This is a genomic window from Streptomyces sp. NPDC006283 (assembly GCF_040613325.1).
GTDB lineage: Bacteria > Actinomycetota > Actinomycetes > Streptomycetales > Streptomycetaceae > Streptomyces.
This window is the reverse complement of the sequence record NZ_JBEXRZ010000017.1, coordinates 1-54833: the sequence shown is the minus strand read 5'-3', so window position 1 is coordinate 54833 and position 54833 is coordinate 1. Positions and strand designations below refer to the sequence as shown.

General features: G+C 68.1%; 55 protein-coding genes, 1 tRNA gene, 1 pseudogene and 1 riboswitch (2 of these 58 only partly in view). Of the genes and pseudogenes, 31 read left to right on the top strand and 26 right to left on the bottom strand.

The window, feature by feature from the left end; genetic code table 11:
• Positions 1–8: the 3' end of an RDD family protein gene (locus ABZ070_RS06435; RefSeq protein WP_356630570.1), read on the top strand. 802 nt of this gene lie to the left of the window's left edge; the window shows 8 of its 810 coding nt (coding positions 803–810); its start codon lies off the left edge, out of view; it ends in the stop codon at positions 6–8.
• On the opposite strand, the gene ABZ070_RS06430 is transcribed toward ABZ070_RS06435, so the two are convergent.
• Positions 1–305, bottom strand: the 5' portion of a protein-coding gene (locus ABZ070_RS06430) for a hypothetical protein (RefSeq protein ID WP_356630568.1). The gene continues 4 nt to the left of window position 1, outside the view; only the first 305 of its 309 coding nucleotides appear in the window; it begins with the start codon at positions 303–305; its stop codon lies beyond the left edge, outside the window. The two genes, ABZ070_RS06435 and ABZ070_RS06430, sit on opposite strands and share 12 nt — an antisense overlap.
• A gap of 380 nt (positions 306–685) precedes the next feature.
• On the opposite strand from ABZ070_RS06430, the gene ABZ070_RS06425 reads away from it, so the two are divergent.
• Together ABZ070_RS06425 and ABZ070_RS06420 are read left to right on the top strand one after the other, a co-directional pair.
• Positions 686–3103: an immune inhibitor A domain-containing protein gene (locus ABZ070_RS06425; protein ID WP_356630566.1), complete on the top strand. Its 2418-nt coding sequence runs from the start codon at positions 686–688 to the stop codon at positions 3101–3103.
• Between the two features lie 122 nt (positions 3104–3225).
• Entirely contained in the window at positions 3226–3534 is a 309-nt protein-coding gene (locus tag ABZ070_RS06420; RefSeq protein WP_356630564.1) for a hypothetical protein, read from the top strand.
• Here ABZ070_RS06420 and ABZ070_RS06415 read toward each other — a convergent pair whose 3' ends face one another.
• Together ABZ070_RS06415 and ABZ070_RS06410 are read right to left on the bottom strand one after the other, a co-directional pair.
• Positions 3535–4119 (bottom strand): isochorismatase family protein, encoded by a 585-nt coding sequence (locus ABZ070_RS06415; RefSeq protein ID WP_356630562.1) that lies wholly within the window; start codon positions 4117–4119, stop codon positions 3535–3537.
• Between the two features lie 197 nt (positions 4120–4316).
• A complete protein-coding gene (locus tag ABZ070_RS06410; RefSeq protein WP_356630560.1) occupies positions 4317–5645 on the bottom strand; it encodes a nicotinate phosphoribosyltransferase in 1329 nt (442 codons plus the stop codon).
• 106 nt (positions 5646–5751) lie between these two features.
• On the opposite strand from ABZ070_RS06410, the gene clpS reads away from it, so the two are divergent.
• The 8 genes from clpS (at position 5752) to ABZ070_RS06370 (ending at position 11596) form a co-directional block, all read left to right on the top strand.
• Complete coding sequence (clpS, locus tag ABZ070_RS06405) at positions 5752–6063, top strand: ATP-dependent Clp protease adapter ClpS (RefSeq protein WP_356630558.1); 312 nt, start codon at positions 5752–5754, stop codon at positions 6061–6063.
• Entirely contained in the window at positions 6063–6656 is a 594-nt protein-coding gene (locus ABZ070_RS06400) for a DUF2017 domain-containing protein (RefSeq protein ID WP_356630556.1), read from the top strand. Before clpS ends, ABZ070_RS06400 begins: the two co-directional genes overlap by 1 nt.
• Before the next feature lie 328 nt (positions 6657–6984).
• Entirely contained in the window at positions 6985–8433 is a 1449-nt protein-coding gene (locus tag ABZ070_RS06395; RefSeq protein WP_356630554.1) for an amino acid permease, read from the top strand.
• Between the two features lie 102 nt (positions 8434–8535).
• On the top strand, positions 8536–8958 hold the full coding sequence (locus tag ABZ070_RS06390; RefSeq protein ID WP_356630552.1) for a M67 family metallopeptidase: 423 nt from the start codon (positions 8536–8538) through the stop codon (positions 8956–8958).
• Between the two features lie 225 nt (positions 8959–9183).
• Complete coding sequence (locus ABZ070_RS06385; RefSeq protein ID WP_356630550.1) at positions 9184–9300, top strand: putative leader peptide; 117 nt, start codon at positions 9184–9186, stop codon at positions 9298–9300.
• A gap of 91 nt (positions 9301–9391) precedes the next feature.
• Positions 9392–9670, top strand: a complete 279-nt coding sequence (locus ABZ070_RS06380) for a MoaD/ThiS family protein (protein ID WP_356630548.1) — start codon at positions 9392–9394, stop codon at positions 9668–9670.
• 6 nt (positions 9671–9676) lie between these two features.
• Complete coding sequence (locus ABZ070_RS06375; RefSeq protein WP_356630546.1) at positions 9677–10627, top strand: cysteine synthase; 951 nt, start codon at positions 9677–9679, stop codon at positions 10625–10627.
• 216 nt (positions 10628–10843) lie between these two features.
• Positions 10844–11596, top strand: coding sequence for an MBL fold metallo-hydrolase (locus ABZ070_RS06370; protein WP_356630544.1), 753 nt, complete (start codon positions 10844–10846; stop codon positions 11594–11596).
• 107 nt (positions 11597–11703) lie between these two features.
• On the opposite strand, the gene ABZ070_RS06365 is transcribed toward ABZ070_RS06370, so the two are convergent.
• Positions 11704–12972, bottom strand: a complete 1269-nt coding sequence (locus ABZ070_RS06365; RefSeq protein WP_356630542.1) for a PTS transporter subunit EIIC — start codon at positions 12970–12972, stop codon at positions 11704–11706.
• A gap of 250 nt (positions 12973–13222) precedes the next feature.
• On the bottom strand, positions 13223–14479 hold the full coding sequence (locus ABZ070_RS06360; RefSeq protein WP_356630540.1) for a PTS transporter subunit EIIC: 1257 nt from the start codon (positions 14477–14479) through the stop codon (positions 13223–13225).
• A 195-nt stretch (positions 14480–14674) separates the two neighbouring features.
• Here ABZ070_RS06360 and ABZ070_RS06355 point away from each other — a divergent pair, with 195 nt between their 5' ends.
• From ABZ070_RS06355 to rdgB, 4 genes are all read left to right on the top strand, one after another.
• A complete protein-coding gene (locus ABZ070_RS06355) occupies positions 14675–14953 on the top strand; it encodes a PTS glucose/sucrose transporter subunit IIB (protein WP_356630538.1) in 279 nt (92 codons plus the stop codon).
• A 107-nt stretch (positions 14954–15060) separates the two neighbouring features.
• Positions 15061–15783, top strand: a complete 723-nt coding sequence (rph, locus tag ABZ070_RS06350; RefSeq protein WP_356630536.1) for a ribonuclease PH — start codon at positions 15061–15063, stop codon at positions 15781–15783.
• 170 nt (positions 15784–15953) lie between these two features.
• Positions 15954–16340: a hypothetical protein gene (locus tag ABZ070_RS06345; protein ID WP_356630534.1), complete on the top strand. Its 387-nt coding sequence runs from the start codon at positions 15954–15956 to the stop codon at positions 16338–16340.
• A gap of 8 nt (positions 16341–16348) precedes the next feature.
• The gene (gene rdgB / locus ABZ070_RS06340; RefSeq protein ID WP_356630532.1) at positions 16349–16951 is read left to right on the top strand and encodes an RdgB/HAM1 family non-canonical purine NTP pyrophosphatase; all 603 of its coding nucleotides are present in this window, start codon (positions 16349–16351) and stop codon (positions 16949–16951) included.
• A 58-nt stretch (positions 16952–17009) separates the two neighbouring features.
• Here the strand turns inward: rdgB and ABZ070_RS06335 are convergent.
• The 5 genes from ABZ070_RS06335 to bcp all read right to left on the bottom strand — a co-directional run bounded on the left by ABZ070_RS06335 (position 17010) and on the right by bcp (position 20480).
• Positions 17010–17081 (bottom strand) — tRNA-Leu (locus tag ABZ070_RS06335).
• Positions 17082–17134: 53 nt separating this feature from the next.
• A complete protein-coding gene (locus ABZ070_RS06330; RefSeq protein ID WP_356630530.1) occupies positions 17135–17800 on the bottom strand; it encodes an HNH endonuclease signature motif containing protein in 666 nt (221 codons plus the stop codon).
• Positions 17797–18237 carry an HNH endonuclease signature motif containing protein gene (locus ABZ070_RS06325; RefSeq protein ID WP_356630528.1) on the bottom strand — a complete coding sequence of 147 codons (441 nt, stop codon included), beginning with the start codon at positions 18235–18237 and terminating at the stop codon, positions 17797–17799. The genes ABZ070_RS06330 and ABZ070_RS06325 overlap by 4 nt, the downstream gene beginning before the upstream one ends.
• Before the next feature lie 129 nt (positions 18238–18366).
• Complete coding sequence (gene proP, locus ABZ070_RS06320) at positions 18367–19863, bottom strand: glycine betaine/L-proline transporter ProP (RefSeq protein ID WP_356630526.1); 1497 nt, start codon at positions 19861–19863, stop codon at positions 18367–18369.
• Between the two features lie 149 nt (positions 19864–20012).
• On the bottom strand, positions 20013–20480 hold the full coding sequence (bcp, locus tag ABZ070_RS06315; RefSeq protein WP_356630524.1) for a thioredoxin-dependent thiol peroxidase: 468 nt from the start codon (positions 20478–20480) through the stop codon (positions 20013–20015).
• A gap of 134 nt (positions 20481–20614) precedes the next feature.
• Here bcp and ABZ070_RS06310 point away from each other — a divergent pair, with 134 nt between their 5' ends.
• From ABZ070_RS06310 to ABZ070_RS06300, 3 genes are all read left to right on the top strand, one after another.
• A complete protein-coding gene (locus tag ABZ070_RS06310) occupies positions 20615–20935 on the top strand; it encodes a DUF3618 domain-containing protein (RefSeq protein ID WP_356630522.1) in 321 nt (106 codons plus the stop codon).
• Between the two features lie 68 nt (positions 20936–21003).
• Positions 21004–21360, top strand: a complete 357-nt coding sequence (locus ABZ070_RS06305; RefSeq protein WP_356630520.1) for a co-chaperone GroES — start codon at positions 21004–21006, stop codon at positions 21358–21360.
• Positions 21361–21445: 85 nt separating this feature from the next.
• Positions 21446–21518: riboswitch (guanidine-III (ykkC-III) riboswitch) on the top strand.
• A 42-nt stretch (positions 21519–21560) separates the two neighbouring features.
• Positions 21561–21881 carry a multidrug efflux SMR transporter gene (locus tag ABZ070_RS06300; protein WP_356630518.1) on the top strand — a complete coding sequence of 107 codons (321 nt, stop codon included), beginning with the start codon at positions 21561–21563 and terminating at the stop codon, positions 21879–21881.
• On the opposite strand, the gene ABZ070_RS06295 is transcribed toward ABZ070_RS06300, so the two are convergent.
• A complete protein-coding gene (locus ABZ070_RS06295; RefSeq protein ID WP_356630516.1) occupies positions 21875–24580 on the bottom strand; it encodes a transglycosylase domain-containing protein in 2706 nt (901 codons plus the stop codon). The two genes, ABZ070_RS06300 and ABZ070_RS06295, sit on opposite strands and share 7 nt — an antisense overlap.
• Before the next feature lie 140 nt (positions 24581–24720).
• Between ABZ070_RS06295 and ABZ070_RS06290 the strand changes: the two genes are divergently transcribed.
• From ABZ070_RS06290 to ABZ070_RS06275, 4 genes are read left to right on the top strand one after another with little or no spacing between them, the layout of a single operon-like run.
• On the top strand, positions 24721–25521 hold the full coding sequence (locus ABZ070_RS06290) for an ABC-2 family transporter protein (protein WP_356630514.1): 801 nt from the start codon (positions 24721–24723) through the stop codon (positions 25519–25521).
• Positions 25514–26317, top strand: coding sequence for an ABC transporter permease (locus ABZ070_RS06285; protein ID WP_356630512.1), 804 nt, complete (start codon positions 25514–25516; stop codon positions 26315–26317). Before ABZ070_RS06290 ends, ABZ070_RS06285 begins: the two co-directional genes overlap by 8 nt.
• A gap of 15 nt (positions 26318–26332) precedes the next feature.
• Positions 26333–27289, top strand: coding sequence for an ATP-binding cassette domain-containing protein (locus ABZ070_RS06280; RefSeq protein WP_356630510.1), 957 nt, complete (start codon positions 26333–26335; stop codon positions 27287–27289).
• Positions 27290–27315: 26 nt separating this feature from the next.
• Positions 27316–28020, top strand: a complete 705-nt coding sequence (locus ABZ070_RS06275; RefSeq protein ID WP_356630508.1) for a DUF1707 domain-containing protein — start codon at positions 27316–27318, stop codon at positions 28018–28020.
• 356 nt (positions 28021–28376) lie between these two features.
• Here ABZ070_RS06275 and ABZ070_RS06270 read toward each other — a convergent pair whose 3' ends face one another.
• Positions 28377–29621 carry an SGNH/GDSL hydrolase family protein gene (locus tag ABZ070_RS06270; protein ID WP_356630506.1) on the bottom strand — a complete coding sequence of 415 codons (1245 nt, stop codon included), beginning with the start codon at positions 29619–29621 and terminating at the stop codon, positions 28377–28379.
• Between the two features lie 113 nt (positions 29622–29734).
• Between ABZ070_RS06270 and ABZ070_RS06265 the strand changes: the two genes are divergently transcribed.
• On the top strand, positions 29735–31129 hold the full coding sequence (locus tag ABZ070_RS06265; RefSeq protein ID WP_356630504.1) for a DUF445 domain-containing protein: 1395 nt from the start codon (positions 29735–29737) through the stop codon (positions 31127–31129).
• 362 nt (positions 31130–31491) lie between these two features.
• Here the strand turns inward: ABZ070_RS06265 and ABZ070_RS06260 are convergent, their stop codons facing one another.
• A complete protein-coding gene (locus ABZ070_RS06260) occupies positions 31492–31794 on the bottom strand; it encodes a hypothetical protein (protein ID WP_356630502.1) in 303 nt (100 codons plus the stop codon).
• Between the two features lie 184 nt (positions 31795–31978).
• Positions 31979–32920: a CHRD domain-containing protein gene (locus ABZ070_RS06255; RefSeq protein WP_356630500.1), complete on the bottom strand. Its 942-nt coding sequence runs from the start codon at positions 32918–32920 to the stop codon at positions 31979–31981.
• 181 nt (positions 32921–33101) lie between these two features.
• Here ABZ070_RS06255 and ABZ070_RS06250 point away from each other — a divergent pair, with 181 nt between their 5' ends.
• Positions 33102–33731 carry a hypothetical protein gene (locus ABZ070_RS06250; protein WP_356630498.1) on the top strand — a complete coding sequence of 210 codons (630 nt, stop codon included), beginning with the start codon at positions 33102–33104 and terminating at the stop codon, positions 33729–33731.
• A gap of 89 nt (positions 33732–33820) precedes the next feature.
• On the opposite strand, the gene ABZ070_RS06245 is transcribed toward ABZ070_RS06250, so the two are convergent.
• The 4 genes from ABZ070_RS06245 to ABZ070_RS06230 form a co-directional block, all read right to left on the bottom strand.
• The gene (locus ABZ070_RS06245; protein WP_356630496.1) at positions 33821–34618 is read right to left on the bottom strand and encodes an excalibur calcium-binding domain-containing protein; all 798 of its coding nucleotides are present in this window, start codon (positions 34616–34618) and stop codon (positions 33821–33823) included.
• Positions 34619–35054: 436 nt separating this feature from the next.
• Positions 35055–36272: a damage-control phosphatase ARMT1 family protein gene (locus ABZ070_RS06240; protein WP_356630494.1), complete on the bottom strand. Its 1218-nt coding sequence runs from the start codon at positions 36270–36272 to the stop codon at positions 35055–35057.
• A gap of 237 nt (positions 36273–36509) precedes the next feature.
• Positions 36510–36704: a DUF397 domain-containing protein gene (locus tag ABZ070_RS06235; protein ID WP_356630492.1), complete on the bottom strand. Its 195-nt coding sequence runs from the start codon at positions 36702–36704 to the stop codon at positions 36510–36512.
• On the bottom strand, positions 36704–37549 hold the full coding sequence (locus ABZ070_RS06230) for a helix-turn-helix transcriptional regulator (RefSeq protein ID WP_356630490.1): 846 nt from the start codon (positions 37547–37549) through the stop codon (positions 36704–36706). The genes ABZ070_RS06235 and ABZ070_RS06230 overlap by 1 nt, the downstream gene beginning before the upstream one ends.
• 215 nt (positions 37550–37764) lie before the next feature.
• Between ABZ070_RS06230 and ABZ070_RS06225 the strand changes: the two genes are divergently transcribed.
• Complete coding sequence (locus ABZ070_RS06225; protein WP_356630488.1) at positions 37765–38412, top strand: ATP-binding protein; 648 nt, start codon at positions 37765–37767, stop codon at positions 38410–38412.
• Positions 38413–38489: 77 nt separating this feature from the next.
• On the opposite strand, the gene ABZ070_RS06220 is transcribed toward ABZ070_RS06225, so the two are convergent.
• On the bottom strand, positions 38490–39530 hold the full coding sequence (locus ABZ070_RS06220; protein WP_356630486.1) for a DNA cytosine methyltransferase: 1041 nt from the start codon (positions 39528–39530) through the stop codon (positions 38490–38492).
• 122 nt (positions 39531–39652) lie between these two features.
• Between ABZ070_RS06220 and ABZ070_RS06215 the strand changes: the two genes are divergently transcribed.
• Complete coding sequence (locus tag ABZ070_RS06215; protein WP_356630484.1) at positions 39653–40357, top strand: HNH endonuclease; 705 nt, start codon at positions 39653–39655, stop codon at positions 40355–40357.
• 93 nt (positions 40358–40450) lie between these two features.
• A complete protein-coding gene (gene dcm, locus ABZ070_RS06210) occupies positions 40451–41719 on the top strand; it encodes a DNA (cytosine-5-)-methyltransferase (RefSeq protein WP_356630482.1) in 1269 nt (422 codons plus the stop codon).
• Here the strand turns inward: dcm and ABZ070_RS06205 are convergent.
• The 5 genes from ABZ070_RS06205 to ABZ070_RS06185 form a co-directional block, all read right to left on the bottom strand.
• A complete protein-coding gene (locus ABZ070_RS06205) occupies positions 41630–42124 on the bottom strand; it encodes a very short patch repair endonuclease (protein ID WP_356630480.1) in 495 nt (164 codons plus the stop codon). The genes dcm and ABZ070_RS06205 overlap by 90 nt on opposite strands.
• 96 nt (positions 42125–42220) lie before the next feature.
• A complete protein-coding gene (locus tag ABZ070_RS06200) occupies positions 42221–43183 on the bottom strand; it encodes a NaeI family type II restriction endonuclease (protein ID WP_356630478.1) in 963 nt (320 codons plus the stop codon).
• 50 nt (positions 43184–43233) lie between these two features.
• Positions 43234–46182 carry a Z1 domain-containing protein gene (locus ABZ070_RS06195; RefSeq protein WP_356630476.1) on the bottom strand — a complete coding sequence of 983 codons (2949 nt, stop codon included), beginning with the start codon at positions 46180–46182 and terminating at the stop codon, positions 43234–43236.
• A gap of 42 nt (positions 46183–46224) precedes the next feature.
• Positions 46225–47778 carry an ATP-binding protein gene (locus ABZ070_RS06190; RefSeq protein ID WP_356630474.1) on the bottom strand — a complete coding sequence of 518 codons (1554 nt, stop codon included), beginning with the start codon at positions 47776–47778 and terminating at the stop codon, positions 46225–46227.
• Between the two features lie 927 nt (positions 47779–48705).
• Positions 48706–49716: a hypothetical protein gene (locus ABZ070_RS06185; RefSeq protein ID WP_356630472.1), complete on the bottom strand. Its 1011-nt coding sequence runs from the start codon at positions 49714–49716 to the stop codon at positions 48706–48708.
• A gap of 169 nt (positions 49717–49885) precedes the next feature.
• On the opposite strand from ABZ070_RS06185, the gene ABZ070_RS06180 reads away from it, so the two are divergent.
• The gene (locus ABZ070_RS06180; RefSeq protein ID WP_356630580.1) at positions 49886–50647 is read left to right on the top strand and encodes a class E sortase; all 762 of its coding nucleotides are present in this window, start codon (positions 49886–49888) and stop codon (positions 50645–50647) included.
• Positions 50648–50691: 44 nt separating this feature from the next.
• Here ABZ070_RS06180 and ABZ070_RS06175 read toward each other — a convergent pair whose 3' ends face one another.
• Positions 50692–51783 carry a substrate-binding domain-containing protein gene (locus ABZ070_RS06175; protein ID WP_356630470.1) on the bottom strand — a complete coding sequence of 364 codons (1092 nt, stop codon included), beginning with the start codon at positions 51781–51783 and terminating at the stop codon, positions 50692–50694.
• A gap of 263 nt (positions 51784–52046) precedes the next feature.
• Here ABZ070_RS06175 and ABZ070_RS06170 point away from each other — a divergent pair, with 263 nt between their 5' ends.
• Positions 52047–52364: a DUF6412 domain-containing protein gene (locus ABZ070_RS06170; protein WP_356630468.1), complete on the top strand. Its 318-nt coding sequence runs from the start codon at positions 52047–52049 to the stop codon at positions 52362–52364.
• Between the two features lie 93 nt (positions 52365–52457).
• Complete coding sequence (locus tag ABZ070_RS06165; RefSeq protein ID WP_356630466.1) at positions 52458–53210, top strand: YidC/Oxa1 family membrane protein insertase; 753 nt, start codon at positions 52458–52460, stop codon at positions 53208–53210.
• Positions 53211–53280: 70 nt separating this feature from the next.
• Here the strand turns inward: ABZ070_RS06165 and ABZ070_RS06160 are convergent.
• Positions 53281–53615, bottom strand: a pseudogene (locus ABZ070_RS06160) (YnfA family protein).
• A gap of 191 nt (positions 53616–53806) precedes the next feature.
• Here ABZ070_RS06160 and ABZ070_RS06155 point away from each other — a divergent pair.
• The gene (locus ABZ070_RS06155; protein WP_356630464.1) at positions 53807–54667 is read left to right on the top strand and encodes a fumarylacetoacetate hydrolase family protein; all 861 of its coding nucleotides are present in this window, start codon (positions 53807–53809) and stop codon (positions 54665–54667) included.
• Positions 54668–54833 lie beyond the last annotated feature (166 nt).

Below are 54833 nucleotides of genomic sequence, written 5' to 3'. Positions count from 1 at the left end.
CGGCGTAGCGAGTGCTCGCCGACCCTGGCCTCGGCGCCGGAGTGGGCGCGGGCGTCGGGTAGATGGTGGGTGGGACCGCCCGGGGCGGCGGAGGCGGCCGTTGCCCCACGGGCGGTTTCGGCCTGCGTGGTGCCGCGGCGAACGGGCAGAGCCAGAGCGACCAGCACTCCCAGCCCCAGAGAGGCGATTCCGATCGCGGCGACCGCGAAGCCGTTGGTCGTGCGGGTCAGCAGCAGGAGGGCGACCGTCGAGATGACGACGGTGGCCGAACCGGAGGCGAGCTGTGCGGCAGTCGGACGCGGCATGACGGTATCCGTCCTCGGGACAGGGGCAGGTCTGGAGTCTCTGGGACAGTTCGCACTGACACAGACTCTATGACGGTGGATGCCCCTGTCGAACGGGCAGTAAGCGTGACCTAACCCACGGTGCCGATGCATGGGGGGGCGCACGGGGTCATTCGACCGGCCAAGTGGCTTGAATTGTGCGCCTCTTGTCCCGATTCGACATCGTCCGTATAGCGGAGCTGTGCTCCTGCATAGTGCAGTTGGTATGTCCAAGTCAAGGACTGTCTTTTCTTCCGCAACTCCGGTCGAATGTCGTCACTTGAGACGCGTATACCGCGCGCGCGGATGACCCCACAAACCGGTCCGCGGCGGCGACGGAACGCGGGGGAGGACACCATCAAGTGACCAGCAAGCGACGGACGTTCAGAGCGTCCGCGGTGCTCGTGGCCCTTGCCGCGACCACCGCGACCGCGTCTGCGTTCACCAGTGCGCAGGCCGACGGCCAGAAGTCGTCGGACCCTGCGGGCATCGAGCGGCACGACCCGGCTCCCATCAAGGGCCACGTCGAGCACGACCTCGAGGGTCCGTTCAGCAAGCAGCAGGAACAGCAGCGCCAGGCGGCTCTCGAACAGGTCATCTCCGGCGACGCGACCGTGCAGTCGCGCGGCGGCTCCAAGGTGATCAAGCTCGACGACAAGAAGTACGTCGAGCTCGCCCGGGAGAAGACCGACAAGATCTTCACCATCCTCGTGGAGTTCGGCGACAAGGTCGACGACACCACGATGTTCGACCCGGACGGCGCCGAAGGCCCCAAGCCGCCGGTCAAGAAGTACGGCGGCACCCCCGGTCCGCTGCACAACAAGATCGCCGAGCCCGACCGGTCGAAGGACAACTCGACCGCCTGGCAGGCGGACTACGACCAGCAGCACTTCCAGGACCTCTACTTCGGCACCGGCAAGGACAAGGACGGCCGGCCGAAGCAGTCGCTGAAGACGTACTACGAGAAGGCCTCTTCCGGCCGCTACTCGGTCGACGGCACGGTCTCCGACTGGGTCAAGGTCGACTACAACGAGGCCCGTTACGGCTCGAACTACTGCGGCCAGTCCAACTGCGCCAACGCCTGGGACGCCGTCCGTGACGGCGTGAACGCCTGGGCCGCGGACCAGAAGGCCAAGGGCAGGACCGACGCCGAGATCAAGGCGACGCTCGCCGAGTACGACAAGTGGGACCGGTACGACCACGACGCCGACGGCAACTTCAACGAGTCCGACGGCTACATCGACCACTTCCAGTTCGTCCACGCCGGTGAGGACGAGTCGGCCGGCGGCGGCGCGGAGGGCCCGAACGCCCTGTGGGCGCACCGCTGGTACGCCTACGGCACCGACGCCGGCAAGTCCGGCCCGGAGAACAACAAGGCCGGCGGCACCCAGATCGGCAACACCGGCATCTGGGTCGGCGACTACACCGTGCAGCCCGAGAACGGCGGCCTCGGCGTCTTCGCCCACGAGTACGGCCACGACCTCGGCCTGCCGGACCACTACGACACCTCCGGCGCCGGCGAGAACTCGACCGGCTACTGGACCCTGATGTCGGCCGGCTCCTGGCTGGGCACCGGCAAGGACTCCATCGGCGACCTGCCGGGCGACATGACCGGCTGGGACAAGCTGCAGCTGGGCTGGCTCAACTACGAGACGGCGAAGGCGGCGACGAAGTCCACCCACACCCTGGGTGTGTCGGCGTACAACACCAAGAAGCCGCAGGCGCTCGTCGTCGAGCTGCCGAAGAAGCCCGTCACCACGACTGTCGTGAAGCCCTCCGAGGGCTCCAAGCAGTGGTGGAGCGACATGGGCGACGACCTCAAGAACACCCTGTCCCGTTCCGTCGACCTCACCGGCAAGGCGAAGGCCTCTCTGGAGCTCGACGGCTGGTGGGACATCGAGGCCGACTACGACTACCTCTACACCGAGGTGTCGACGGACGGCGGCGCCAACTGGACGCCGGTGGACGGGACGGCCGACGGCAAGGCCATCACCCGTGACGCGAGCGACAAGCCGGCGCTGACCGGCCCGTCGGGCGGTCACAAGAAGCTCGTCTACTCGCTGGACGCCTACGCGGGCAAGAAGGTCGACGTCCGCTTCCGTTACCAGACGGACGGCGGCGTGGCGGGCAAGGGCTTCGCGGCCGACGCCATCACGATCAAGGCCGACGGCGCACCGGTGTTCTCGGACAACGCCGAGGGCGAGGTCGAGGGTTGGACCGCGAAGGGCTTCAACCGCATCGGTGAGTCCTTCACGCTCGAGTACGAGCAGTACTACATCGCCGAGAACCGCCAGTACGTGTCGTACGACAAGACCCTCAAGGTCGGCCCGTACAACTTCGGCTTCAAGGCGCCCAAGGACGGCTGGGTCGAGCACTACCCCTACCAGAACGGTCTGATGATCTGGCAGTGGGACACCTCCCAGAAGGACAACAACACCAGCGCCCACCACGGGCAGGGTCTGATCCTTCCGGTCGATGCCCACGCCAAGCCCATGAAGTGGGCGGACGGCACGCTGCTGCGCAACAAGATCCAGACGTTCGACTCGTCGTTCAGCACGTACCGCACGGACAGCTTCTGGCTGCACAACGCGGACAAGCCGCAGTGGATCGCCTCGCAGCGCGGGAACCCGGTCTTCGACGACCGCAAGGGCGTCTACTGGTACGCAGAGAACCCGACGGGCAGCGTCAAGGTAACTGACACCAACACCAAGATCGCGATCGTCAAGGAGCCGCGCAACGGCGAGACGATCACCATCAAGGTTGGTCCGTCGACCAAGTAATCGACAACATCGCAGGTCAAAGCGTGATCGGCCGTCGCCCTCTAGCGGGCGGCGGCCGATCGTGTTTAGGTGCGTCTGACGAAGTCCTTATTGACAGTGAGCTCACGGGGGAGTGGTTCCGCATGCCCGGCGGAGGTTTCTGCAAGCTGCCGAACGGCAGCGTGGTCGTCGCGCTCAGCCTGCCGAACCCGGTCGGCGGCGAGGGAACGGTCCGCTTCCTGGTCCACGCACCGAACCGCGCGAGAGCACTGACGCGACTGCGCAACCTCGGGTTCAGAGCGGTGTATCTGCGGGGCAACGCGGAGCCGCCGACACCGGACGAGATCACGGCGGTGCTGCACCATCCGGACGGCCTGCTGTGGCGTCCGGACCGGAACACGACAGCAGAACTCTGGCACCCGGCCCGAGCCCTCCTCCGCCGCCCGGCATAGTCAGACCACCGGCTTGCCGGTCAGCTCCACGCCCGCTTCCCGCAGCTGCTCCAGCGCCCGCGTCGTCGTCGCCTCGGCGACCCCCGCCGTCAGGTCCAGCAGGACCTGTGTCGTGAAGCCCTCTCGTGCCGCGTCGAGTGCGGTGGCGCGGACGCAGTGGTCGGTGGCGATGCCGACCACGTCGACCTCGGTGACCTCGCGCGCGTGCAGCCACTCCGCCAGCGTCGAGCCGTTCTCGTCGGTGCCCTCGAAGCCGCTGTACGCCGCCGCGTACGCGCCCTTGTCGAAGACCGCCGAGATCGCGCCCGACGCGACGGCCGGCGCGAAATTGGGGTGGAAGCCGACGCCTTCCGTGCCGGCGACGCAGTGCCGCGGCCAGGAGTCGACGAAGTCGGGGTTGTCGGAGAAGTGGGCGCCCGGCTCGATGTGGTGGTCGCGGGTGGCGACCACGTAGCGGTAGCCCGGCTGGGCCTGACCGACCAGGTCGGTGATGGCGGCTGCGACGTCGGCACCTCCCGCCACCGCGAGGCTGCCGCCTTCGCAGAAGTCATTCTGAACGTCCACGACGATCAACGCGCGGTGCATGGCGGATGTCCTTCGGTGGGGAGGGAGGTCGGCGGGGGAGGTGGCGGAGTGGGACGAGCGGCTCGCACGCCCGGTGCGCACTGCCGCTCGCACGCCGGGCGTGAACTACCGAGCGTAGCCACTTGTCACGTCGCGCGGGAGGGGGCGTGGCACGCTCGTCACGGTGGGTGCGGACCGCGTGCCCATTCGCCCGCCGTTCATACGTACTCGGTCGGGATCACCTGCTCGCCCCGCGAGAGCTGGACCGCGGACAACGGCAGCTTGGCCCGTGCCGCGATGTGCCGTTCACGTGCCGCGTCCAGCGGCTCGCGGGCGACGACCTCGCCGCCCTTCACCAGCTCCACGAGCAGCTGGCGCTCGGCGAGCTCCGCCGGTACCTCGCCGACCCCGATGACCTCGGCCTCCGCGACTCCGTCCACGTCCAGGCGGCGCGCGGCCCACTTGCGGCCACCGACCGACAGTTTGCCGCCCAGCGACTTCTTGGCCACCGCCTGGAGCGGCGCCGCGGGACCCGCGGACTGGGCGCGCGCGACGAGCTTGTAGACCATCGAGCAGGTGGGGTGCCCGCTGCCGGTGACCAGCTGGGTGCCGACGCCGTACGCGTCGACCGGTGCGGCGGCCAGCGAGGCGATCGCGTACTCGTCGAGGTCCGAGGTGACGACGATCTTGGTGTCGACCGCGCCCAGCTCGTCCAGCTGCTGGCGCACCCGGTGCGCGACGAGCAGCAGGTCACCGGAGTCGATGCGGACGGCTCCGAGCTCGGGCCCGGCGATGTCGACGGCCGTACGGACGGCCTCCGCGACGTCGTAGGTGTCGACGAGCAGCGTGGTGCCCCGCCCGAGCGAGGCGACCTGCGCCTGGAAGGCACCGCGCTCGCTGTCGTGCAGCAGGGTGAAGGCGTGCGCGCTGGTGCCGACGGTCGGGATGGCGTAACGGAAGCCGGCCGCGAGGTCGGAGGTGGAGTCGAAGCCGCCCACGTACGCGGCGCGCGCGGCGGCGACCGCCGACAGCTCGTGCGTGCGGCGCGCGCCCATCTCGATGAGCCTGCGACCGCCCGCGGCCGTCGACATCCGTGAGGCCGCGGCGGCGATGGCCGAGTCGTGGTTGAGGATCGAGAGGATCACGGTCTCGAGGAGCACGCATTCGGCGAAGGAGCCCTCGACGCGGATGATCGGGGAACCGGGGAAGTACACCTCGCCCTCCGGGTAGCCCCAGATGTCGCCGCTGAAGCGGTAGTCGGCCAGCCATTTGAGCGTGGTCTCGTCGACGATGCGCCGCTCCCTGAGGAAGCCGAGGACGCCCGCCTCGAAGCGGAAGTTCTCCACGGCGTCCAGGACGCGGCCGGTTCCCGCCACCACGCCGTAGCGGCGGCCCTCCGGCAGGCGGCGGGTGAAGACCTCGAAGACACAGTGCCGTTCGGCCGTGCCGGCCTTCAGCGCCGCCTGCAGCATCGTGAACTCGTACTGGTCGGTGAAGAGCGCGGTCGACGGCACGTCCACCGGCAGCCCAAGGTCTGCTGTGTTCATGACTGCGATGCTAGCGCACATTTCGTCACTCTGACGAGATGTCGTGGCGGAAGGTTGCCGCAAGGCGGCGGGGCCGTTTGTGCGACGAGGGCCCTCGGGTGGCAGCATGGGTGGAGTGACTGTGCCCGTAGAGATCGAACGACCGGAGTCGGCCGAGGAGACGCACGCCATCCCCGAGCCGGACGTGCCCTGGGTGACGCTGGTGCACAACGACCCGGTCAACCTGATGAGCTACGTCACCTACGTCTTCCAGGCCTACTTCGGCTACTCCAAGGACAAGGCGCACAAGCTGATGCTCGACGTCCATCACAAGGGACGCGCTGTCGTCTCCAGCGGCAGCCGCGAGGAGATGGAGCGTGACGTGCAGGCGATGCACGGATACGGACTGTGGGCCACGCTCACCCAGGACCGCGGCTGATGAGCTCTCACTTCGAGCCGCTGACCGGCGGCGGGGCCGCCGCCCGCCTGGACGAGGTCGAGATCTCGATCCTGCGCTCCCTGACCGTCCAGCTGCTGGAGCTCATCGGGCCCGGCGACGAACCGGCGCGGGGGGAGGACCCGCTGGCCGCCCTGTTCGCGGAGGGTCCGAGCGAGCCGCCCACGGATCCGGCGCTCGCGCGCCTGTTCCCGGACGCCTACACCGACCCGGAGGCAGGGCCGCCGGACGAGGAACTGCGCGCCGCCTCCTCCGACTTCAGGCGCTACACCGAGACCGACCTGCGCACGAAGAAGCGCGAGGACGCCCTCGCGGTCGTACGGTCCCTCGACTCCCTCGCGCGGGACGGTGACGGCGGCGCCGTACTGGAGCTGGGCCTTGAGGACTGCCGGCACTGGCTCGGCGCGCTCAACGACCTGCGGCTGACCATAGGCACTCGCCTCGATGTCAGCGACGAGGACCAGAACGAGGACCTGTACCGCCTTCCCGACTCCGACCCGCGCAAGCCGATGGTCATGGCCTACCTCTGGCTGGGCGCGCTCCAGGAGACGCTCGTCGAGACCCTGATGCCCTGAGATCGGTGCATGGGGCACCTGTCGCCTCGTTCGCTCAGCGGATGCTCAAATCCGGATAACGATCCCGTCAATGGGGCCTCCCCGTTCCTCACTCCGCGTGTTCTTTGTCCGCTTCTACCTGTGACGTGGGCCACTTTCGCCGCAGTGGATCACTGCTGGGGCCGTGATACATCTTCACGATCGCTCGGGGACGCCACCCCTGTTTCCCGAGTGCGCTACAGCCGGCAGACCGCCGGTGGCACTCCATCCACATCCGGGGGGATCACGATCTGATCCGCAGCCGCGCGACGCAGCGGGCGCGGATCGGCATGGAGAAAGGCGCATCACCATGACCTCGGTGCAGGTCGACAAGCACACCGGCGACGAGGCCGGTGGCAACACTTCGCAAGAGGGCTACGAGCGTGGACTCGGGAGCCGCCAGGTCCAGATGATCGCCATCGGCGGAGCCATTGGCGTGGGCCTGTTCATGGGCGCCGGGGCGAACATCGCCAAGGCCGGACCCAGCATCATCCTGATGTACGCCCTCGCGGGTGTCGTCATCTTCTTCATCATGCGAGCGCTCGGCGAGCTGCTCCTCTACCGGCCCGTCTCCGGCTCCTTCGCCGAGTACGCCCGGGAGTTCCTCGGCCCGTTCTTCGGGTACGTCACCGGCTGGACGTACTGGCTGATGTGGATCGTCACCGGCATGGCCGAGCTGACCGCCGCCGCCATCTACATCCACTTCTGGTTCCCCGAGATCCCGCAGTGGGTCAGCGCCCTGGTCTTCCTGGTCGTGCTCTTCGGCGTCAACCTGATCTCGGTGAAGATCTTCGGTGAGGTCGAGTTCTGGTTCTCGATGATCAAGGTCACCGCGATCATCGGCATGATCGTGATCGGTCTCGGCGTCCTCACCCTCGGCTTCTCCGACGCCGGTGACACCGCCTCGGTCACCAACCTCTGGTCCTACAACGGGATCTTCCCCAACGGCATCGGTTCCAGCCTGATGACCCTCCAGGGCGTCATGTTCGCCTACCTCGCCGTCGAGCTCGTCGGCGTCACCGCGGGCGAGTCCGAGAACCCGGAGAAGACCCTTCCCAAGGCGATCAACACGCTGCCCTGGCGCATCATCATCTTCTACGTCGGCGCCCTGGTCGTGATCCTCTCCGTCGTGAAGTGGACCGAGTTCTCCGAAGGCGTGAGCCCCTTCGTCCACGCCTTCGAGAAGATCGGCATCCCGCTCGCCGCCGGCATCGTCAACTTCGTGGTGCTCACCGCGGCCCTGTCGTCCTGCAACTCCGGCATGTACTCCACCGGCCGCATGCTGCGCGACCTCGCCGCCAACGGCGAAGCCCCCAAGGCGCTCGGCAAGCTCAACGCCCGCCGCACCCCGGCCGTCGGCATCGCCGTCTCCGTCGCCCTCATGGGCATCGGCGTGGTCCTCAACTACGTCGTCCCGGAGAAGGCGTTCGGATACGTCGTGTCCGTGGCCACGGCCGCCGGCATCTGGACCTGGATGATGATCCTCGTCAGCCACATCCGCTACCGCTCGGCCGTGGACGCCGGACGACTGCGCGCCTCGTCCTTCCCCGCCCCCGGCGGCGCGCTCTTCAGCTGGGTCGCCCTGCTCTTCCTGGTCGGAGTGACCGCCATGGTCGCGCTCGACGAGGCAGGCCGGATCTCGCTCTACGTGGCAGCCGTCTGGGCCCTGGGCCTGGCCGTCGGCTGGCAGGTGCTGAAGCGGAAGAACCCGCAGATCGCCGACCGCGCACCGCGCGAGTACGCCAACACGTCCCACTGATCACGGCGTCGGCCGGCACCCGTCTCGGCGTCGGCCGATACCCGTCTCAACAGATGGCCTCCGGATCTCGTGTCCGGAGGCCATCTGCCTATCCTGTCGCTCATGCTGACCATCACCCAGGCCCTCTTCGACCAGATCGTCGCCCACGCCCGCGAGGACCACCCCGACGAGGCCTGCGGCGTCGTCGCCGGACCGGAGGGCTCCGGCCGCCCGGAGCGCTTCATCCCCATGCTGAACGCCGCTCGCTCGCCCACCTTCTACGAGTTCGACTCCGGGGACCTGCTCAAGCTCTACCGCGAGCTCGACGACCGCGACGAAGAGCCGGTGATCATCTACCACTCGCACACCGCGACCGAGGCCTACCCCTCCCGCACCGACATCAGCTACGCCAACGAGCCCGGCGCCCACTACGTCCTCGTCTCCACGGCGGACACCGACGGCGCGGGCCCCTTCCAGTTCCGCTCGTTCCGCATCGTGGACGGCGAGATCACCGAAGAGGACGTGCAGGTCGTCGAGGCGTACTAGGACCAGCCGCTGAGGGGCGTCCGGATCGCCGTCGCCCCGTCGCCCCGGCCGGCGTCCCGACGTCGCAGCCGCCCGCCGACGTCCGCGAAAACGGGGTCGCCGTACACCGTTCCACCGGCGCTCGGGCCATCGCCTGTCCGACCCCTGCCCGAATGGTGAGCCGTCGACGTCCAGGATGCGAGATCACACTCCGGGATCCGGACCGGGAATCGATACGATGACCGCATGGTTCCCCATGACGTGAGCGACAAGACGCCGAGCACCCTGCTGCTCGTGGCGCGGCTGCACGTCGACCTGTGCCGCCTCGCCAGCGCGATGTGTACGGCCCGCGCCGCGGCCTGACGGCCCAGCGCACCTCAGCCAGCACCACCCCCTCGCGCGGGGGCCACAGCCGCGCGCCCCTACGCCACCTTCCACAACAGGAGCCCACGCCATGGCCATCGAGGTCCGCATCCCGACCATCCTCCGCCCCTACACCGACGGCGCCAAGGCCGTCGAAGGCAACGGGGACACCCTCGCCGAGCTCTTCGCCGACCTCGAGTCCCGCCACAACGGCATCCAGGAGCGCATCGTCGACGGCGACCAGCTGCGCCGCTTCGTCAACGTCTACCTGAACGACGAGGACGTCCGCTTCCTGGACGGCATCTCCACCAAGCTCGCCGACGGCGACAACGTCACGATCCTGCCGGCCGTCGCCGGCGGCATGGTCTGATCGCTGATGCGATACGACTCCCCGCTCGCGGCCGTCGGCAACACGCCCCTGGTCCGGCTCCCGCGGCTGTCCCCCTCCGACGACGTCCGCGTCTGGGCCAAGCTCGAGGACCGCAACCCCACCGGCTCGATCAAGGACCGTCCCGCGCTCCACATGGTCGAGCAGGCGGAGAAGGACGGCCGCCTCACCCCGGGCTGCACCATCCTCGAGCCCACCAGCGGCAACACCGGCATCTCGCTGGCGATGGCGGCCAAGCTCAAGGGCTACCGCATCGTCTGCGTCATGCCGGAGAACACGTCGCAGGAGCGCAGGGACCTGCTCAAGATGTGGGGAGCCGAGATCATCTCGTCCCCCGCGGCCGGCGGCTCCAACACGGCCGTACGCGTGGCCAAGGAACTCGCGGAGCAGAACCCGTCCTGGGTGATGCTCTACCAGTACGGCAACCCCGACAACGCGGGCGCGCACTACGCCACCACCGGCCCCGAAATCCTCGCCGACCTCCCCTCCATCACCCACTTCGTGGCGGGACTCGGCACGACCGGCACGCTCATGGGCGTCGGCCGCTACCTGCGCGAGCAGAAGCCGGACATCAAGATCGTCGCCGCCGAGCCCCGCTACGACGACCTCGTCTACGGCCTGCGCAACCTCGACGAGGGCTTCGTCCCCGAGCTGTACGACGCCTCGGTCCTCACCAGCCGCTTCTCGGTCGGCTCCGCCGACGCCGTCACCCGCACCCGCGAACTCCTCCAGCAGGAGGGCATCTTCGCGGGCGTCTCCTCGGGCGCGGCCCTCCACGCCGCGATCGGCGTGGGGAAGAAGGCCGTCAAGGCCGGGGAATCGGCGGACATCGTCTTCGTGGTGGCCGACGGCGGCTGGAAGTACCTGTCGACGGGCGTCTACACGGCAGAGACCACGGAAGCGGCCATCGAGACACTGCAGGGCCAGCTCTGGGCCTAGCCGCGCCGCATCTGCGGGCCGGGTACCCCTCCACGGCGGACCGGCCGCAACTTCATACGAACCACCCGATGTCACCCCTCGTCCCGGCCCCGGGACGGGGGGTGACGTTACCCACAACACGGGGCGGCTGAGGAGCGACCAGCCCTTTCGCGCCTTACGCTCGACGGACCGCACGACATTCCGCCAGCCCTCCCCGTCAACGGAGGTTCCAGCTCCATGAAGCTCACCGTCGTCGGCTGCTCCGGGTCGTTCCCGTCCGCGGAATCGGCCTGCTCGAGCTACCTCGTAGAGGCCGACGGCTTCCGGCTGCTCCTCGACATGGGCAACGGAGCCCTCGGCGAGCTGCAGCGCCACTGCGGTCTCTACGACCTCGACGCCATCTTCCTCAGCCACCTCCACGCGGACCACTGCATCGACATGTGCGGGTACTTCGTCGCCCGCTACTACCGCCACGACGGCGGCCGCTGCGCCCCGATCCCGGTCCACGGCCCCGAGGGCACGGAACAGCGGCTGACCACGGCCTACGCCGACACCCCCTCCGCCTCCTCCATGAGCGAGGTGTTCGACTTCCACACGCTGAAGTCGGGACACTTCGAGATCGGCCCCTTCTCCGTACGCACGGAGAAGTTGGCGCACCCCGTGGAGGCGTACGGCATCCGGCTGGAGCACGGCGGCAAGACGCTGACGTACTCCGGCGACACCGGCGTGTGCGACGGGCTCGACGATCTCGCTCGCGGCGCGGACCTGTTCCTGTGCGAGGCGTCCTTCACCCACGGCAAGGAGGACATCCCGGACCTCCACCTCAACGGCCGCGAGGCAGGCGCGTACGCGCAGCGCGCGAACGCGGGCCGGCTGGTCCTCACCCACATCCCGCCGTGGACGGACCCCGCGCGGACCCTGGCGGACGCCAAGGCCGTGTACGGCGGTCCGACGGAGGTCGCCCACCCGGGCGCGGTCTTCGAGATCTGACCGCGCCGCGGACGAACGTCGAGTCCCCCCCGCCGCGGACGAACGCCGAAGCCCCCGCCCTGTGGAGCACAGGACGGGGGCTTCGGCGTTCCAGCGGGCCGTACGGCTTACTTCGCCTCGGCCTTCTGCAGTTCGGCGAGCTCCTCGTCGGACTCGCGGCCCGGAGTCGGCAGGTTGAACTTGGTGATCGCGAAGCGGAACACCACGTAGTAGACCGCCGCGAAGCACAGACCGACGAGCGCGAGGCCCCACGGGTTCGACGCAATACCCAGGTTCAGGAAGAAGTCGACCGCGCCGGCCGAGAAGCCGAAGCCGTCCTTCATGCCGAGAGCCCAGGTCAGAGCCATGGAGACACCGGTCAGCACCGCGTGGACCGCGTACAGCACCGGCGCGATGAACATGAACGTGAACTCGATCGGCTCGGTGACACCGGTGACGAACGAGGTGAGCGCGAGCGAGAACATCATGCCGCCGACGACCTTGCGGCGCTCGGGGCGGGCGCAGTGGACGATCGCGAGGCACGCGGCGGGCAGCGCGAACATCATGATCGGGAAGAAGCCGGTCATGAACTGTCCGGCCGAGGGGTCGCCGGCGAGGAAGCGGGCTATGTCGCCGCTCTTGCCCTCGTAGGTGCCGGCCTGGAACCACGGGAAGGAGTTCAGCAGGTGATGCATGCCGACCGGAATCAGCGCACGGTTGGCGACACCGAAGATGCCCGCGCCCACCGCGCCGGAGCCGACCAGCCATTCACCCAGGTTGTGCAGACCGGTGCCGAGCCAGGGCCAGATCAGGCCGAAGAGGATGCCGATGACCAGGCCCGCGAAGGCCGAGAGGATCGGGACGAGCCGGCGGCCGCCGAAGAAGCCTGCCCAGTCGGGCAGCTTGGTGCGGTAGAAGCGCTGGTAGAGCAGGGCCACGACGACGCCCATGACCACACCGCCGAGCACACCGGCGTTGACCGGGGCCTCGTTCATGACGATCTTGCCGTCGGCGACGGCGGCGACCTTCGGCAGGTTGCTGTCCGTGAACTGGGCCAGGACGTTCTTGAAGACCAGGTATCCGGTCACCGCGGCGAGCGCGGTGGAGCCGTCCGACTTCTTGGCGAAGCCGATCGCGATGCCGACGGCGAAGAGCAGCGGCATGTTGTCGAGCAGAGCGCCGCCACCGGCCGCCATGTAACCGGCGATCTTGGTGATGAACTCCGGGAACGACTCCTTGCCGAGCATGTCGGGCTGGCCGAAGCGCACCAGCAGCGCGGCGGCGGGCAGCACGGCGACGGGCAGCATCAGGCTGCGGCCGATGCGCTGCATGACAGCCATCGCACCCGCGCCCATCTTCTTCTTGTCCGCGCCGGGGGCGGCGCTGGCCGTGGTCATCAACATCCTCCAGTGGGCAAGGCGCCGCCAGAGGACAGACAACGGGGGAGGGCGGCGACTCAAAGGGGAAATGCGGCCGTGGTCTGGACCGCATGGTCTACACCATTGAGTGGTGTAGACCTGTTGTAGCACGGTGGGGTTGGATAAGGAACCTGCGAATTTCCGGGGCCGCATAACAATCAGGTCAATGCAGGCAAAGGCCTCCGGGCCCGCACGGGCTCCAAGGCCTCTGCCTCCCAGGTCGGGGCGCCTACTTCGTCGCCTCGCGCTCCATGTCCTGCTGGATCTCCTCCGGCTCGCGGCCAGGTGTAGGAATGTTGAACAAAGTGATCGCTGCCCTGAAGACCACGTAGTAGACCACCGCGAAACAGGCGCCGATCGGCAGGATCAGCCACGGCTTCGTGTCCAGGTGCCAGTTGACGACGTAGTCGATCAGCCCCGCCGAGAAGCTGAAGCCCGCATGCACGCCAAGGGCCCAGGTGATCGCCATCGACGCGCCCGTGAGCACGGCGTGCAGCCCGTAGAGCAGCGGCGCCACGAACATGAAGGAGAATTCGAGAGGCTCGGTCACTCCGGTGACGAACGACGTCAGGGCGACCGAGAACATGAGTCCGGCAACCCGCTTGCGGTGCTCGGGGCGGGCGCAGTGGGTGATGGCCAGGGCGGCGGCCGGGAGACCGAACATCATGATCGGGAAGAAGCCCGACATGAACAGCCCGGCGTCCGGGTCGCCCGCGAAGAAGCGCGTCAGGTCGCCCTGCACGATCGTGCCGTCGTCGTTGTACTCGCCCGCCTGGAACCAGAAGAACGTGTTCAGGAACTGGTGCATGCCGATCGGGATCAGCAGCCTGTTGGCGAGGCCGAAGATGCCCGCGCCCCACGCGCCCAGGTCGATCAGCCGCTTCGAGAAGGCGGTCAGCGCGTCGCCGATCGGGTCCCACAGCAGGCCGAACAGCACACCCAGAACACAGCAGAGGAACGCCATGATGATCGGGACCAGCCGGCGGCCGTTGAAGAAGCCCAGCCAGTCGACCAGCCTGGTGCGGTGGTAGCGCTGCCAGATCACGGCCGTCAGCAGACCGATCATGATGCCGCCGAGCACCCCCGGGTTCTGCGGAGTGCCGTCCGGCATCGCCTCCGTCACCGTGCCGTCGACCGGGAAGGCCTTGAGGACGTTGTAGTAGACGAGGAACCCGGCGACCGCGGCGAGGGCCGTGGAACCGTCGGCCTTCTTCGCGAAGCCGATCGCGACGCCGATGCAGAAGAGCAGGGGAAGGCCGAGGCTGCCGTCGAGGATGCCGCCGCCGCCCTTGATCAGGACCTCCGAGGTCCTGTCCCAGAACGGACCGTCCAGCGTGGCGCCGAAGAGGTTGCCGAGGCTGACCAGCAGGCCGGCCGCGGGAAGGACGGCGACCGGCAGCTGGAGGCTGCGGCCGATCTTCTGGAGGCCCTGGAAGAGTCCGTTCCACCACTTCTTCCGCGGCGGGGCCGCGCTCTCGGCGCTCATCGGTCCTCCCGGAACAGGCCTGGTTTGGCAGGTGCTGCAGACTGGTGTAGACCAGTTGCGATACGGTCCCCGGAGGCCGGTCGCGAGACGCGGCACCGGTGATCGTCATCTTTAGGTACAAGACGGTTACTCGCCCGTGAAGATGGGCCAACCGTGCGTTACCGTGACAAACCAGACCTACGGTGGGCCGAGACGGTGGGCCGCGACAGCGCTCAACGCTCCGAACGCAGGGAGAAAGACATGGCCAGCAAGGCTGAGAAGATCGTCGCCGGGCTCGGCGGCATCGACAACATCGAGGAGATCGAGGGCTGCATCACCCGCCTCCGTACCGAGGTCTCCGACCCCAGCCTCGTCGACGAAGCCGCCCTCAAGGCCGCCGGCGCCCACGGCGTCGTCAAGATGGGCACCGCGATCCAGGTCGTCATCGGCACCGACGCCGACCCCATCGCCGCCGACATCGAAGACATGATGTGAACTGAACGGCAAGCCGCCGGCCACCCTGCCGGCCGTCGCGCCCCGAGGGGCCTGATTCCGACCGACCGGAACAGGCCCCTCACCCATGTGCCGATAGGCTCGGAACCATGTCTCGAATCGACGGCCGCACCCCCGAACAGCTCCGCCCGGTCACCATCGAACGCGGATGGAGCAAGCACGCCGAGGGCTCCGTCCTCATCTCCTTCGGAGACACCAAGGTCTTCTGCACCGCCTCCTTCACCGAAGGCGTCCCCCGCTGGCGCAAGGGCAGCGGCGAAGGCTGGGTCACCTCCGAGTACTCGATGCTGCCCCGCTCCACCAACACCCGCGGCGACCGCGAATCCGTACGCGGCAAGATCGGCGGCCGCACCCACGAGATCAGCCGGCTCATCGGCCGCTCCCTGCGCGCCGTGATCGACTACAAAGCCCTCGGCGAGAACACCATCGTGCTCGACTGCGACGTCCTCCAGGCCGACGGCGGCACCCGCACCGCCGCCATCACCGGCGCCTACGTCGCCCTCGCCGACGCCGTCACCTGGGCCCAGGGCAAGAAGCTGATCAAGGCCGGCCGCAAGCCCCTCACCGGCACTGTCGCCGCCGTCAGCGTCGGCATCGTCGACGGCACACCGCTTCTCGACCTCTGCTACGAAGAGGACGTCCGCGCGGAGACCGACATGAACGTCGTCTGCACCGGCGACGGCCGCTTCGTCGAGGTCCAGGGCACCGCGGAGGCCGAACCCTTCGACCGCAAGGAGCTCAACGCCCTCCTCGACCTCGCCACCGGCGGCTGCGCCGACCTCGCCGCCCTCCAGGTCGAAGCCCTCGGGTAAAGCCCGCGGGTGATGCCGTCGGGCGAAGCCCCCGGGAAGGCCCGCGGGAAGGCCCACGGGAAAGCCCTCGGGTAAAGAAGCAACCAAGAAGCCCTCAGCGGGCGTCGTCACTGATACGGGCGCACGGGCCGAACCGTGCGCCCGTCCGTATCCGGGGAGGACCGTACCGAATGACTGCGCGCCGCCGCATCGCACTCACCATCGCCACCGCTGCCCTGATCCTGCCCGCGGCCGTCGGCTGCGGCGCCCTCGACAAGGCACTCGAATGCGTCGAGACCGCCGACTCGATAGCCACCAGCGTCGGCAACCTCCAGGACGCCGTCGCCACCGGCACCGAGGACCTGACACAGGCCAAGGAATCGCTCGACGCCATCGACCGCGAACTGAAGAACCTCGGCGACAAGACCGACAACGCCGACCTCAGCAAGGCCGTCGACGACCTCGGCGCCGGCGTCGAATCCGTCCGCAAGGCCATCGAAAGCGGCGACACCACCCCCGACATCAAGCCGGTCACCGACGCCGCCACCGAAATCGGCAAGGTCTGCACGCCCGGATAATCAAGGGCATGACCCGACTGATCCTCGCCACCCGCAACGCCGGAAAGATCACCGAACTCAAGGCGATCCTCGCCGACGCAGGGCTCACCCATGACCTCGTCGGCGCGGACGCCTACCCGGAGATCCCCGACGTCAAGGAAACCGGCGTCACCTTCGCCGAGAACGCCCTCCTCAAGGCCCACGCCCTCGCCAAGGCCACCGGCCTGCCCGCCGTCGCCGACGACTCCGGCCTCTGCGTCGACGTCCTCGGCGGCGCGCCCGGCATCTTCTCCGCGAGGTGGTCCGGCCGCCACGGCGACGACAAGGCCAACCTCGACCTGCTGCTGGCCCAGCTCTTGGACATCGACACCCCCCACCGCGCCGCCCACTTCGCCTGCGCGGCGGCCCTCGCCCTCCCGGACGGCACGGAACGCGTCGTGGAAGGCCGCCTCCTCGGCACCCTCCGCCGCACCCCGCACGGCACGAACGGCTTCGGCTACGACCCGATCCTCCAGCCGGAGGGCGAGACCCGTACCTGCGCGGAGCTCACACCGGAGGAGAAGAACGCGATCAGCCACCGGGGGAAGGCGTTCCGGGCGCTGGTGCCGGTGGTGAAGGAACTGCTGGGCTGACGTCGGTGCAGGGCAACGGCTCGGCTCGCGGGATTCGCGGGCCGAGCCGTCGGCTTTGTGCGCCCGGTCGGATTCGAACCGACAAACACGACCACCTAAAGATCGCCGCTCGCCCTTGGCGTACGGACGCGTGCACCGCGTCCACTTTACTGGTCCGGGACGGCGTCGGTGAGCGGGCTCGGATTATGGGTCCCGTCGCTTGCCGCCTCGGCACCATGTGCTGGTGATCGCGTGGCAGTTGGGGCACAACAGCCGCAGGTTCTCAGGCCGGTCGTCGCTCCAATCACCGTTGACATGGTCGACCTCCAGCGTCATGGGTCGACCGAGCCACTCCGGACCGGTCCCGCACTCGTTGCAACGCTCGGGTACGCCTGCTTCGCTCAGCGCACGACGGAGACAAGCGGTCTTCGTACGACGCCTGCCGCTGTGCTTCACCAGGACCTCTGCGGCCGTCCTTGCCGCCGGGCCGGGTTTGCCTTTCTGGTGTGCCTGCCCCAGGAAGTGCGAGGTGTCGATCCCGTACTCGTCTGTCAAGCGGCGAAAGAGCGCACGCAGTCTGGTGTTGTCGGGGCGTTGCAGGGCACGCAGCGCCCCGGCGACGGAGACCGACTGCGAGATCGCGGCACGCAACTCGTCGGGGCCGGGGGGTTGTTTGGCCCCGTGAGGCCCACGGCGCGGTCGGGGGAAGTGCGAAACGTCAATGCCGTAGTGCTCGAAACGCCTGAGCAGATGGCGCCGCAGATTCTGGTACGGCTGTGTGCCCAGGAAGGCGATCACTTCGTCGATGTCGGCGCACTGGTCAGCGGCCTTCGCGAGCAACTCACGCGTGTAGCGGCGAGTCTCGCTCATGCCTCCGCTCCCGCCTCTCGTGAGGCGACGTTGCGCCGCCCCTTCGACCTGCCGCGATATGTGTCGGTTGACGAGTGACAGTTCGGGCACAGCAGGCGCAGATTGTCCGGGCGATTGTTCCGCCAGTTTCCGTCCACGTGGTCCACCTCAAGGGGCAGGGGCCGGCCACGCCAGAGCGGCTCGGTGCCGCAGCCTGCGCAGCGTTCCCGGACTCCGAGTGCGGCCATGGCTTGCTTCAGCCGTTCGCTGGGAACGCGGCGGGCAGTTCCGGGCTCCTGTGCCACCAGAAGCGTCTGCGGGGTCCGGCGGTTCCTCGTTCTCCCGCGCCTCGTCGGGCTCTTCGGATCCACCCGCAGTTTCACCAGTGCCTCGCTCAGCGTCCGCGACGACGTCGCCGCTTCGGCCAGCCGCTCCCGTGTGTACGGACTCCTTGCCATCGCCCCCTCCGTCCCGGCCGCGGGTTCGCGGTCTCGTACGGAGTAACGAACCGTTTATCGGACAGTCACGCCCAATAAACGGAACGACCCGCCCCAATTGCCGGGCGGGCCGTTCCGTTGCGGAACCGGTCAGAACTTCGGTTCCGGGGCTGCCGCCAGGACCATTTCGGCGGCCTCCTCCTTCGAGGACACCGAGGGCGGGGAGCCGTCCAGGGGCCGCTGGGCGGTTTCCTTCATGCAGGCCACCGCGATCACGCCGACCAGTGCCGCCGCCATCGAGTAGTAGGCCGGCATCAGGTTGTTGCCGGTCACGCTGATGAGAGCGGTGATCACGAGCGGGGTGGTGCCGCCGAAGAGGGAGGCGGAGAGGTTGTAGCCGACGGACAGGGAGCCGTAGCGGACGTGCGTCGGGAAGAGGGCCGGGAGGGCCGCCGACATCGTGCCGAGCAGGCAGACCAGGGAAAGGCCGAGCATCAGCATGCCCGCCGTCATCGCCGGGATGCTTCCCTGTCCGATCAGTACGAACGCCGGCGCCGACAGGAACAGGAAGCCCAGCATTCCGGCCATCAGGAGCGGCTTGCGGCCGAAGCGGTCGTTCAGGCGGCCCACCTGGTTGATGATCAGCATCAGGAAGACCATGACGCCGATCAGGATGAGCAGGCCGTGGGTCTCGCTGTAACCGAGCTCGTCGGACAGGTAGGTCGGCATGTACGACAGCAGCATGTAGTCGGTGATGTTGTACGCGCCGACGAGGGCGATGCACAGGATCAGCGTCGGCCAGTACTTGCGGAAGATGTCGGCGAGGTCGCCCTTGGCCGTCGTCTCGACGGTGTCGGCGGCCTCCGAGGCGTGCGCGGACTCCGCTTCGAGCTTCTGGAAGGCGGGTGTCTCGTCGAGCTTCAGCCGCAGGTAGACACCGACGAGGCCGAGCGGGGCGGCGACGAGGAAGGGCAGGCGCCAGCCCCAGGCCTCCATGGTGTCGTTGCCGAGCCACGCGGTGAGGAGCGTGACCAGGCCGGCCGCTCCGACGTAACCGGCCAGTGTGCCGAACTCGAGGAAGCTGCCGAAGAAGCCGCGTCGCTTGTCGGGGGCGTACTCGGCGATGAAGGTGGAGGCGCCGCCGTACTCACCGCCGGTGGAGAAGCCCTGCACGAGGCGGAACAGGATCAGCAGGACCGGTGCCCAGAAGCCGATGGTGGCGTACGACGGGATGAGGCCGATGGCGCCCGTGCCGATCGCCATCATGATCATCGTGGCGGCGAGTACCTTCTTGCGGCCGATCTTGTCGCCCAGCGGGCCGAAGACCATGCCGCCGAGCGGGCGAACGAGAAAGGCGACCGCGAAGGTCGCGAAGGAGGAGAGCAGCTGGACCGTTTCGTTCCCGGAGGGGAAGAAGACATGGCCGAGGGTGACGGCCAGGTAGCTGTAGATGCCGAAGTCGAACCACTCCATGGCGTTGCCCAGCGAGGCCGCTTTGACCGCCCGCTTGACCGCCGCTTCGTCGGTGACGGTGATGTCCGTGCGACGGAGCCTGGGGTTCTTCCGCTGTTTGATCGTGCGGAAGAGTACGGGGTGGCGTCTGACCGCTGCGGGATCGGCCGTCGGCTTCTGGCCGCGTTCCGCCATGACGGTTTCCTTTCGTGGACTCCTGTTCCAAGAAAATCGTCTGCTCGATCACGGAGTCCGCAAACCGAAGCCCCACAAATGGGACTTCGGTCACACAGCGTGAGGTGCGGCCAGAAGGGCGCTGCGAGGCCGGCCGAAGCGGGGCGGGGTCAGATCCCGAGGTCCTTGATGATCTTTGCGACATGGCCGGTCGCCTTGACGTTGTACAGGGCGCGCTCGACCTTGCCGTCCTCGTCGACGACGACCGTGGAGCGGATCACTCCCGTCACGGTCTTGCCGTAGAGCTTCTTCTCGCCGAAGGCGCCGTACGCCTCGAGGACCTCCTTGGAGGGGTCGCCGACGAGCGTGACCTTGAGGTCTTCCTTCTCGCGGAACTTCGCGAGCTTCTCCGGCTTGTCCGGTGAAACGCCGATGACCTCGTAGCCGGCGCCGGCCAGCAGCTCGAGGTTGTCGGTGAAGTCGCAGGCCTGCTTGGTGCAGCCGGGTGTGAGGGCGGCGGGGTAGAAGTACACGATCACCTTGCGGCCCTTGTGGTCGGCGAGCGAGACCTCGTTGCCGTCGGCGTCGGGCAGGGTGAAGGCGGGGGCGGTGTCGCCGGGCTGGAGTCGCTCGCTCATGGTTCTCCTCGGTGGTTCCTCGATGGGCGCGGGGTACGGCGTCGAGAGTAATGGGGGTGCCGTCGGGTGTGGTGGCGGCCGAGCTGACAGACTGTCGACGAAGGACAACCGGACACGACCACGGAGGCAGCGCGGTGTCGGATGCCAGGACCCCTGCGCAGATCGAGGCGGACATCGTCCGCAGGCGCGATCGGCTCGCCGAGACGCTCGACGAGATCGGTGTGCGGATGCACCCGAAGACGGTCATCGGTGACGCGAAGGCCAGGGTTGCCTTGAGCGTGGACCGGACGGCCGGTCGCGCGTTCGTCGCGGTGAACCGGTCGGTGTCGGACGTGAAGGCGAAGTTCGTCTCGGACGACGGGTCGCCGCGGCTGGAGCGTCTGGTGCCGGTGGCGTTGGTGGCGGTCGGCCTGGTGGGTCTGCTGGCGGTGTCGGCACGGCGGCGCCGGTTGTGACCCTGCGGAGTGGCGCCGGTTGTGACCCTGCGGAGTACGGGAACGCCCTGAACAGGTAGGTTCGAGCTGTGAGCGTCAACAGCCATGAGCAGAACACCCCGCACGACAAGCTGCCCATCCGGATGCTGCACGACCGTGTGCTGGTGAGGACCGACATCCCGGAGGGCGAGCGGCGCTCCACCGGCGGCATCGTCATCCCGGCGACCGCGGCCGTGGGACGGCGTCTGGCCTGGGCAGAGGTGGTCGCGGTCGGGCAGAACGTGCGGACGGTGGAGATCGGGGACCGGGTGCTGTACGACCCGGAGGACCGTGCCGAGGTCGAGGTGCGGGGTGTGGCGTACGTGCTGATGCGGGAGCGGGATCTGCACGCGGTGGCGGCGGACCGTTTCCAGGGGTCGACGGACTCGACCGGGCTGTATCTGTAGCGGCACTCCGGCGCGGGCCGGGGGCCGGCGGCGGTGATGGTGGCGGGGCTGGTGGCTGAGGTCACCGGCCCTTTTGCCTGCCCCTGCGCCCGCTCTTTGTTACGTTGGAGCGACCCCCGACGAGACGCGCCGTACCGGGTAGGAAAAGACGACGCACCCCGTTGTCGTCCGCGGTTTTCCGCGTCTCGGAGGTGCCTGTCATGGCCTGGGTTCTGCTTGTTGTCGCCGGTCTGCTCGAGGTGGGCTGGTCGATCGGGATGAAGTTCACCGACGGGTTCACCAGGCTGTGGCCGAGTGTGTTCACGGGTGCGGGGATCGTCGCGAGCATGCTGCTGCTGTCGTACGCGGCGAAGTCCCTGCCGATCGGTACGGCCTACGGCGTGTGGGTCGGGATCGGTGCGGCGGGTGCGGCCGTGGTCGGCATGCTGGTGCTGAACGAGCCGGTGACCGCCGCCCGGATCTTCTTCGTCTGTCTGCTGCTGGTCGCCGTGGTGGGTCTGAAGGCGACCTCGGGTCACTGAGGCCGGCCGGTCGTCCCGTTGTGACCTCCCGGCCCGCTCGGACCCGCCGGAACGGGCTGAGCGGGCTGAGCGGGCTGAGCGGGCGTGGGCGGTGCGGGCTGCGCGGGCGGCGGCGGTGCCGGCGGAATGCCTACCGGGGCGCCGGGCGTACCGGGGGCGCGGGTGCCGGGGGTGCCCGGGACGGTCGGCACGCCGGGCGGCGCCGGCCTTCCGGACGGTCCCGCGGGGGCGCCGGTCACCGGGCCGGTGCCGGGTCGGCCGCCGTTGCCCCTGCCGCCGCCGTACGGGCCGCCGTCCTCGCCACCGACCTGCCGGTCGGGGTCCCGCGGCCGACGCGGGTCGCGCGGGTCGCCGGACTCCATCTCCCTCGGGTCCCGCTGGCCCGGCGGCGGCTTGTCCGCACCCGGCGCCAGGCGGAGTTCGAAGTCGCGGACCTCTGTGCCGTCGAGAGCGGTGCCCGTGTACAGCCCCCAGATCTCGGCGGGCGCGCTGCCGCCGTTCATGCGGGAGAGGCCGAGCGCCCCGTACAGCGATGTCTGTGCGCCGGTGGTCGGGTTCTGGCCCATGACGGCGATGACGGTCGCCAGTTCGGGGGTGTATCCGGCGAACCAGGCGGCTCTGTCCTCCTCCGCGGTGCCGGTCTTGCCGGCGGCCGGGCGGCCCGCGGCCTGGGCGGCGGAGCCGGTGCCGCCGTCGACGACGCCGCGCAGGACGGCGGTGGTGGTGTCGGCGGCCTCGCGGCTGATGGCCCGTTCGGCGGTCGGTTCGGGGAGGGGGATGTCGGTGCCGTTCTTGGAGATCTTCTCGACCAGCATGGTCTTGGCGTGCCTGCCGTGGTTGGCGAGGGTGGCGTACGCGCCCGCCATGTCGAGGACGCTCGCGGTCGCCGGGCCGAGGGCGATGGAGGGGGAGGGGCTCAGGTCGGGGGTGTTCCTGGGCAGGCCGAGGTCGATGGCGGTCCGCTTGACGCGGCTGGGGCCCACGTCCACGGCCATCTGCGCGTAGACGGCGTTGACGGAGTTGTCGGTGGCCTCGCGGACGGGGATGGGGCCGTAGGAGCGGTTGTCCTCGTTCTCGGGGGCGTACCGGGGTCCGTTCCAGCCCTGGACGGGGCGCCTGCTGTCGCCGACGTAGATGGTGTGGGGGTTGATGGCGTAGTTGTCCTGCGTGGTGGCGTGGTTCTCGACGGCCGAGGCGAAGACGAACGGCTTGAACGTGGAGCCGACCTGGTAGTCGCGGCGGGTGGCGTTGTTGACGAACTGTTTGGTGTAGTCGATGCCGCCGTACATGGCCACGACCTTGCCGGTGTCCGGTTCGATGGAGGCGCCGCCGACGCGGACCTCGCGGTCGGCCTCGCGTTCGCTGTCGAGTTTGGACGTCACCCGGTCGTCGACGGCCGCCACGAGGGCGTCCTGCTTGTGGCGCTGGAGGGTGGTGGTGATGCGGTGGCCGCCGGTGGCGAGGGTCTTCTCGTCGAGGATGCCGTTCTGCTCGAGGTACTCCTTGACGGCCTGGACGATGTAACCGCCCTGGCCGGACAGTCCGCTGACGGGCTTGGCCGCCCGCGGCGTCGGGAAGTCCAAGGCGGTGCGGCTCTCGGAGCTGAGCCACTTCTCCTTGACCATGCCGCCGAGTACGTAGTTCCAGCGGCGGACCGCCGCTTTCGCGTTCTCGGGGTGGGTGGCGATGTCGTACGCGTTGGGTGCGTTGAGCAGCGAGGCGAGGTAGGCGCCCTGCGCGATGTCGAGGTCCTGGACGTCCTTGCCGTAGTAGGCGTGGGCGGCGGCCTGGATGCCGTAGGCGTTGCGGCCGAAGTAGCTGGTGTTGAGGTAGCCCTCGAGGATCTCGCCCTTGCTCTGGTTGCGGCCGAGTTTGACCGCGATGAAGAACTCCTTGACCTTGCGCGTGACGGTCTGTTCCTGGCCGAGGTAGTAGTTCTTGACGTACTGCTGGGTGATGGTGGAGCCGGACTGCTTGCCCTTGCCGGTGACGGTGTTCCAGGCGGCGCGCATCATCGCCAGTGGGTCGATGGCCGGCGCGTTGTAGAAGTCGCGGTCCTCTGCGGCGAGCACGGCCTGCTGGACGGCGAGGGGGATCTCGTCGAGGGAGACGTTCTCGCGGTTGACGTCGCCGTCGCGGGCGATGTGGGTGCCGTCCGCGTAGAGGTAGACGTTGGTCTGTTTGGTGGCCGCGGCGTTGGCCGGCGGGATGTCGACGAGCATGTAGCCGGTGATGAGGCCGCCGATGACGAGCAGTGAGGCGACGAGCAGGGTGCCGACCGTGACGCGCCAGGTGGGGACGGCGCGGCGCCATCCGGTGCGCTTGGGGCGGGCTTTGCGGCCCTTCTTCTGCGCGTGTTCCGCGTGGGCCGCGGCCGGCTCCTCCGCCTTGACCTCGTCCTCGGGGTCGTCGGGGTCCTCGTCCTCGGGGTCGTCGGGCCTGTTGCCGTCGGGCCCGTTGTCGTCGGGGGCAAGGGTCTCGGGCTCCATCAGGTCCGGGGCCTCGGGGTCCTTGTCCTCGGGCCCGTCGTCGGGTACCAGGTCCGCGGACTCCTCCGGGCTCTTGTCCTCGGGCTCCGGGACATCGGGGTCCGCGTCCTGGGGGCCCTTGTCCTCTTTCCCCGTGTCCCTGTCGTCCGGCGGGTCGGCTGCCGTCGCGTCCTGGGGTGTCCAGCCCTGCTGCTGCGGCTCGTCGCTCATGGCACCCATACTGCACTTTTCAGACCATAAACCCCCGTAGCCGGTAACTTCTTGTGCCGGAAATCCCCTCGCGACGGCCAGTCGGGGTCGGCTAAGGTCGTGCGCTTTGGTGCCTGGGCGGTCGCGTGGGGGGAGCTGCTGTGAGGCTGTATGCGGTCGTTGCGGCGGGTGGCTTCCGGCGCTATGCGACGTACCGGGTGGCGACGGCGGCGGGGGTGTTCACCAACACCGTTTTCGGCTTCATCCTGGCGTACACCTATATCGCTTTGTGGGACGAGCGTCCGCAGCTCGGCGGTTACGACCAGTCGGAGGCGCTCACGTATGTGTGGCTGGGTCAGGCGCTGCTGATGACCTGCGCCATGATGGGCGGCGGCTTCGAGGACGAGCTGATCGAACGTATTCGTACGGGAGACATCGCCATCGACCTCTACCGTCCGGCCGATCTGCAACTGTGGTGGCTGGCGGGGGATCTGGGTCGGGCGGCGTTCCATCTGCTGGGCCGCGGCATCGTGCCGATGGTCCTGGGGGCGCTCGCCTTTGATCTGGCGCTGCCCGGTTCGCCGTTGACCTGGGTCGCCTTCCTGGTGTCCGTGGCCCTCGGGGTGGTGGTGAGTTTCGCCGTGCGGTTCCTGGTGTCGCTGTCCGCGTTCTGGCTGATGGACGGTGCCGGGGTGATGCAGATGTGCTGGCTGGCCGGGCTCTTCTTCTCGGGGATGCTGCTGCCGCTGAACCTCTTCCCGGGCGTGCTCGGTGACGTGGCGCGCGCCATGCCCTGGTCGTCGCTGCTCCAGGTCCCGGCGGACGTGTTCCTCGGCAGGCATGCGGGCTGGGGCCTCGTCGAGGCGTACGCCTTCCAGGGCGGCTGGGCGCTCGTGCTGCTGGCGGCCGGGCGGATGCTGCAGTCGGTCGCCACCCGCCGGGTGGTGGTCCAGGGTGGGTGACGCGCTCCGGGCGTACGGGCTGATCGTGGCGATGTGGGTCCGTTCGACCATGACGTACCGGCTGTCGTTCGCGATGACGACGCTGGGGAACTTCACGGCCACCGCGTTCGACTTCCTCACGATCCTGCTGATGTTCTCCCACGTGGACGCGTTGGGCGGCTACTCGCTGCCGGAGATCGCGTTCCTCTACGGGACGACCAGCACCGCCTTCGGTCTCGCCGACCTGCTGATGGGCTCGATGGACCGGCTGGGGCGGCGGGTGCGGGACGGCACGCTCGACACGCTGCTGGTGCGGCCGGTGCCGGTACTCGCGCAGGTCGCCGCGGACCGGTTCGCGCTGCGCCGTCTCGGGCGGATCACGCAGGGGCTGCTGGTGCTGGGCTATGCGCTGGTCACCCTCGACATCGAGTGGACGGCGGCGAAGGCGGCGATGGTGCCGCTCATGCTGCTCTGCGGCGGGGCGATCTTCGCTTCGGTGTTCGTGGCGGGCGGGGCGTTCCAGTTCTTCGCGCAGGACGCGGCCGAGGTGCAGAGCTCCTTCACGTACGGCGGGAACACGCTGCTGCAGTATCCGCCGTCGATCTTCGCGAAGGACCTGGTGCGGGGGGTGACGTTCGTCGTGCCGCTGGCCTTCGTCAACTGGGTGCCGTCGCTCTACGTACTGGGCCGCGAGGACCCGTTGGGGCTGCCGGACTGGCTGGCGCTGCTGCCGCCCGTCGTCGCCGCGGGCTGTCTCGGGCTCGCGGCGCTGGCCTGGCGGGTCGGGCTCCGCTCGTACCGCAGCACCGGCAACTGAAGGGAGGAACAGGGCATGGACTTCATCGAACTCGACGGCGTGGAGAAGGTCTTCGACGTACGGCGCAAGGTGGGCCGGCTGCGCAGGGAGAAGCATCAGGTGCGGGCGGTGGACGGGATCAGTTTCACCGTGCCGCGCGGCGAGATGGTCGGCTACATCGGTCCCAACGGCGCCGGCAAGTCCACCACCATCAAGATGCTGACCGGCATCCTGACGCCGAGCGGCGGCCGGCTGCGGGTCGCCGGCATCGATCCGTCGCGTGAGCGGACCCGGCTGGCCCGGCGGATCGGGGTGGTGTTCGGGCAGCGCACGACGCTGTGGTGGGACCTGCCGCTGCGTGACTCGTACCGTCTGATGCACCGCATGTACCGCATCCCCGACGCCACCTTCCGGCAGAACCTGGACCGCTGCGTCGAACTGCTCGACCTGGGCGACCTGTTGGAGGTGCCGGTGCGTCAGCTGTCGCTGGGGCAGCGGATGCGCGGCGACATCGCGGCCGCGCTGCTGCACGACCCGGAGGTGCTGTATCTGGACGAGCCCACGATCGGGCTCGACGTCATCTCCAAGGCGAAGGTGCGGGACTTCCTGCGCGACCTGAACGCGCAGAGCGGTACGACGGTCCTGCTGACCACGCACGACCTGACCGACATCGAGCAGTTGTGCAAACGCGTGATGGTCATCGACCACGGGCGGCTGATGTACGACGGCGCGCTCGCCGGACTGCACGAGGTGGGGGAGAGCGAGCGGACCCTGGTGGTGGACCTCGAGCGGGAGCTGCCGCCGATCGAGCTGGAGTCGGCGCGGACGCTGAAGGTGGAGGGCCCCAGGCAGTGGCTGGCCTTCCCCGCCTCGGTGTCGGCGGCACCACTGGTCGCGGCGCTGGCCGAGCGCTACCCCTTGGTGGACCTCTCGGTGCGGGAGCCGGACATCGAAGCGGTGATCGCCAAGATGTACGCGGAACGCTCGGTCTGAACAGCCCGCTTGGCTAGGCTGACGGTATGACGAGCGAACCTCCGGAGATGCGTGCCTCCGATGCCGAGCGGGAGCGGGTCGCCGAGCGGCTGCGGGACGCGGTCGCCGAGGGGCGTCTCGACATGGACGAGTTCGAACAGCGTCTGGACGCGGCGTACACCGCGCGTACGCACGGCGAGCTGGAGCCGCTGGTACGGGACCTGCCCGCGCCCGGCGCCGCGGGGGTTCCGGCCGTGGCGTCGGCCAGGACCGCCGCATGGGCGGAGCGGGTGGGCGGACCGGCGACGTCGAAGGTCGCCTTCGCGTTCTGGGGCGGCTTCCGGCGCAGGGGGACATGGACGATCGGCCGGAAGTTCACCGCGGTCACCCTGATGGGCGGCGGGGAACTGGACCTCCGGGAGGCCCGTTTCGAGGACCGCGAGACCGTGATCGACTGCTTCGCCATCATGGGCGGGGTCCAGGTCGTCGTGCCTCCCGGTCTGAACGTCGAGGTCAGGGGCATCGGCCTGATGGGCGGCTTCGACGAACACGGCAGCGTCGAGGCGGAACCGGACCCGGACGCCCCGCGCGTGATCGTCCGGGGCCTGGCCCTGATGGGCGGCGTCGGCCTGGAGCGCAAGCGCACCAGGGCGGAGAAGCAGCGCCTGAAGCTCGAGCGGCAGGAGCGCGAGCGTGCGGCGCGGAACCTGTCGAAGGGCGACGACCGCAAGGAACTGGGCGGCGGCGCGTAGCCCCGCGGGGGCCACGGCCGCCGCACGTGTGCCGGTTCCCCGGCCCGGCCCGCCCCGCACCGAGCCGGGGCAAGCCCGGCCGGTGCCCGCTCGGCGGGGGAGGCGCTCGGGCCCGGTTCACGAACCGGGGCAGTCGCGTGCCGCGTGGGGGTCCGGCCCGCCCCGGCCTGGCTCTGCCCGGACCCGGTACCGCGCTTCGCGCGGTGTCCTCAAACGCCGGACGGGCTGAGATGCCGGCAGCGCGGCGAATTCAGCTCCGCCGGCGCAGCTTGCCGCCGACGGTCGCCAGGCCATAGGGGCTCCGAGGCGCGGGGTCCGGGGCGGAGCCCCGGTTTCGGGAAGGGGCGGGGTGGGGGCTACAGCGCCGTCAGGTCCACCGCTCCGCCCATCCGTGCATACCCCGCGTCGCTCGGATGCAGATGATCCCCCGAGTCGTACACGGGCTTCAGCCGCCCCGGCGCGTACGGATCCCGCAGCGCCCGGTCGAAGTCGACGACCGCGTCGAAGATCCCGCCCGAGCGGATGGCCGCGTTGATCTTGAGGCGCTCCGCCTCCACCGCGGGGGTGCAGCGGGAGAGCCCGCCGCACGGCATCAGCGTTGAGCCGATCACCCGCAGCCCCCGTGCGTGCGCGCGGTCGGCGAGTTCGCGCAGGCCCGCGGTCACGTTGTCGGCGGTGGGCGCGTGCGGGGCGCGGAGCACGTCGTTGATGCCGATCGCGACGATGACCGTACGCACGCCGGACCGGCCGAGCACATCGCGGTCGAAGCGTTCCAGCGTGCTGGGCCCGCGGCCGTACTCGAGCAGCCGGTTGCCGCTGATGCCCTGGTTGAGCACGCCGTAGCGGCCTCCGAGCCGGTCGGCGAGGACGTCGGGCCAGCGGCGGTTGCTGTCGGCGGTGGCGGAGACGCCGTCGGTGATCGAGTCGCCGATGGCGACGACCGCGCCGCGCGCCTCCGAGGTCAGGACGTCGACCGCGGTGACGTGGTACCAGGAGAGGCTCTGCTCCGTGTACGCGTCGCCCGCTTCTTCCTGCGCGTGGTCGCCGTCCGCGATGTACGACGTCTGGCGGGCCTGCGGGTGGCTGGTGACCGGTCCGCCGGGGGCCGGGGTGTGGACGGAGATCAGCAGGTCGCCGTCGTACGGGATCCGCAGCTCGACCGGGTCGCTGACGATCCGCCCGCCGGGGGCGACTGTCGTCTCGGCTGCGCCGTCGAAGGTGAGCCGGCGCAGGGAGTCCGTCACGGCGGCCGGGCTCCCGCTCTCGCGCACGGCGAGTGACGCGCCGGTGATGAGCAGCGGCTCGGTGCCGTAGAGGTTGGAGAACGTGACGCGGGCGGCGGTGCCGCCGATGCTGGTGTGGACGACGTTCCGCAAGGAACGGCCCTCGCGGCCGCTGGGCGCGCCGGGCGCGTGGGTGACGGGCGCGGCTGCGACGGGGCTGGCGGCCCAGGTGCCGATCCACTCGGGGGTGGAGACCGGGGGTGTACGGACCTCGGGCCGCTTCTTGACGGTTCCGACACCGAGGTAGATACCGCCACATATCAGGGCAACCGCGGTCATGAGGGCAGCGAGGTTCACATACCCCTGACGCTTATTCATGGACACATCATCCGGCATGGCTCGGGAACTCGATGTGCCGCCCAGGAGTACCTGATGTAGGGACGAGTGGTAGGGACATTGCGTACGGACGCAGGCGCGGACGGGTGGAGCGGATGGAACGTACAGAACGGGATCAACCGGGCGGTGCGAGCGTCGCGGACGGCGTCGACGCCGCCGGTGCCTCCGGTGCAGCCGGTGACGTCGACGGCGCGCGGCGCCGGCCGCCCGCGTCGACGGCCCTGCCGCCCTTCGCGTACACCGCGGCCGACGAGGAGAAGCGGCGCGGCGTACGGCGTATGAAGGCCACGGCGACCGGCCTGCTGCTGCTCGTCGCGCTCGTCTTCGTCCTCGCGACCTGGGCGAAGAACGAGGGCCTCGGCGGCTGGGCCGGTTACGTCGCCGCCGCCGCGGAGGCCGGCATGGTCGGCGCGCTCGCCGACTGGTTCGCCGTCACCGCCCTCTTCCGCCACCCGCTCGGCATCCCCATCCCGCACACCGCGATCATCCCCAACAAGAAGGACCAGCTCGGCGCCTCGCTCGGCTCTTTCGTCGGCGAGAACTTCCTGTCCGAGGACGTCGTACGGCGTCGGCTGCGCTCCGTCGGCATCGGCAGCCGGCTCGGCGCCTGGCTCGCCGAACCCGCCCACGCCGACCGGGTCACCGCCGAGCTGTCCACCGCGCTGCGCGGTGCGCTGACGGTCCTGCGCGACGCCGATGTGCAGGCGGTCGTCGGCGAGGCGATCACCCGTCGCGCGGAGGCCGCCGAGATCGCCCCCGGTATCGGAAAGACACTCGAGAAGGTCGTCGCCGACGGCGCCCACCACCGGGCCGTCGACCTGATCTGCACCCGCGCCCACGACTGGCTGGTTCTGCACTCGGACTCCGTGATGGACGCGGTCCAGGGCGGCGCCCCCGGCTGGACCCCGCGTTTCGTGGACAAGAGGGTCGGCGAACGCGTCTACAAGGAGCTGGTGCGTTTCGTCACCGAGATGCGCGACATGCCCGGCCATCCGGCACGCGCGGCGATCGACCGCTTCCTCGGGGACTTCGCCACCGACCTCCAGGCGGACACGGACACCCGGGTCCGGGTGGAGCGTATGAAGTCGGAGCTGCTGTCCCGTTCCGAGGTGCAGGACGTGATCGCGTCGGCGTGGGCGTCCGTCCGCGCGATGATCATCTCGGCGGCGGAGGACGACCGCAGTGAACTGCGCCTGCGGGCCCGGGCCTCCCTGCTGTCGCTGGGTTCGCGTCTCGCGACGGACAGCCGGCTCCAGGCGAAGGTGGACGGCTGGGTGGAGGACGCCGCGGTGTACGTGGTGACGACGTACCGGAGCGAGATCACCTCGCTCATCTCGGAGACCGTCGCCGGCTGGGACGCGGAGCACACGTCGCGCAAGATCGAGGCGCACATCGGGCGCGACCTGCAGTTCATCCGGATCAACGGCACGGTGGTCGGCGCACTGGCCGGCCTGGTGATCTACACCATCGCCCATGCGCTGGGCGCGTGAGGTCCCTGCCTGACGATCACGCGCCCAGCGCCTCTATGGGGAGGTGTAGAGGAATACGTGCGGTGTGCCGGAAGTGTTCAGCCCGATCCGGATTTTCCGACGCGATCCCGGATCCCTGGGTGCCCGAGGCGGCACCGGATCCGGGGAAGCCTGACGCGGTCCCGATCCCGGCATGCCGGCGCGGTCCCCGACCCCGGGGTGCCCGGCGCGGTTCCGGATCTCGGGATGCCGGCGCGGTCCCCGACCCCGGGGTGCCCGACGAGGTCCCGATCCCGGCATGCCGACGCGGTCCCCGACCCCCGGGTGCCGACGCGGTTCCGGATCTCGGGATGCCAGACACGGTCTCCGACGCCCCGCCCCGGTCAGTGGCTGCGCCGGGTGACCGTCCACGAGGCCAGCGCCACTCCGGCGGCCACCGTGAACACCGCCGGCCACGCGCCCACCTTCTTGGCGAGCGGGTGCGACCCGGCGAACGCGGCGACGTACGCGGCGCTCAGCGCCGCCGCTGCCTTGGGACCCGCGTCCTGATGCCACTGCCGGGCTGCCACCGCCCCGGCGGCGGCGAGGGCGACCCCGCCGAGGGGACGCTGCCTGGTCCAGCGGGCGACTCCGTACCCACCGACGAGTCCGCCTGCCGCCACCGCTGCTGCGGGAACCCTGGCCATCGCTGCCGCCTTTCGTTCTTTCGCTGTCACGTGGCTTGGAGCGTAGACGGCGCTCGCTCCCTGCTTGCTGTCGGAGGTCCCGGTGGTGCCCGGAGGCGCCGGTGGCGCAAGTGGCGCCGGTGGAAGAGCCGGCCCCCGGATCGGAGCGGAAACTCCCGGACCACCGGAGGGGCCGGCCTCCGGATCAGTGGAAGAGCTGGCCCCGGACCGCGCCGTCCGGGAACTCCTCGGTGTGGATGTTGGAGTAGAAGCCCCACGGGTTGTCGCGGATCTCGTTCACGAGCTCGGACTTCTGGTCGTGGAGCCGACCGGAGACGGCGAACAGCCCCTCGGGCACCGGCTTGTCGAAGAATCCGAGCACCACGTCGCCGTTCTTGCCGAAGTCGCCCTTGTGGACGTGTGCGGCGCTCGGCGCCTTGATGTCGACCCACGCGAGGGAGAAGTCGACGGTCGTGCCCTTGGGGTGCAGGAACGTCACCGCCTTGCCGTCGCGGTCGTTGACCTTCGTCGCGTCGTTGTTGGCGACTTCCTGGGCGCCGTTGGCCAGGGCCCGCAGCTTCCCGCCCTTGATGATGTGGAGCGGGTTGATGTTCTTGTGCAGTTGCTTCAGCTGGCCGCGCACGGCCCCGCCGGGGAACTCCTCGCTGTGCAGGTTCATGTAGAACCCGGACGGATGCTCGACGATGCTCTTGGCGAGCGCGGCGTCGGTGACGGTCGTGTGCCCGGCCGCCGAGTGCAGCGACTCGGGCATCGTGCTGCCGAACAGCGGCACCTTCACGTCGCCGTTCTGCCCGGCGGCGCCCTCGTGGATGTGGCCCTGACTCGGCACGAACCCCTTCCACTGCATCGCGAAGACCACCCGGTCGCCCTTCACCTGCACCAGGGCGACGGCCTTGCCGTCGGGGTCGTTCACCGCCGCCCCGCTCTCGTCGGGCACCTCGTGCGCGCCGGTGAGGACGGCGGCGAAGGTGACGGCGCGTCCGTGGCTGGGTTTGGTGTACGTGGAGGCGGCGGTATGCCCTGTGCTTTTGCCACCTCCGTGGCTGTCGTGTGCGACGGCTGGGACGACACCGGCCACGGCCAGCACGAGGGCGGCGGCCGGCACGGCGAGAGTGCGCTTGTGCATTGCGGATGAACCTCTCATTGGGGGTCGACCGGTCGTGGTCGGTCGGGGTCTTGTACGAGCCGCCCGCGCACCCCGTTCAATGGCAGAAACCGCGGATTCCGTTGAACAGCGGCTCAGTTGGGGCCGTACCTCCCGCCGTACGCACCGCCCGCTCCCGCCCCGGAAGCCGAGGGATCACACCATGCGCACCACCCGGATCAGCACCCGGACCAGCGACCGGACCGGCACCCGCACCAAAGCCTTGATCGCAGCCTCGCTGATGGCGCTGGCGCTGTTCACCGCGACCGCGTGCGAGGACTCGGACGGCTCGGGCTCGTCGTACGGTGCGGGCACCGCCGAGCAGCCGGCGGACCAGCAGGCCCCGGCCGAGCAGCCCGCCGAAGCGCCGCCGAAGGAGCAGCCGGACGCCGAGGAGCCCGCCGCCGACACGCCGCCGAAGCAGGCGCCGGCGCCCTCGATCTCGGTCCGTACGGCCGAGTCGGATCTCGGCACGATCCTCGTCGACGACCAGGGCCGCACCCTCTACGGCTTCACCAAGGACAAGCCGGGCCAGGCCAACTGCGACGCCGACTGCATCGCCGTCTGGCCCGCGCTCATCTCGGCCAAGGACGTGACGGCGGGAGAGGGCACCGACGCGTCACTGCTGAAGGAGATCAAGCTCGGCGCGGGCGCGGAGCAGGCCGTCTACGGCGACTGGCCGCTCTACTACTACGTGGGCGATGTGGCGGCCGGCGACGTGAACGGCCAAGGGCTGGACGACGAGTGGTTCGTGATCGCGGTGGACGGCAAGCTGATCAAGTCACAGGCGTGATTGGCGTGTTACCCCCTCCACCCGCGGCTGAGCTCGTCGGACTCATACGAGGGGAGAACTACCGCTGAGCCCCCGCCCCCGGCCCGGGCTCACTCGCAGCCGACCCCGTCTCCGTCGCGGTCCAGGTGCCGCCCGTATCCGGGATCTCCGACGCGGACGGGCGCGGCTCCGGCGGCCCGCGCGGCGGAGCAGTTGGCGTAGTACGTACTGCCTGACCCGCCCCCGGTCGTACCGCCGCTGCCGCTGCCGCCGCTCGTTCCGCCGCCGTTGTACGGCTCGCACCCCACGCCGTCGCCGTCACGGTCCAGGTGTGACCCGTAGCCGGGCTCCCCTTCGTGGATCGGAGCGGCTCCGGCGGCGCGCACGGCGTCGCAGTTGGCGTAGGAGACCGCGGGCTTGGCCTTGGGCTTGGGCTTGGGCGTCGGGGTGGGCGTGGGCTTCGGCTCCGGCTTCGTGACCGTGATCCGTACGACGGCGGTGGCCGACACGGCCTCCGCGCCCTCCGTGCTCTTCACCTCGACGCGGTAGGTGAACTCGTCCTCGCCGCCGTACCCGGCGGTGGGTGTGTAGGTGATGCCCGTGCCGTCGACCTTGGCGGTGCCGTGGCTCGCGGGGCTGTCGACGGTGAGCGTGAAGTCCTCGGCTTGCAGGACGTCCTCGAGCGGCGCGAAGGGCGCGTCGCCGAGGGCGGCCGTGTCGTTCTCGAGCACCTCCACCGTGATCTCCTGGCCGGCGTCGGCGCTCTCGTCGTCGTCGGCGAGGGCCAGTCCGGGCTTCGGCGAGGGCGTCTTAGTCGGTTCCTGCGTGACTGCAGCGCTCGACGTCGCCGCAACAGGCTTGGCATCCTCGCCCCCGCCCCCGCCGCACCCGACCAGTGCCGCGGCCATTCCCACAACACAGACGGCCGGGACGATCCGTCCGCGAGCTCTTCTTGCTGTCATTGGCCCCCCAAGGCTGTTGAACAGTGAACGAGGGCCTGAGCATGCCATTCCCGTGAATGAGTTGTGGGCATAGTTGGAGAAGTTGTGACGAAAATGTGTGTGTCGCGGGGATGGGGGTGAGCGGTCTCCGCCCCCACCAGCCGGTGCCCCGCCTCTGAGGAAGGCGCTAGGCGTCGGCTCGTTGGCCGCCCGTCCGCGTGGGCAGGTCGCAGCCCAGTCGGGCAAGGACCCGGCTGCGCAGCAGCTCGTACTCGTCCCCGCGCCGCCGCGGCCGGCCCGCGGGCCTTGGTCATGTCCGCAGGATTCCGCGCTCCACTGACAGCGCTGACCGGCATGCCGCCGGACGGTCAGGGCCCGGGAGCACCTTCCTGCTCCGGACCTGCTACTGGCTCCGGACCTGGATCAAGGCGTGTGTTCCGCTGGTGCGCCATGCGTCGCCGCTCGACTCGAGCGAGGCGAGGACGTCCCGCTCCAGGCCGACGATCACGTCCGACTTCAAGGTGCGTAGGGCGGCCACGCGCCCGGGGAAGTACCCGGTCCGCTCCGCGAACGGCGTTGTCGGTTCCCACAGTTGGTCGCCGACGAGACGGCGGTAGTTCAGGTCGCCCTTGAGGACGGTCACCGTGGCCCCCGCGAACTGCTTCCGCAGGCTGTCGGGCATCGCGCTGTACGGGAACGGTGCGCAGAAGAACCCGTGCGCGCGGACCTCGAGCCGCCCGTCGGCCATCGCTGCCCAGAGGCGCTGCCCGATCTCCGAGGCGTACGCCGCCGCGGGGGCTTTCATGAGCCGGCGCAGACTGTCGACGACGTCCGCCATGGTCGCGTCGGAGACGTAGTACGGGTACGGCTTGACGTGCAGCACGACGTCGGCGGCTCGCTCGGTGTGCAGCAGGTGGTCGACGAGTACCAGATCGGGGATGAGTTCCCGCCCCGCGTTGTCCGCGACGAGGTGCACGGTGGCGGCGCGGCCGACCGGCAGCAGCGACCAGAGAGCGTCGCTGTCGTCGGCCACGAGGTGGGAGTCGACGCGGTCGGCCTGGGCGGCGGCGCCGCCGGAGTCGAGACGGAAGCCGAGGTCGGCGCGGTTGCCCCACAGGGCCGCGCCCAGGAACGCCGACGCCTGGACGTCCGCGGGCTGCTCGGCCAGCTCGTCGAGGGCGGCGAGCTCGTCGTCGACGGTCCCGCTGCGCAGCTCGGCCGCCTTGAAGGGGCCGAAGGGGTCGATGCCCTGCCAAGGTCCGGGTGCGAAGTGGCTGAGGGCGCCGAGGAGTCTGCGGTAGAAGTAGCTCTCGGCCCATAGGAACGGCACGTCGAACCACGACCGCCCGAAGTGCCCCTGCCCCCAGGCCGCCCACCGTTCATGGTCGTGCGCGTCCGCGGGGAGCGGCTCGATGACACCGTGGGCGGTCTCCTCGAGGAGCGCGTCGAGGGCGTCTTGCTGGGCGGGCCCGAGGGGGAAGGCGTCGCGCACCTGCTGGATGAGCGCGGGGTGCCGCTTGGCGAGGACTCCCCAGGCGAACGAGCCGGGTTCGTTGCTCAGGATCACGGGGGCGCTGACGGGGGAGTCGTCGGGGCTCGAGGGTGTCGTGTCTGTGGGCATCGGGCTTACGTACTCCTGGGTCGGGGGCTATACGGGGCGCTGCCGATGTGGGCCGTCACGCCGACCGGCAGGGCTGCGGTTCCGTCGACCGAGCTCATGACGTATCCCGCACCTAGATGGCCAGCCTGTCCGGTGGACGTGGTCCGCGCCGGGCCGGGACGTCGTCCAAGCTGTCTTACAGAACGCGGCGCGGGTGAACCTGCCTCCGACGGGTCTCTGCTGTCAGTTCCGGCTGCCCTAGCGGACCGAGTCAAGGAATGCGGACCAGATAGGGCTGGAGAACGTGAGACGTCCCGATTCAGGTGTCTTACTGTCACGCACTGCCACCCCGTCGGACAGGCGCGCCGCTTCGACACACTCCGTCGTGTTAGCTCCGCTGTATGACGATTTGAACCATGCGGAGGCGGGGATGCGAGGCGCGGTTTTGCTCATCACAGCTCCTTGCGAATGTCGTAGATCAGAGACGAAGACGCTTCCATGTCCAACGCTTGCGCCCGCAGGTAGTCGAACGCAAGTCGGTATCGTTCCAACTCCTCGTCGGTTTCCATGAAAAGGGAGCCGGAGTGCAGGTCGACGTACACAACGTCCAGCGACTTCTCGGCGGCGCCCAGGATGACGAAGCTGCCCAGCGCGGCAGCATGGGCTCCCTTGGCAAACGGCAGGACCTGCAGCGTGACGTTCGTGGACTCGTTCGCATCGAGTAGCCGCTGCAGCTGGTCCTTCATGATCGCCGGTGAGCCGACGACGCGGCGTATCACGGACTCGTCGAGGATCGCCCACAGGTGAGGTGCCCTCGGACCGAGGAGAATCTCCTGCCGCTTCATGCGGATGTTGACCAGCCGTTCAACCTCTGTTTGTTCCAGACGCAGTTCGTTGGCCTGCTGCAAGGCAGTGGCGTATTCCCGGGTCTGCAGCAGGCCCGGCACGTAGACGCAGGCGAAGTGATCCTCCCGCACTGCTTCGTCCTCGAGCGTAAGTAGGAGGTTCATGCTTTCTGGAATGGAGTCGGCGAGGGAATGCCACCAGCCCACTCGCCTGGCGTCCTTCGCCAGAGCCACAACAGCCGTACGTTCCGTATCACTTGCACCGTACTCGCGGCAAAGAGCGTCCACAATCGGCCACTTCACCGGGCCTGCCTGTGTCTCGTACCTGCTGATCGTCGCCTTTGAGACACCGACCAGCCGACCTGCATCTTCCAGGGTCATGCCAGCACGGGCACGCAACTTGCGCATGGAAGCACCGAGTTGCCGTCGCCTTGTTGTTGTTCTCGATGACATCGTCTGCGGCCTTCCGTCCTCTGCCGAGTGGCTGCGGTGGGCACCCAGGCTAGACAGCCCGCTGGCTGGCTTCTCCCTGATTCACTCGAACGATTCCGTAGTGAGAAGTTACATGAGGGAACTTCTCGCGCCATACTGCTACCAGTCCGCTACACAGCGTCGCCGCGAGGGAGCGGTGGGCGCAGCGCTGTCGTGGCCAGGGAGGGAGACTCAAAGTGAGCATCTCTGCAATCGGCAGGAGCAGTCTTCGCAGTGTCCTGCCGTTCAAGGCGGTTCCGGAAGAAGTGCCGCTGTTGCGGCGCCGGGTCCGCTCGGCGCTCGAGCATTGGGGCGCGCTCGTCGCGGCGGATGAGGCCGAACTTGCTGTCACAGAGTTGGCGACCAACGTCATCAAGCATGTGGGGGAGAACGCTTCTGCAACGCTTGTCGTTGAGCCGCGCGAAGAATATCTGCGTCTGGAACTGCATGACACCAGCCATGCGGTGCCGAATGTGCAAGACCCGGGCTGTCAGAGCGAATGCGGCAGAGGTCTGCACTTGTTGACCGGCATGGGCCTGGACTGGGGCGCGCTTCTTACTGCCACTGGGAAGGCGGTCTGGTGCGAGATCCCCGTCGAGCCGTCCCGCCCGCCCGCCCGTATTCAGCGTGCGGCGGCGCTGCTTGGCGAGTACCGGCGGGCAGTGGGCACCGAATCCGCAGCGGTTCCCACATACGCGGTGCTGGAAGAATCCGTGACCGACATGATCGCTGACCTTCTGCACTGGCTATCCGCCCAGGGTGGCGACCCGGACGGCGTGCTGGACCGTGCGCAGATGCACTTCGAGTCGGAGGTTGGGGAGCCCGGCAGCTACAGCATCTCGTAGAGGCGTCAGGGCGACACCCGTTCATGTGTCCGTGCCGCCGGTTCCCGAGGCCATCCAGAAACCGGCGGCACGGCGTATCACGGCACGGGATGCAACCCGCAGCTGACACTGGCCGTGCGAACCATCGGAACATCCTCGGCAGGTGTCAGGGCTGACGCGATGCTCTTGCCTACCGCTTCTGCAAACGGCGGCGGAAACGCGTTGCCCACCTGCCGGTACACCGATGTCTTCCGGCCGCTGAACTGCCAGTCAGGGGGAAAGCCTTGCAGCAGCGCGATTTGCGCGACGGTGAGGCGAATCGGCAACTGCGCTCCGGGTCCCGGAGGCAGGTCAGCCACACTTGAACCGTTGACACCCATTGCGGCCCAAGCCCTCCTTGCTCGGGACGGCCCGAGATCAGGACCGCCGTGTTTCCTTGAGCCGCCACATAGTGTCGGGGCAATCTGCTGTGCCTGCTCTGCCCAGTGGTCGGCGAGCTCCCAACCGCGTGATCCCATGGACGAGCGCAGAGCAGAGCCTACCGAAGCGAGGGGTGTGGACCCTGGCGTGACTGTTGGCCAGCGGAACCGCGCGAACTCCGGCGGCGCGAGAGCCACGAGAATCGCCCGGGGCCGCAGTTGCGGCACACCGTAGTCGCGGGCGTAAAGAAGCCTCCATTCCGCCATGTACCCGAGGTCGGCGAGAGCGCTGACGATTTCACCCCGGTAGCCATCGAACTTGGACTGCAGCAGCCCTTTGACGTTCTCCAGGAGCACCGCCTTCGGCCGCAAGCCGGCGATCAAGCTGAGGGCTGCTGGGAAGAGGTCGCGTTCGTCGCCTGCACCCAACTGACGTCCCGCGAGTGAGAAGGGCGGGCAGGGCACCCCGCCTGCGAAGAGGTGAAGCTCGCCTTCGGGCGTACAGAGCGAATCCGCCGCAACTTCCCTGACGTCGGACCGCAGCACGCGCCATTGTGGCCGATTGCTCCGTAGCGTGCTGCACGCGTCTGAGTCCAGTTCGACCAGCATCCGATGGGTGAAGCCTGCCTGTTCTAGCCCGAGTGCCTGGCCACCCCCGCCCGCGCAGATTTCGACGCAGGACATCGCGGCAGCCAGCGGCCGCTGTGTGTGTACTTGCAACGTTCCTCCTGGTGTCTGAGACCAGGGAAGAGCTTGCCGTCACTTGCCGCGGCAAGCGACGGCAAGCTACTGTTGCCACCCGATGCAGCTATTCATCGAACTTTCGAGCGATTGGCGATGGTGTGAGCGAAGCTCTGAACTGGGAGAACGAGGCCCTCGGGGCCCGGGTTCGTGTGGCGCTGTGGCTCAGGGACGTGGTTGGCGAAGGTGGGACCTTTTCAAAGGCTGAGATTCGTGCAGCGATCAGGGGGGCGGAGCAGGTCGACCGAAGGATGCGCGACCTGCGGCCTGCTGGCTGGGTGATCCACACGTACAGGGACAAGCCGAGCCTCCAGCCTGAGCAGCTCTTCCTGGAGACCATCGGCCTTCCGGTCTGGGAGCCTGAGCACCGGGCGGCGGGGCTTCGGCAGATCAGTGCCAAGACGCGGCGGTATGTGTACGAACGTGACGGTCACATGTGCAGGCGCTGTGGTGTGGCGGCAGGTGAGGAGTATGCGGATGAGCGCGGAACTCGGGCTCGGCTCACGCTCGGCCATGTGAATCCGCACAAGTCCGGCGGTGGGGCGAACTCGGAAGAGCTGATCACTGAGTGTGCTCGGTGTAACGAAACCGTGAAGCACCTCACCGGCGTGCAGATGACCAAGGAGCAGGTCTGGGACCGTATGAAGGAGCTGTCAGGCCGCGGAAAGAAGGACCTCCTGGCCTGGATGAAGGTAGATTTCCGCCCGCTGACCGACGCCGAGCGCGTCTGGGGAATGTACCGGCAGCTGCCGGCCGCAGTCCGCGATGAGCTCGAGACGGACCTGGAGAAGCTGATGAGGAGCTGACAGTCGCCTGGGGCGTTCGAGCAGTCTTGTGGGCTCCTGTCGGTGGGGGATGCGACACTTGCGTGTCTGTCATCACCGCACCTGGAGGGCTCGATGGGTACCACCGACCGAACGCTGACCTCGATCGAGATCTGCGCGGGTGCCGGTGGCCAAGCTGTTGGGCTTCACCAGGCTGGCTTCCGGCACCTTGCGCTGGTTGAGATCGACAAGCATGCTGCTGCCACGCTGAGGCACAACGTTGCCAATCGACCGGAGTGGCAGTGGGAAAAAGAGCACTGCTTGATCCGTGAGGTCGATGTCAAGCAGTTCTTCCCCTTGCAAGAGATTGCATCGCTGTCCGCGCATGATGGTCAATGTGTTCAAAACGAAGACGGTGTCGGCGAGGCGCCACTCGGTGAGGGTGCCTCCGGGGCGAGAATCAGGCCCGGCGAGCTGGACTTGCTGGCTGGTGGGGTTCCTTGCCCGCCCTTCTCTGCCGCTGGAAAGCAGCTTGGGCGAGAGGACGAGCGGGACCTCTTTCCTAAGATGCTTGATCTGGTCGAGGAGCTCAAGCCCCGCGCGGTGATGATCGAGAATGTGCGAGGCCTTCTTGAGCCGGAGCGGAAGTTTCGCTACTACCGGAATCACATCAAGAACCGGCTGCGGAAGGCCGGGTATGTGATTTGCGGCTGGAAGGTTCTGGAAGCTCAGGACTTTGGAGTTCCTCAGCTACGGCCACGCGCCATCCTCGTCGCAATCCATGAAGATCACTATCGGGGATTCGAGTGGCCGGAGCCGGGCGAAAAGGTAGTCACCGTGGCGGAGGCGCTGGCTCCTTCAATGGAACGTCGGCTCGGCAAGGGATCGCAGCGCTTCGATAATTGGCAAAAGAGGGCCAGCCTGGGAACTGTGGCGCCGACATTGGTGGGGGGTTCCAAGAAGCACGGTGGCGCAGACCTTGGGCCAACGAGGGCGAAAAAGGCATGGGCAGACCTTGGGGTGGACGCGATGGGTGTGGCCAACGACGAGGATAAAATGGCGGACCCTGACAGGGACCTCGGCAATCTGGAAAGAGGTCCCAAGCTGACTGTCGGGCAGGCGGCGCTTATCCAGGGATTCCCTGAAGAATGGCAGTTCACCGGGGGTGGTAAGACCGCCCGCTACAGGCAGGTAGGAAATGCATTTCCGCCGCCCGTCGCTGCTGCTGTCGGGAAGTGCATCAAGGAGGCGCTTAATCGGACCGGCCCGTTGCGTGAGGATCCGAATCCTGATTTTGAGCCGGAAGATGACCCCTCACTCGTCGCGGCGGATCTTCCGTTGCAGCAGGCTTTGCCGACGATCGACGACGACTCGGAGGATTGTGCCGACGCAGTCCTCAGGTGACTCGTGCTCCCAGAAGCGCAGCACTACCCAGCCGGCTTCTTCCAACTGGCGGTCTGTGTCACGGTCGCGGGCAATGTTGCCCGCGACCTTGCCTGACCAGTAGCCCTCATTTGTCTTGGGCGGCACGTAGTGCTTGGGGCATCCGTGCCAGTAGCAGCCGTCAACGAACACCGCGACCTTGACGGGCCGGAAAACGAGGTCAGCGGTGCGCCGCAGCTCGGGTAGTGGCCTTGCCGCGACTCGGTAGCGCAAGCCAGCGGCGTGCACCAAGCTGCGAAGCAACTGCTCCGGTCTGGTGTCTCTGCTGCGGATCGCCTGCATATTGCGGCGACGTGCGGCCGAGGACGCCCAGGAACCTGCCGGAGGAACCCATCCGTCGGCCTGGTTCGGATCGACATCACTCAATGTGTGTTCACCACAAGGTGAGAATAATCTGCGCACCGGCCGGGCGAAAACCCGGTGCGCCGCCGCTGCATGGAGGACAGTCGCCCCCCGGCGGCCTCAGCCGCGGCGAGGAGCAGGGAGAGTCGGTCCCGGTCGATCTGGCTCCTCGTCTCGGGCACGGACCCAATTCTGTCCGTCGATTTCGATGCCTGGACGTGTTGTTTCTGCTCCTGCCAGTACCACCCGTGTGCTGACGAACTCACCTTCCCCCGGAACAGGGAGATGGAGCGCGGCGGCGATTCTTCTGTGTGCCTCATAATCTCCCATGATGATGAGGCCCTTTCTCTGCAGTGCAGAGCGGGCGCCACCGTTTCCGCGGACGCGCTTCATGTAGTCCTTCTGCTGGGCGACCGTCCTTACTGTATTGCGGCCAATGCGGCGGTTCTGGATCTGCTGGAAAAGCTCATTTACCCTGGCTTGGCCGGAGTTATGGGAGAAGATCGCGGTGCGGACCTTATGTGAGCTATGAAGCAGAACGTTTTCGGGCAGCGCACTCTGGTACTGAATCCATGCAATTTTGTTTCGGTGCTCAGATTTAAGTGTCAGCTTGAGGTCGCGATTATTCCCCTGGTTCAGCCACTCACGCCTGACACGTACGAGGCCGGCGCTCCACAGACTCTTGAAATCGTCGGCCCAAACCAGCAAGCAGAGGTGGCCAACGGCTTCAGGAGGGATCATCCAGCCACCGAACTGCTGCGAGTACTTGCAGTCGACCTCGATGCCGCCGATCCGGTAGTCCATGCTGATGCCGTCGCTAAATTTGAACTCCCGCTGCAAGTTGATCTCGACGAGGGTTCCAGCATGCGTCTTTTCCGTTTTGAAGAGTGTGTTCCAGTCGTATCGCCCGGTCGCCTCGCCATTCAGTAGCTGGTCGATCGTATCTCTGAGCACAGTGGAAAAGCGGCGGCCATCTGGGTCAAGCTCTTCCAAGCGGGTGTAAACGGTAGCCAGTTCAGGATCGGCCTCCCGGAGCCTTTGTGAGGCGATCATGTTGGCTGCTGAGATATCTATAGGCAGCATTGGGGGTAGCCTTGTCTGTGGGGAATCGCCGACTGTGGACCTCGGATGGCCTATAGCCTTGCCCGGTATCGCAGCAGGCGGCGCGAGGAGTCATTTGCTGCAGTTGGCGGCACTATGCAGAAAGCCATGATTGTGCGAGCAGGATCAGCTATGCCGTTAAGGGCAGAGGCTCCAAGTTCGTCATCGCTACGGGCCTCTACGACCGGGTATAGCAGAACTGCGCCAGTGCGTGGCCCGATGGCGAACGCTTCGTTCGAAGCGGTACCTCCAGAACCAGCCTGCCTGATGAGATCTTCGGCCCAGCGACGGTGTTCCATGCCAGCGATACGGGAGAACGAAACCTTTCCGAACTGGCGAGAACGGCGCACAAGAGAGCCGGGCGCCGAGCCAAGAATTCTGGCTTCGACGCGTCTCGAGGGCGATGTCTGAGGGGCCACCAGGAGCCAGTCATCCACCTTAGCAAGCGTGCCATCGAGTTGACGGAGGTAGTTCAGGTGCGGTGTGAAGTGGTTGTCGCCCTCCCACTCCAGCCTGCTCAGTACAGAAATCAGTGAGGAATGGCTGACTTTAGAGGCGAAAACTTCAAAGCTCCGTGCAAGCGGACTTTCCTGGTCGGGGTTTAGCCTTGCAATTCTTCGTTCTGAGTTGAAAAGGTTTAGCAGGGGGCGCCAGTGCTCAAGGTTTTGTCGAATTGCGGCAGAGTCTTGTGGATAAGCTGCGGGTTCGATCGACTGTCCGGGCGAGCGAATCTCCACAAGCTCCGAGTGGTACATCTTGTTGCGTGCCGCAGGCCGTACCAGTGCCAGGTGCTGTGACACCAAGGGCAGCACCTGGGCAGGAGTGAGCTGGGGCTTGCCGTCGATCATCTCAGCGTACTGAGAAAGCTGTGCACGGAATGCTTCCTCATCTTGGCAGATGGCCTCGAACGCCTCGTAGAGATCAACCGTCCGGGTCTTTGTCAGGGGTTCCTCGCGACCGATGTAAAGGCGCACCAAGTCGCGATAGCCCGGGCGGAAACCGAACCAGCGGCCCATCTGCATTAGCGTGTCTGCCTGTTGGGTCGTGCGGCGGTAGTACGTCGTGGTGAGGCCCTCGATAGTGAAGCCGCGGGAGAGCTTGGTACCGCCCACGAGGATCTTCCAGACATGCGGAGTCCGGTCGAAGTCCAAGTCGAGCTGCTCAAAGTACCTGTCAGAGTTGCCGTTAACAATGATTACGGGATTGCCGCCGGAGCCGATGAGCTGACGCGCGCGACTGATATGAGGACGTAGTTCCTGGTATGAGGAAGGCACGGGCAGTGTGCCCGATCGGACTGCGCAGACAGGGGCGAAGTCTGACTCCCACAGCGACTGAAGGCGCTCATGCCCGGTGCTTGATGTATAACCGGCCTCATGCCACATAGTGTTGATGCGCAATGCAAGGTCCGCGTGGTCATCGACTCTGACGGATTCGTGGACGAGCATTGTGTGGTGACGGAACGGCTCGTCATCGACACCATGAGCGGCGCGATGGAGCTTTATGGCTCCGGACAGGATGAAGGCGTCCATAGCCTCCTGCAGTTTGTCGTCGGTTTCTGCGCCTATGTCCCGGACGTGAGCCTTTTCCTGCGAGTTGGCATGTGTGCGCTGCTCGTAGGGAACGGTGGAGTCAAGGTCGTGGAAGTCCTGAACCCCCATGTAGCCCGCGGGGCGTGGCAGGGAGATCAGGAAGTCTGTAGGGAAGATGTCCTCTGCGTCTCTGGGGTCGACGAATACATTCGCGAACGGAGTCGCTGTGTAGCCGACGTACTGGGCGCGCGGCAGAAGTGCCAGGAGTTGCGATATCAGGGAGTTGATGGCCGTGCGTTCGGTGCGGCCCTGCTCCCATTTCTTTGGGTTGGAAGTGTTTACGGAAGCCTGATCAGATTCGTCATCGATTATCAAGACCGGCAGTTCGCCAAGGAGCCCGTGTATCTGCTTCAGGTCCTTGACCAGCTTAGTGAGGACCGACTTGTTCTTCTTCACCACCATGACTCGGGCAGCCGCATGGTGGAGGTTCGCGGGCTCATAGAGCGGGCGGGTCGGTTCACGCTTCTCGAATTCCAGTGCGCGGATTCCCTGGGCCAGGCTCCTGTAGTCGTTATCGCGGGTGGTGAGCCGTTCGATGTCGAAGGACCCAAGCGTGGAAGGCCGGCCTCCATGGCAGACGAAGTGTGGCCAGTCGGTGTCCTCATCTCCTACGTAGTCGATGCCGACCAGGCTGTCGAGATCGTTAGGGTTTGCCCCGCGGAGGATGTTCTCCTGCCCGATCAGTTCCATGTCCAGGCGTCGCTGCGTCTGCGCCCGCAGCATGTTCAGGGTGCCGGCCAGGACGATGACTAGGCGATATCCAGCGTCGATCGCCTTGGCTGTGACGCCCGTGAAGTTCGCTGTCTTGCCCGATTGGACGTACCCAACTACCAGTCCTTTCGTCTGCCGGATGGCGGACTGCTCCGGGTTGGCCAGACGCTCTACAACCGCCCTGCTGGCCTCGTTCAGACTCGCGATTGCGGCTTCCGACCAGCCCTTGTCGCGAAGCTTCCGCTCATATGACGTCCAATAGAAGCTGCGTGCGGCGACGGTTTCCGCGTTGTACCAAGGGGTGAACTCCGCTGTGATGACCGTTGCTGCATTGATCTCGGGGACCGGGACAACCCGATCAAGGGCCTGCCGGAGATCAGCGCCGAAACGAAGAAGGTCGTAGACGGCGTTTCGCCTATCTGGCGTTCGGGGAGGAGCCTTGGGCGCCCATCCAGGGGCCTCCGCGAAATCCCAGGCCGTGAGCATTCTGCTCCACAGGGCCTTCAAGGGCTCATCCTCCGCCTCAGCCCTCAACAACCGTTTGCGGAAGGTCTCCTCAGTCAGATCGGCGTCCGGTGCGTCCTCGTCCGCGATAAGCGCCGCCCACTTGCCGAAGGCTCGGGGAGAAGTCTGCATGGCGGAGAGTGCGCTCGTGTGGATCTTGATCAGCTCGTCGGTCACAAGTTTCCTCTGGAGTTGGTGAGAGTAGGAGTGCAGCTTGGGTCAGAGCGTGCCTCGATCGCGGCGCTCCCGCTGGGAATGCACTGAGGCGAGCAGGATGGTGTTCCAGTAGTCGACGCGGTCCTGACGGCCGCGTTCCCAACGTCCCAGACCGAAGCAGTCCTCCAGAAGGAGGTACAGCAAAGTCTTGGTAACGGGCGCATCGTTGGCACCGCCGCGCCTCCCGTCGTTGAAGTCCTCACGGAACGACTTGTTCAGGAGCACGACGTTGGCATCGCGGTTGAGTTCGAAGAAGCGGTCCGCGGGAAGCGTCGCCCAGGTGAAGGCGATAGGGTCCTCGCCAGGCTTCTGCGGCAGTTCTTCAGCGATAACTCGCTTGATCTTGGGGTCGATCCCCTTGCCTGGTGCGGTCACCTGCTTCCGGATGATTTCCGAACGCTTGCCCCCGTCCCGGTATGTTGCTTCGGCGTCGGCGAGGTAGGCACGGAACGTGTGCCCTGCGGCATCGATGGCCTTCTCCACGCCAGCGGTGAAGGCGGGAGTGACTGTGACTCCTTCCTTCTTTACGTCCAGGCTGAACACCGCGTTAGGGCTAGACGGGAGGTCGACCTCGATCCGGGCCAGTGCGTGGTGTCCTTCGGGGGTGCGCAAGTTGTTCCAGCCGCCGGCCTGTACGAGACGGTCATTCCGGTAGAAGTAGAAGCCCTGCCGTTCATTGAGCGAGCCGATCTGGCGGAAGCCGGCCTGCCGGGACTTCGCTGGCCAGATGTGGGCAGTCAGCTGGATGTCGCCCACGCCTTCTACGGGGGCCGTGTACTTCTTGGGGTACTGAGCCCTACCCGGCACCTTGTAGCCGAAGGGGTCGAGGGGCTCCACTGCGATGTGGTCCAGCTCTTCTCCTAGTCTGCCTTCGCCAGAGCTCACATCCCACACTGCGATGTCCAGGGCTAGCCCCTGGGACAGGAATCGATGCAGATAGAGGCCGAGATGATTCTCGAGCCGGGAGATGGCCCGAGACAGGAACTGGTCGCTTTGCCCCGGAGTGACCGTACGGAAAGCCCGCACGAGATCCCAGCGGACCACCGCTCCGTGCCACTCGATCACTCCGTCATAGCAGTCGATGAGCGTCTGTGCATATGCAGGGTCCACTGTGTCGCAGCGGAAGTTGTCGGCTATGCCCTCTGCGGTCAGCTGCCGCCCTGCCGCTCGGCTTCGTTTGGTGCGGCTGACGACGGTAAGGGAGTCGGCGTGCGAGAGGGAGGCAGCCTTCAGGCCAGTGCCGTACATGCCGAGTGCGTGATCATCGTAGTCGCGGCGATGTCCCACGGTCATGGCAGCGTCCAGTGCCAGCTCGTCCATGCCGCGACCGTTGTCGACGATCAGGAGGCTGAGGATGCGTTCTGTGTCGCGCAGGAAGTGCACAACGACCTTGTCCGCTCCGGCGTCGATAGAGTTGTCGACCAGGTCGGCTACGGCGACTTCGAAGCCGTACCCCTGGTTGGTGAGAGCCTTGGCGTAACCCGCGTCCGGGGGCAGATGCCGGCTGCCAGTGGTCGGAACTTCGTACTGCCAGGAGGCAGAGGAGTCGTAGCTCATGGGCTGGTTACTTCCCTCGGCACGCAGGACTGGGCCCGCGTGGGGGGAAGCGGCCCGTCAGATCATCAGGTGAAATGCGACATTATCGCAACTCCTTCACAAGTGTCAGCGGTGTCTCCGCCTCGGACCTGAACACTCCAGTTGTTGCTGTGAAGTTGACCGGATCACAGTGAGGCCCTGTCTGATGCGGACTGTAGACGTGTCCTGGTGCATGGGCGTCAGCCACGGCGGGTCGCCGATCGGCTGGTTGCGGAGAGCGCCCCGCATAAGGTCGGGCGATGCGCTTCGCCCGAAAACGGTGGGCACGTGTTTCGCCGGCAGCCGGTTCAAGTCGGTTCACCGACGCGTGACTCCTCTGCCCGGGCAACCGAATTCGGGGGTTGCACGTCGCGCGAGCACGCCACCAGAGCCAGCGAAACAGGGCCACACGTCCCGCCCCAAGGAGCCGCTCGGCGCACGAGGCGACCAGCTGGGAGACGGCGTCGAGTCCCGCTCGGTGGGCGAAGCGAACCGCGGCGCGACCTCGATCAGGTGCCTGCCCAGCCAGTGGCCGCTTCGCCGGATCGCAGGTTCCCCGGGCCAGGTGAGGCGGTTTCAGGAGCCAGTGAGCCGTTTGCATCGGCGGAATTCCGAGTACGTGAAGCCGAAATTCTCCGGTCTCCTGTCGCTGTCCCTGTCGAAGGCCGGCTTCTTGCCCAGCCAGACGTAGCCATGGATGTGCATCGCACGGCTGCTCCCGCCAGAGGTGACAGCCCCGACCTCGGTGGAGGGCAGGGCTGTGGGATCAGGCTGAGAGGCTGAGGCGGGTGGCGAAGCAGCGCTTTCGGACGTGCAATCGGACCGCTGGGAGCGTCTGGGCCGAACCTTGGGGACCGGTGACCGGATTGGCGCGGAGCCGGAGGCCCGGAGGGGCTGCCGCGAACCCAACTACCCCCCGTGACACCCCCGGTACGCGCTCCCCGACCCGCACCAGCACGCCGCACCCCTCGCCGGTGGCCATGACGCAGCCCGTCCGCGGGCCGCGAGGGTCGTGGCGTACTGGGGGAGGAGGTCCGCGTTGGCGGGGGAGGACTGTTCGGAGGCGGCGAAGGCCTCGTAGGAGGGGACCGTCGCCGTCACGATGCCCAGGTTCTCCGTGCCCGTCGCCGCCAGGTCCCTCAGCGAGGCCTCGATGTCCGTCAGGTGGGCCGCGTGGGTGGGGTACTCGTTCTCGAGTACCGGGTACGCCCCCAGCAGTTCGGTCAGCTCCGCCTCCGGCCAGTGCAGCACCGCGACCGGGAAGGGGCGGGACAGAGCCGAGCGGTAGGAGCCCAGTTCGGAGTGGAGGCGGGCGATCTCGGCCCGCAGTTCGGCCGGGTTGTCGGAGCCCAGCGCCCACAGGCGCTTCGGGTCGTGGAGCTCGTCGAGGGTGACGTCCGGGGTGTGGTCCGCGTGGACGCGGTCGGCCGTCGTGTCCCACTCGTCGTGGGGCAGGCCCAGCATGCGGCGGACGCGGTGGCGGCCCGAGAGGAGAGAGCGCGTCGCGTACGGGACCTCCTCGTCCCCCTCGGAGAGGAGGATCGTCAGCGCCGTCGAGAAGCACGCGTGGGAGGCCTCGAGCTCGTCGTGGTTCTCCAGCGTCTCGGCGATGATCTCCCAGGGGGCGGCCTCCGTCGGAGCCGCCGCCTGGACGCCGTTGATCAGGGCGCGGGCCTCGGCTTCGTGGCCGTACTCCCAGAGGTTGGCTGCCTGGAACGCCTTGACGAGCAGCGGGTGCTCCGGGTTCTCGGACGCCAGGAGGCGGTCGTAGAGGCTGGAGGCGCGGCCGCGCTCGCCGGCCAGTTCCAGGTGGGCCGCCGCCTGGAGGAGCAGCGGTTCCTGGTCCTGCGGATACTGGTCGGCGGTGCGCAGCAGGCGCTCGGCTTCGGCGATGTGGTCAGCAGGCGTGTCGGGGCGCATGCAGCACACCGTACTGCTGTACGGGGCGGGGCAGCAGACGACCCGATGGCCTTGCCTGAGCGGGGACGGGGTCGTGTACGTCACGGCGCTGGTGAGTTGACGGGCGCCGCCCTACCCTGCGCCCGTGCGATGGCGGCGGGAGCGGGCGCGGATACGGGTGCGGCGGCGGATGCAGCGGCGCGGGCGCGTGCGGCTCGCCCGCGGGCTGTGGGCGGGGGCGGAGGTCCTCGTCACCTGCGGCGTCGTCGTGCTGCTCCTCGTCGTGCACCAGCTGTGGTGGACCAACCGGCAGGCCCAGGAGGGAGCCGAGCGGCGGGTCCGGGCACTGGAGCAGGAGTGGGGGCGGGCGCCCGACCCGACACCCGAACCGGCGACGGAGAACGACACGGTGACGGAGGGCGGGACGGAAGCGGAGGCGGGGAGCGGTCGCGCGGGCGAGCCGGTACGGGAGGGGGCGCGCGAGCCGTCGCCGCCGCGCTGGGACCAGGCGTACGCCGTGCTGCGCATACCCCGGCTGGGGGTCGTCGCGCCCGTGGCCGAGGGGGTCGGGAAGCGGGGCGTCCTCGACAAGGGGTACGTCGGCCACTACCCGGGCACCGCGCAGCCCGGCCGGGCCGGGAACTTCGCCGTCGCCGGGCACCGCAACACCCACGGCGAGCCCTTCCGCTACATCAACCGGCTCCGGCCGGGTGACACGGTGGAGGTCGTGACGCGCGACGGCGTGTACGTGTACGCCGTCGACAAGGCGCTGGCAAGGACGACACCCAGGGACACCGGGGTGATCAACTCCGTTCCGCGCAGCGCGGTGCGGCCCGCCGCGGGCTACAGCGCGGCGGGCCACTACCTGACGATGACGACGTGCACGCCCGAGTACAGCTCCAAGTACCGGCTCGTGGTGTGGGGGAAGCTGACGTCGATGCGGCCTCGGTGAGTGGCGCGGTGCAGGCCGAGCCCGGCTGATCCACGCGAGAGACCCTACGTCAGGCCCAGCTCCTCGCAGTCGGCCTCGATGGCGGGGGCGCAGATCTCCTTCAACGTGTAGAGGCCGTCCTGGACGATCGTTTCCTTGATGTTGTCCTTCGTCACCGCGATGACGGGGATGAGCACGGTGGGAACGGACTTGGCGGTCGAGGTGTCGATGTCCGTGTGGGCTGCCGCGCCGAGGGACATGTGCCGGGCCAGCAGAATGGCCATCTCGGCGGCGGATGCGGCCTCGGGGGCGTACTGCTTGTAGACCGTCATGTACTGATCACCGGCGACGATGCGCTGCACGGCGGCGAGTTCGGCGTCCTGGCCGGTGACCGGCGGGAGTTCGGAGAGACCGGACGCCTTGAGCGCGGCGATGATGCCGCCGGCCATGCCGTCGTTGGCGGAGTAGACGCCCGCGATGTTCTCCGCGCCGAGGGACGTGATCGCGCGTCGCATGTGCGCCTTGGCGTTCTCCGGCTTCCAGTCCTTGGTGTCGTACTCCTGGCCGATGTTGACCTTGCCGTCCAGCTCGGTGTGGGCGCCCTTCTTGAACATCGCCGCGTTCGGGTCCGTGACGGCGCCGTGCACCATCACGACCTCGCCGGTCTTCGCGTCGTCTCCGAGGGCTTTCAGCAGGGCCTTGCCCTGGACGTGGCCGACCTGTTCGTTGTCGAAGGAGACGTAGGCGTCGATGGGGCCCTCGGCGAGACGGTCGAAGGCGACGACCGGGATGCCGGCCTCGTCGGCCTTCTCGATCGCGCCGGCGATCGATTTGGCGTCCACGGCGTCGACGATCAGCACGTCGACCTTGTCTTTGATCATGTTCTCGAGCTGCTGCGTCTGCAGACCGGCGTCCGACTTCGCGTTGGCGTAGAGGACCTTGCCCTTGCTGTTGGTGAGCCGTGCTATCCGCTCCTCGATGACCGGTTTGTCGAACTTCTCGTAGCGGGCGGCCTGGTTCTCGGGCAGGAGCAGACCCACGACGATGTCGTCGCTCAGTCTCACGCCCGGTTCGTCGGAGCCGCCGCAGCCCGAGAGCGACGCCGCCAGCACGGTGGCGGCGGCTGCACCAGCCGCACGACGCAGATGTGCGTTCATCAGTTGTACTCGACCTCCCTGACAGGCCGCACATTTGCGGCCGAGGTGGCCCAAAGGCAACTCTGTGACGAAAGAAGCGTCAAGACATGCACGATTAACGTGATGGCAACGTGATTCTGCGTAATCAAGTGTCGGAATGCGTGTAAACGTCATCGGTTCAGATACGGGAATGCGCGGTGCGTTCACGCGTTCGGGAACCGAGCGCGACGGCCGGACGTATATAGGGACGGAAGCGCGAACACATCACTGCGGGGGAGGGGTGCATGGCCGGTCGTACGGTGCGGCTGTTCCGGCTCGCGGCCCTGCTGTTCCTCCTTCTCCTCGAGGTCCTCCTCGTCGACGGCAGCAGCATCTCGGCCGCCCTCGCGCTCGCCGCGACCGCCACCGCGGCCGCCGGCTCCGCCCTCGTCGTCTGCGCTGTCATCGGCGCGCGTTGCGCGCCCGCCGTGCCGCGCACGCGCATACGGACCGCCCTGCGCGACCGGGAGCGGCGCACCGCCTTCCTGCCACAACGTGATCCCGACGCGCGCGGGCGCAGGCGCCCCCGAGCGCCCGGCCGTCTCGTCCTGACGGCCCTGTAGGCAGCACCGAATTCGCCACATCGGTCCCCTCGTGGGTCGTCATGCCGCCATGTCCTCGTTCCCGGCACGACGAGACCCCCGGAGGGCTCACCCATGTCCGTTTTCGCCACCCTGGTCGAGCAGCTCGCCGACCTCCTCCAGCCCCTGTTCGCCGCGTCCGCCACCGCCGCGGCGATCGTCGTCTTCACCGCGCTCGTGCGGCTCGCGGTCCATCCCCTGTCCCGCGCCGCGGCCCGCGGGCAGAAGGCCCGCACCCGGCTCGCGCCGCAGCTCGCCGAGCTGCGCACCAAGCACGGGAAGAACCCGGAGCGGCTGCAGAAGGCGACGATGGATCTGTACGCGAAGGAGAAGGTGTCGCCGCTGTCCGGCTGCCTGCCGAGCCTGCTCCAGTTGCCGGCGTTCTTCCTGATGTACCACCTGTTCTCGAGCGCGGAGATCGGCGACGAGCCCAACGGGCTGCTCGGCCACGCGCTCTTCGACGCGCCCCTCGGAGACCGGTGGCACGACGCGCTCGCGGACGGCGGGGTGTTCGGCGGCGCGGGCCTTGTGTACGTCGTCCTCTTCGCGATCGTCGCCGCCGTCGCGACCTTCAACTACCGGCGTACCAAGCAGCAGATGTCGGCGGCTCCCGTGCCCGCGGCCGGCGCCGGCGGGGAGCAGCTGCCCGGCATGGGGGCGATGGGCGCGATGACCAAGATCATGCCGCTGCTGTCGTTCGCCACACTCGCCACGGTCGCCGTCGTGCCGCTGGCCGCCGCGCTGTACGTCGTCACGTCCACGACCTGGACAGCGGTCGAGCGGGTGTTCCTCTACCGGGACGTCCCGGCCCCCTTGGCCCAGCTCTGACGCGGTCCCGGCCCAGGCGCAGCTCTCGGTCCCGGCGCGGACGCAGCTGCGGCACGTCGTTACGGGGAGGTCAGCGGGCGCGGGGCGCGTACATGATGACGGCCATCCCGGCGAGGCAGATCAGGGCGCCGGCGATGTCGTAGCGGTCGGGCCGGTAGCCGTCGGCGATCATGCCCCAGGCGATGGACCCCGCGACGAAGACCCCGCCGTACGCGGCCAGGATGCGACCGAAGTCGGCGTCGCTCTGGAAGGTGGCGACGACGCCGTACAGGCCGAGGGCGATGACGCCGCCGCCGATCCAGAGCCAGCCTCTGTGCTCGCGCAGGCCCGCCAGACGAGCCAGGCCCCGCCGATCTCGAGCAGCGCGGCGACCAGGAAGAGGGCGACGGAGCGTGCGACGGACATGACAGCGACCTTAACCGGGCCGCCACCGGTCGGTTCGTGCGGCACCGGCAGTGGCTACCGAGGCGTAAAGGTCCAGCTTGTGAACAGGGTCTTGCCGAGTGGTCGGACATCTTGGAGGATCAGCCAATCCTCCGATCCTCCGATGGCCGCACCTGTCGGGCGGGCTCGCACTCGACCAGGGGAGACAGACCATGAAGCTGCTGCGTGTCGGCACGGCAGGCGCCGAGCGCCCCGCGCTGCTCGACCAGGACGGGACAACCCTGCGCGACCTGTCCGGTCTCGTCACGGACATCGACGGAGAGCTGCTCTCCGACGCCGCCGCCCTCTACCGGATCAGGAATGCGGCCGAGGCCGGTGACCTGCCCGTTCTGGACGCCGACGGGCTCCGCGTCGGTCCGCCGCTGGGCCGGATCGGCAAAGTGGTGTGCATCGGGCTGAACTACCACGACCACGCGGCGGAGACCGGCGCCGCCGCCCCCGCGGAGCCCGTCGTCTTCCTCAAGGCCGCCGACACGGTGGTGGGGCCGGACGACACGGTGCTCGTGCCACGCGGCAGCCGCAAGACCGACTGGGAGGTCGAGCTCGCGGTGATCATCGGAGGTACGGCCCGCTACATCGAGTCGGACGAGGACCCGCTGGCGTACGTCGCCGGGTACGCGGTCGCCCACGACGTCTCCGAGCGCGAGTTCCAGATCGAGCGCGGCGGTACCTGGGACAAGGGCAAGAACTGCGAGACCTTCAACCCGCTCGGTCCGTGGCTCGTCACCGCCGACGAGGTGCCGGACCCGCAGGCCCTGGGCCTGAAGCTCTGGGTCAACGGCGAGTTGAAGCAGAACGGCACCACCGCCGACCAGATCTTCCCGGTCGCCGAGGTCGTCCGGTACGTCAGCCAGTTCATGACGCTGTACCCGGGCGACGTCATCAACACCGGTACGCCGGCGGGCGTGGCGCTCGGGCAGCCCGAGCCGAAGCCGTACCTGCGCGGCGGTGACGTGGTCGAGCTCGAGATCGAGGGACTGGGCCGCCAGCGCCAGGAACTCAAGGACGCGTAGGCGGATGACCGGGCACGGGGGGCGTGCGGTACGGCCGCGGCGGCACACCGCTCGCGCCGTACCGCGTCGGCGGCATACGCCGCCGCGGCTGGATCTGGACTCTCGCCGCCGGGCTGGCCTGCACCCTCACCTGGAGCTCGCCCGCAGGGGCCGGCCCTTCCGACAC

Excerpts from the sequence above, each read along its gene's own strand:
- ABZ070_RS06255 (WP_356630500.1), bottom strand. The coding sequence starts at position 32,920 with ATGCACAAGCGCACTCTCGCCGTGCCGGCCGCCGCCCTCGTGCTGGCC.
- bcp (WP_356630524.1), bottom strand. The coding sequence starts at position 20,480 with ATGAGCGAGCGACTCCAGCCCGGCGACACCGCCCCCGCCTTCACCCTG.
- ABZ070_RS06240 (WP_356630494.1), bottom strand. The coding sequence starts at position 36,272 with ATGCCCACAGACACGACACCCTCGAGCCCCGACGACTCCCCCGTCAGC.
- ABZ070_RS06170 (WP_356630468.1), top strand. The coding sequence starts at position 52,047 with ATGGCCGGTCGTACGGTGCGGCTGTTCCGGCTCGCGGCCCTGCTGTTC.
- clpS (WP_356630558.1), top strand. The coding sequence starts at position 5,752 with ATGGGTGGAGTGACTGTGCCCGTAGAGATCGAACGACCGGAGTCGGCC.
- ABZ070_RS06260 (WP_356630502.1), bottom strand. The coding sequence starts at position 31,794 with ATGGCCAGGGTTCCCGCAGCAGCGGTGGCGGCAGGCGGACTCGTCGGT.
- ABZ070_RS06300 (WP_356630518.1), top strand. The coding sequence starts at position 21,561 with ATGGCCTGGGTTCTGCTTGTTGTCGCCGGTCTGCTCGAGGTGGGCTGG.
- ABZ070_RS06400 (WP_356630556.1), top strand. The coding sequence starts at position 6,063 with ATGAGCTCTCACTTCGAGCCGCTGACCGGCGGCGGGGCCGCCGCCCGC.
- ABZ070_RS06185 (WP_356630472.1), bottom strand. The coding sequence starts at position 49,716 with ATGCGCCCCGACACGCCTGCTGACCACATCGCCGAAGCCGAGCGCCTG.
- ABZ070_RS06420 (WP_356630564.1), top strand. The coding sequence starts at position 3,226 with ATGCCCGGCGGAGGTTTCTGCAAGCTGCCGAACGGCAGCGTGGTCGTC.
- ABZ070_RS06235 (WP_356630492.1), bottom strand. The coding sequence starts at position 36,704 with ATGAGCAAAACCGCGCCTCGCATCCCCGCCTCCGCATGGTTCAAATCG.
- ABZ070_RS06180 (WP_356630580.1), top strand. The coding sequence starts at position 49,886 with ATGCAGCGGCGCGGGCGCGTGCGGCTCGCCCGCGGGCTGTGGGCGGGG.
- ABZ070_RS06380 (WP_356630548.1), top strand. The coding sequence starts at position 9,392 with ATGGCCATCGAGGTCCGCATCCCGACCATCCTCCGCCCCTACACCGAC.
- ABZ070_RS06275 (WP_356630508.1), top strand. The coding sequence starts at position 27,316 with ATGACGAGCGAACCTCCGGAGATGCGTGCCTCCGATGCCGAGCGGGAG.
- ABZ070_RS06415 (WP_356630562.1), bottom strand. The coding sequence starts at position 4,119 with ATGCACCGCGCGTTGATCGTCGTGGACGTTCAGAATGACTTCTGCGAA.
- ABZ070_RS06230 (WP_356630490.1), bottom strand. The coding sequence starts at position 37,549 with ATGTCATCGAGAACAACAACAAGGCGACGGCAACTCGGTGCTTCCATG.
- ABZ070_RS06345 (WP_356630534.1), top strand. The coding sequence starts at position 15,954 with ATGACTGCGCGCCGCCGCATCGCACTCACCATCGCCACCGCTGCCCTG.
- ABZ070_RS06280 (WP_356630510.1), top strand. The coding sequence starts at position 26,333 with ATGGACTTCATCGAACTCGACGGCGTGGAGAAGGTCTTCGACGTACGG.
- ABZ070_RS06390 (WP_356630552.1), top strand. The coding sequence starts at position 8,536 with ATGCTGACCATCACCCAGGCCCTCTTCGACCAGATCGTCGCCCACGCC.
- dcm (WP_356630482.1), top strand. The coding sequence starts at position 40,451 with ATGGGTACCACCGACCGAACGCTGACCTCGATCGAGATCTGCGCGGGT.
- ABZ070_RS06295 (WP_356630516.1), bottom strand. The coding sequence starts at position 24,580 with ATGAGCGACGAGCCGCAGCAGCAGGGCTGGACACCCCAGGACGCGACG.
- ABZ070_RS06395 (WP_356630554.1), top strand. The coding sequence starts at position 6,985 with ATGACCTCGGTGCAGGTCGACAAGCACACCGGCGACGAGGCCGGTGGC.
- ABZ070_RS06190 (WP_356630474.1), bottom strand. The coding sequence starts at position 47,778 with ATGAGCTACGACTCCTCTGCCTCCTGGCAGTACGAAGTTCCGACCACT.
- proP (WP_356630526.1), bottom strand. The coding sequence starts at position 19,863 with ATGGCGGAACGCGGCCAGAAGCCGACGGCCGATCCCGCAGCGGTCAGA.
- ABZ070_RS06375 (WP_356630546.1), top strand. The coding sequence starts at position 9,677 with ATGCGATACGACTCCCCGCTCGCGGCCGTCGGCAACACGCCCCTGGTC.
- ABZ070_RS06270 (WP_356630506.1), bottom strand. The coding sequence starts at position 29,621 with ATGAATAAGCGTCAGGGGTATGTGAACCTCGCTGCCCTCATGACCGCG.
- ABZ070_RS06370 (WP_356630544.1), top strand. The coding sequence starts at position 10,844 with ATGAAGCTCACCGTCGTCGGCTGCTCCGGGTCGTTCCCGTCCGCGGAA.
- ABZ070_RS06265 (WP_356630504.1), top strand. The coding sequence starts at position 29,735 with ATGGAACGTACAGAACGGGATCAACCGGGCGGTGCGAGCGTCGCGGAC.
- ABZ070_RS06410 (WP_356630560.1), bottom strand. The coding sequence starts at position 5,645 with ATGAACACAGCAGACCTTGGGCTGCCGGTGGACGTGCCGTCGACCGCG.
- ABZ070_RS06175 (WP_356630470.1), bottom strand. The coding sequence starts at position 51,783 with ATGAACGCACATCTGCGTCGTGCGGCTGGTGCAGCCGCCGCCACCGTG.
- ABZ070_RS06325 (WP_356630528.1), bottom strand. The coding sequence starts at position 18,237 with ATGGCAAGGAGTCCGTACACACGGGAGCGGCTGGCCGAAGCGGCGACG.
- ABZ070_RS06330 (WP_356630530.1), bottom strand. The coding sequence starts at position 17,800 with ATGAGCGAGACTCGCCGCTACACGCGTGAGTTGCTCGCGAAGGCCGCT.
- ABZ070_RS06245 (WP_356630496.1), bottom strand. The coding sequence starts at position 34,618 with ATGGCCGCGGCACTGGTCGGGTGCGGCGGGGGCGGGGGCGAGGATGCC.
- rdgB (WP_356630532.1), top strand. The coding sequence starts at position 16,349 with ATGACCCGACTGATCCTCGCCACCCGCAACGCCGGAAAGATCACCGAA.
- ABZ070_RS06165 (WP_356630466.1), top strand. The coding sequence starts at position 52,458 with ATGTCCGTTTTCGCCACCCTGGTCGAGCAGCTCGCCGACCTCCTCCAG.
- ABZ070_RS06365 (WP_356630542.1), bottom strand. The coding sequence starts at position 12,972 with ATGACCACGGCCAGCGCCGCCCCCGGCGCGGACAAGAAGAAGATGGGC.
- ABZ070_RS06360 (WP_356630540.1), bottom strand. The coding sequence starts at position 14,479 with ATGAGCGCCGAGAGCGCGGCCCCGCCGCGGAAGAAGTGGTGGAACGGA.
- ABZ070_RS06155 (WP_356630464.1), top strand. The coding sequence starts at position 53,807 with ATGAAGCTGCTGCGTGTCGGCACGGCAGGCGCCGAGCGCCCCGCGCTG.
- ABZ070_RS06385 (WP_356630550.1), top strand. The coding sequence starts at position 9,184 with ATGGTTCCCCATGACGTGAGCGACAAGACGCCGAGCACCCTGCTGCTC.
- ABZ070_RS06200 (WP_356630478.1), bottom strand. The coding sequence starts at position 43,183 with ATGCTGCCTATAGATATCTCAGCAGCCAACATGATCGCCTCACAAAGG.
- rph (WP_356630536.1), top strand. The coding sequence starts at position 15,061 with ATGTCTCGAATCGACGGCCGCACCCCCGAACAGCTCCGCCCGGTCACC.
- ABZ070_RS06250 (WP_356630498.1), top strand. The coding sequence starts at position 33,102 with ATGCGCACCACCCGGATCAGCACCCGGACCAGCGACCGGACCGGCACC.